This is a genomic window from Aromatoleum toluclasticum ATCC 700605 (assembly GCF_000378245.1).
Lineage (GTDB): Bacteria > Pseudomonadota > Gammaproteobacteria > Burkholderiales > Rhodocyclaceae > Aromatoleum > Aromatoleum toluclasticum.
Window position 1 is genome coordinate 1 of sequence record NZ_KB899516.1, and the last position, 52,584, is coordinate 52,584.

Sequence of the window (52,584 nt, forward strand, 5' to 3'; positions counted from 1 at the left end):
AGATCCTCGACGGTCGCGGTATCCGGCGAGCGCCCCAGATAGCGGGCGAAGTTGCACACCGCGCGGATGTACGCGGACTGCGTCTTGGGATGGAGCTTGCGCATCCGCATGTCGTCGAGCATGCGCTGGCGTAGGGGGCTGATCGGGCGGGTAGTCGTTTCCATGACGTGCTCCTGTCGAAAACGAGGCGGGTCGCCTCATCTCCAACATGGCAGAGCACTGCCGATGCACACCCCCGACGTCCTGACCGTTCGAAGCGGTTCAGCGCGCCCTACCGCGAGAGCGGTTTAGTCCATGGCCGACAAGCGGCAGGCTAGACATGAAAAAAGCTCCTTTCGGAGCTTTTTTCATTAACCGCGTTACCCGACGTCAAATTTCACACGTCGATGTTCCGCGCATACAGCGCATTCCCCTCGATAAACGCCCGGCGCGGCTCCACGTTGTCGCCCATCAGCGTCGTGAAGATCTCGTCGGCGGCGATGACGTCGTCGATCTGCACCCGGAGCAGGCGGCGCACGGCGGGGTCCATCGTGGTTTCCCATAGCTGCTCGGGGTTCATTTCGCCCAGACCCTTGTAGCGCTGCTTGGAGAGGCCGCGTTCGACTTCGTTGAGGAGCCAGCGGATGGCGTCGGCGAAGCGGGTGACGGGCTGGCCCTTCTCGCCGCGGCGGATCTCGGCGCCTTCGCCGATCAGGTCGGCGATGGCGGCCGCTGCGGTGCGGATGCTGCGGTAGTCGCCGGAGACGACGAATTCCTCGTCGAGCCAGCAGAGTTTGCGGTTGCCGTGGAGCATGCGCTCGATGGCGATGCGCCAGGTTTCCGATTCCTCGTGGTACTCGGCGCGGATCTGCACTTCGTCGGGCAGGTGCGGGCGGATGCGCGCGGCGGCGGCGGTGGTGGAGGCTTCGTCGGCGAGGCTGACTTCGATGTCGTGCGCGAGCATGGCGTGCAGCACGGCGCCGTCGATGTAGCCCGACAGGCGGTTGATGACGGCTTCGGCGAGCAGGTAGCTGCGTGCGAGGCCGCCCAGCGTTTCCTCGACGATGGGGGCGGCGCCGGTGCGCGGCACGAGCGCGGCGCCGTCGAGCGCGAGCTTGAGCAGGTGCTGGTTGAGCGCCGATTCGTCCTTGATGTACATCTCGTTCTTGCCGTGCTTGATCTTGTACAGCGGCGGCTGCGCGATGTAGATGTGGCCGCGTTCGACCAGTTCGGGCATCTGGCGGTAGAAGAAGGTCAGCAGCAGGGTGCGGATGTGCGCGCCGTCGACGTCCGCGTCGGTCATGATGATGATGCGGTGGTAGCGCAGCTTCTCGGGCTTGTAGTCGTCCTTGCCGATGCCGGTGCCGAGCGCGGTGATCATCGTCGCGATCTCCTGGCTCTGCAGCAGCTTGTCGAAACGCGCCTTCTCGACGTTGAGGATCTTGCCCTTGAGCGGCAGGATCGCCTGGAACTTGCGGTCGCGGCCCTGCTTGGCCGAACCGCCTGCGGAGTCACCCTCGACGAGGTAGATCTCGCACAGCGCGGGGTCCTTCTCCTGGCAGTCGGCGAGCTTGCCGGGCAGGCCGACGCCGTCCAGGAGGCCCTTGCGGCGGGTCATCTCGCGCGCCTTGCGGGCGGCGTCGCGCGCACGCGCGGCCTCGACGATCTTGGCGCAGATGGTCTTGGCGTCGATCGGGTTTTCTTGCAGGAAGTCGGTGAGCTTGTTGGCGACGACTTCCTCGACGGCGGGGCGCGCTTCCGAGGACACCAGCTTCATCTTGGTTTGGCTGGCGAACTTGGGGTCGGGCATCTTCACCGATAGCACGCAGGCGAGGCCTTCGCGCATGTCGTCGCCGGTGATGTCCACCTTCGCCTTCTTCGCGATCTCGTGTTCTTCGATGTACTTGTTGATGACCCGCGTCATCGCCGCGCGCAGGCCCGTGAGGTGGGTGCCGCCGTCGGCCTGCGGGATGTTGTTGGTGTAGCACAGCACCTGTTCGGCGTAGGTGTCGTTCCACTGCATCGCGACTTCGACGCCCAGTTCGGCGTCGTGGCCGTGGCCGGTCGGAATGCGCGTCGTGCCCGCGGCGTAGAACACGGTCGGATGCAGGACCGATTTCGTGCGGTTGATGTACTCGACGAAGCCCTTCACGCCGCCGGCGAAGGCGAAGTCCTCTTCCTTGCCGGTGCGCTGGTCGATGAGGCGGATCTTCACGCCGTTGTTGAGGAAGGAGAGTTCCCTCAGGCGCTTGGCGAGGATGTCGTAGTGGTATTCGACGGTGCCGAAGATCTCTTCGTCGGCGAGGTAATGCACTTCGGTGCCGCGCTTGGTGGCTTCGCCGATGACCTTCAGCGGGCTGACCTCGACGCCGTCGACGACGTTGATGACACGGTCCTGCGGCACGCCGCGGTGGAATTCCATGAAGTGCTTCTTGCCGTCGCGGCGCACGATGAGGCGCAGCCACTTCGACAGCGCGTTCACGCACGAGACGCCGACGCCGTGCAGGCCGCCGGAGACCTTGTAGCTGTTCTGGTTGAACTTGCCGCCGGCGTGCAGCACGCACATGACGATTTCGGCGGCCGAGCGCTTGGGCTCGTGCTTGTCGTCCATCTTCACGCCGACCGGGATGCCGCGGCCGTTGTCGGCCACCGAGATCGAGTTGTCGGCGTGGATCGTGATCACGATGTCGTCGCAGTGGCCGGCCAGCGCCTCGTCGATGGAGTTGTCGACGACCTCGAACACCATGTGGTGCAGGCCGGTGCCGTCGGAGGTGTCGCCGATGTACATGCCGGGACGCTTCCTCACGGCTTCCAGGCCTTCGAGCTGCTGGATGCTGGATTCGTCGTAGTCGCCGGACGGAGCGGGAACGGGGACGGGGGCGGACTGAGGCAGGTTTTGCGGATCGGACATCGTCACTCTCGGGGTTTCATCAAAGAACGCGCCCCGGGAGGGCCCGGGGCGTCAGAACGCAGCGGCGGCGGACGCCGCGTGCGTCAAATGCGCATCGGCATGACAACGTATTTGAAGCGGTCGTTGCCGGGCAGCGTCACGAGGGCGCTCGAATTGCCGTCGTTGAAACGCCACTCGACCTGGTCGTCGTGGATGTTGGTGAGCACGTCGAGCAGGTAGGTGACGTTGAAGCCGATGTCGAGCGCATCGCCGTGGTAGTCGACTTCGAGCTCTTCCTGCGCCTCTTCCTGCTCGGCGTTGGTGCTGGCGATCTTCAGCGTGCCGTCGCCGAGCACGAGGCGCACACCGCGGAACTTGTCGTTGGTGAGGATGGCGACGCGCGACAGGGTCGCGAGCAGCGGGACGCGCTCGAAGGTGATCAGCTTGTTGTGGTTCTGCGGGATCACGCGCTCGTAGTCGGGGAATTTGCCGTCGATGAGCTTGGAGACGAGCTCGATCGGGCCGAAGCGGAACACCACCTGGTTGCCCGCGAGGACGATTTCGAGCGGGTCTTCGCTGTCGGCGAGCTGGCGCGCGAGCTCCATGACTGTCTTGCGCGGCAGGATGACCTCGGTGCGCGGCACTTCGGCCTCGAGCGGGCTGGAGGCGAAGGCGAGGCGGTGGCCGTCGGTGGCGACCATGCGCAGTTCCTTGCCGTCGGCGATCAGCAGCAGGCCGTTGAGGTAGTAGCGGATGTCCTGCTGCGCCATCGCGTAGGCGACCTGCGCGAGCTGGCGCTTGAAGCTCTTCTGGCTGATGCTGAAGCGCGTGGCGTCGCCGTCCGGCAGGTTCATGCGCGGGTAGTCGGCGGCGGGGAGCGTCTGCAGCGCGAAGCGGCTGCGCCCGGCCTTCACGGTGAGGCGCTTGTCGTCGAGCGTGACCACCACTTCGCCCTCGTTGGGCAGCGCGCGCAGGATGTCCTGCAGCTTCTTCGCCGCGACGGTGATGGATGTGTCCTCGCCGCCGATGTGCCCGCCCGTGGTGGTGCGGATCTGGATCTCGATGTCGGTGGCGAGCAGCGTGAGCTGGTCGCCGTGCTTCTCGATCAGCACGTTCGACAGGATCGGCAGCGTGTGGCGTTTTTCGACGATGCCGGCGACCGACTGCAGCGGGGCGAGGAGCGCATCGCGGGTGGTGGTGAGCAGAAGCATGGCGTCAGGATCTTCCGTTTGAGGTTATTCCGTTTGTCCGGGCAGGGAAGCAGTGCTGCGGGGAGCGCTCATCCGCGCAGCACCTGCGTCAGTACGTGCACGTCGTGGTTGAGCTGCTGGTCCGCGAGGCGCAGGTCGGCGATGGTGCGGCAGGCGTGCAGCACGGTGGTGTGGTCGCGCCCGCCGAAGGCTTCGCCGATCGCCGGCAGCGACATCGGCGTGAGGTCCTTCGCCAGCCACATCGCGACCTGGCGCGGACGGGCGATCACGCGCGTGCGCTTCTTCGAGTGCATGTCGGCGACCTTGATCTTGTAGTAGTCGGCGACCGTCTTCTGGATGTGCTCGATGGTGAGCTGGCGGTTGTGCGCGTTGAGCAGATCCTTGAGCGCGTCCTTGGCGACTTCCAGCGAGATGCCGCGGCCGTGGAAGCGCGCGAAGGCGACGACCTTGTTGAGCGCGCCTTCGAGTTCGCGCACGTTCGAGCGCAGGTTCTTGGCGATCAGGAAGGCGACGTCGTCGTGCAGATCGACGCGCAGCGCCTCGGCCTTCTTCTGCAGGATCGCGACGCGCATCTCGAGCTCGGGCGGTTCGATCTGCACCGTGAGGCCCCAGTCGAAGCGCGAGATGAGGCGGTCTTCGAGGCCCTGGATGTCCTTCGGGTAGGTGTCGCAGGTGATGACGATCTGCTTCCTCGCCTCGGTGAGCGCGTTGAAGGCGTGGAAGAACTCTTCCTGCGTGCGGTTCTTGTTGTTGAAGAACTGGATGTCGTCGATCAGCAGCAGGTCGAGCGAGCGGTAGTAGCGCTTGAAGGCGTCGAAGCTCTTCTGCTGGTAGGCGCGCACGACGTCGGCGTAGTAGTCCTCGACGTGCACGTAGCGGATCACCGCGCGCGGGTTGCGCCGGTATACGGCGTTGCCGATGGCGTGCACGAGGTGGGTCTTGCCGAGGCCGACGCCGCCGTAGACGAACAGCGGGTTGTAGGACGTGCCAGGGTTCTGCGCGACCTGCATCGCGGCAGCGCGCGCGAGGTCGTTGGCGCGGCCGGTGACCAGGGTGTCGAAGGTGAAGTCCGGATTCAGGCGCGTCTTCTCGTAGGCGAGATCGGCCGACGTCGACGCGGGTTCGGGCTCGTGGCGCGTGATGATGGCAGGGGCGGCGAGCGGCGCGGGGGGGGCGTTCGCCGCCGATCCGCCGGCGTCAGGCGCCACCGGCACGACCGGGGCCACGGCCCGCGCCGCGGTGCGTGCATTGCCCGCTTCGGACATCACGAGTTCGACTACCATCGGCCCGCCGTGGAACTCCTCGCCGAGCTCTGCGACGCGTTTCAGATAGCGTTCGCGCACCCACTGCATGACGAAGCGGTTGGGGGCGAGCAGGCGCAGCGACGGTTCGTCGCTCGTGCCGGTCTCCACGCACAGCGTCTTGATCCAGGTGTTGAACTGCTGCTGGGGCAGTTCACTCTGAAGGCGCGACAGGCAGAAGGACCAGAAATCTTGGCTCACGGACTCGGTGGCTAGGGCTTGTGACACGATTTCCAAAACGCCTCGTTTCGGCCTGCCGAAATGGCGAACCGGTACGGCGGCAAGAGTTTGTTTCGGGGGAGCACTCCCGCCGCCGCCGGATCGCGACAGGCCTTGATCGGCGCCGCGTGCGGGGCAGTCGAGAGAGGAAACGCTGGATTCTACCCCCGCACGGGAGAGTTATCCACAGCCCCGGTCAAAAATTGTGCTTGACAAACAGGGTATTATCCAATTAAATCCGCGGTTTGACCCTTTCACTGGCCAACAGAAATGAAACGCACCTATCAGCCTTCCGTCGTCCGTCGCAAGCGCACCCATGGTTTCCTGGTCCGCATGAAGACCCGTGGCGGTCGCGCCGTCATCCGCGCTCGCCGCGCCAAGGGCCGTCATCGCCTCGCTGTCTGAGGTGAGCAGCCCGTCGGGCGTTGATCAGAGATTCCTCAGCGCCTACAGATTACGAAAAACGGATGAGTATTCATCCGTTTTTGCTTTTCGGCGGGCGATCAAGGGGCGCTTCCTAATCGTCCATTATCGTCCCAACGAACTCGACACGGCGCGCCTCGGCGTGGTGGTGGCGAAGAAGCTGGCGAAACGCGCCAACGTGCGCAACCTGGTGAAACGCATCGTGCGTGAACAGTTTCGCAAAATTCGTGTGACACTCCCGCATCAGGATCTGATCGTGCGCCTGCACGCGCCGGTCAGGGACGCCACGCGCGCGATGATCAACGAAGACATCGTGCAACTCTTCGCGCGCCTGCGATCGTGATGAAGTCCCTGCTCCTCGGCCTGCTGCGCGTTTACCGTTACGCGATCAGCCCGATGCTGGGGCGCAACTGCCGTTTTCATCCCAGCTGTTCCGAATATGCGGCCGAGGCCGTCCAGCGCCATGGCGCCCTGAAGGGCGGGTGGCTGGCGCTCAAGCGGGTGGGTCGTTGCCACCCATTCCATCCGGGCGGGTATGATCCCGTTCCCTGACTCTTCCCAGAACATACAAGAATCCGATGGACCAGCGCCGACTGATACTCTTCCTCATCTTCTCCTTCGCCGTGATCATGCTGTGGGACGGCTGGCAGAAGCATAACCGTCCCGCCCCCGCGCCGACCGCGGCGGTGGCCGAGCAGCAGGCGCCGGGTTCGTCCGTTCCGGGCGCGGTGCCGACCCCCAGCGCGAACATCGCCGGCGTGCCGGCAGTGCCGGACGCGAAGGCGATCGTGTCGAACGCGCCGCGCGTGACGGTGCGCACCGACGTGCTCGTTGCGGAAGTCTCCGCCGAGGGCGGCAGCATCGTCCGCCTCGAGCTGGCGCAGCACAAGTCCAAGACCGACGTGTCGCGCAACTTCGTGCTCTTCGACGACGGCGCCGAGCACCTGTACGCCGCGCAGTCGGGCCTGATCGGCGACGGCCTGCCCACCCACAAGACGGTGTTCGCGCTGCCGGCCGGCGAGCAGGCGCTCAAGGACGGCCAGGACAGCATGACGCTGCGCCTCGAGGCGCCGGAGCAGAACGGCGTGAAGGTCGCGAAGCTGATGACCTTCCATCGCGGCAGCTACCTCGTCGATGTCGCCTACGAGATCACCAACGGCAGCGGCGCCCCGGTCAACGCCCATGCGTACTACCAGATGACGCGCGACGGCAAGCCGGCGGAAGCGGTCGAGGGCTTCGGCGTGAACGTGTTCACCGGTCCGGCCTTCTACAGCGAGGCCGAGAAGTTCCAGAAGGTGAAGTTCGACGAGATCGACAGCGGCAAGGCCAAGTTCGTGAAGAAGGCGAACGACGGCTGGGCGGCGCTGGTGCAGCACTACTTCGTCAGCGCGTGGCTGCCGCAGGAAGGCGTGGAGCGCGAGTTCTTCGCGCGCAAGGTCGGCGACGGCCTGTACTCGTCGGGCCTGATCCTGCCGGTCGCCGCGATCGCGCCGGGCGAGAAGGGGACGGTGTCGTCGCGCCTGTATGCCGGTCCGCAGGAGTTGGACAAGCTGGAAGGCATCGCCACGGGTTTCAACCTGGTCGTCGATTATGGCTGGCTGACGGTGATCGCCGCGCCGCTGTTCTGGGTGCTGTCGTGGTTCCACAAGCTGCTCGGCAACTGGGGCTGGGCGATCATCCTTGTCACCGTGCTGATCAAGGCGGCGTTTTTCCCGCTGTCGGCCGCGAGCTACAAGTCGATGGCCAAGATGCGCGTGCTGGGCCCGCGCATGCAGCGCCTGAAGGAGCTGTATGGCAACGACAAGGCCAAGCTGCAGCAGGAAATGATGGAGATGTACAAGCGGGAGAAGATCAACCCGCTGGGGGGCTGCCTGCCGATCCTCGTGCAGATCCCGGTCTTCATTTCGCTGTACTGGGTGCTGCTGGGCAGCGTCGAGATGCGCCACGCGCCGTGGCTGGGCTGGATCCAGGACCTGTCGTCCAAGGACCCGTACTTCATCCTGCCCATCATCATGGGTGCGACGATGCTGATCCAGACCAAGCTCAACCCGACGCCGCCGGATCCGATCCAGGCCAAGGTGATGCTCGCGATGCCGATCGTGTTCACCGTGATGTTCCTGTGGTTCCCGTCCGGCCTGGTGCTGTACTGGGTCGTGAACAACACGCTGTCGATTGCCCAGCAGTGGCAGATTACGAGGATGATCGAAGGTGGAAAGTCCGGCGCGAAGCCTGCCTGATACCATCGCCGCCGTCGCGACCGCGCCCGGTCGCGGCGGGATCGGCGTGATCCGCGTGTCGGGCGCAGCGCTCGTGCCGATGGCGCGGGCGCTCACCGGCAAGACCCCCGAACCCCGCATTGCGGGGTTCGTGCGTTTTCTGGACGCCGAAGCGCGTGCGATCGACGAGGGCCTGCTGCTGTACTTCCCGGCGCCGAATTCCTTCACCGGCGAGGACGTGCTCGAATTGCAGGGGCACGGCGGGCCGGTGGTGATGCAGATGCTGCTGGCGCGCTGTGTCGAGCTCGGCGCGCGCCTGGCCGAGCCGGGGGAGTTCTCGCGCCGTGGCTTCCTCAACGGCAAGATGGACCTCGCGCAGGCCGAAGCGGTCGCGGATCTGATCGAGGCTTCGACGGTCGCCGCGGCACGCTCGGCGTTGCGCTCGCTGTCGGGGGCGTTCTCCGACGAGACGCACCGCATCACCGACGCCCTGATCGACCTGCGCATGCTGGTCGAGGCGACGCTGGATTTTCCCGAGGAGGAGGTCGAGTTCCTCGAGAAGGCGCGCGCGCTCGAACGCCTTGACGGCATCCGGCACCAGCTCGTTGATGTGCTGGAGCGTGCCCGCCAGGGGGCGCTGCTGCGCACCGGCATGAACGTCGTGCTGGTCGGTCGCCCGAACGTCGGCAAATCCAGCCTGTTGAACTGCCTCGCGGGCGAGGAGCGCGCGATCGTGACCGAGATCCCCGGGACGACGCGCGACGCGCTGCGCGAGACGATCGCGATCGAGGGCATTCCCATCCATGTCATCGATACCGCGGGTCTGCGCGAGACCGACGACCCGGTGGAGAAGATCGGGGTGGAGCGCACGTGGCGCGAGATCGGGCGCGCGGACGTGATCCTGCGCATGGTCGATGCGCGCACGGGCGCCGGGGAGTCGGACGACGCGATCGACGCGGCGCTGCCGGCTGGCGTCGAGCGTATCACGGTGCACAACAAGATCGACCTGTGCGGGATCGCCCCCGGTCGCAGCGAGGCCGACGGCAAGGTATCGGTGCACCTGTCGGCGCAGCGCGGTGAAGGCGTCGATGTGCTGCGTGCGGAATTGCTGCGTGTGGCGGGCTGGCATGCGCACGGCGAAGATGTCGTGCTCGCGCGCGAGCGCCATCTCGTTGCGTTGCGCGCGGCGCTGGGCCATGTCGTGGCCGCGCAGGATCAGAGCGCGGCGCTGGAGCTCTTCGCCGAGGAGCTGCGCCAGGCGCAGGAGCGCATCGGCGAGATCACCGGCGAGTTCGCGGCGGACGATCTGCTCGGGGTGATCTTTTCGCGCTTCTGCATCGGCAAGTGAGCACGGCGACGGCAATGTCTCGTCGCAATGCATATTGCATGACCGGAGCCGCTGCCCTTTCAAAGGCGTTGTTCCACGTGAAACAGATCGACAATGGCCGAAACTGAGTGGCTGTTCGTTGCCCTCGGCATGGCGGCCTTCTTTGCCGGGGTTGTCGACGCCGTTGTCGGTGGCGGGGGGTTGATCCAGATCCCGGCGCTGTTCTCGGCCTTCCCCGGCGCGAGTCCGGCGACGCTGTTCGGGACGAACAAGCTGTCGAGCGTGGTCGGCACGACGAGTGCGGCGATACAGTACGGACGTCGGGTGGCGATCCCGTGGCGGGTGACGCTGCCCGGTGCGGTCGCGGCCTTCATCGGTTCGTGGTTCGGCGCGAAGACGGTCGCCTACCTGTCGCCCGAGCTGCTGCGCCCGCTGGTGCTCGGGCTGCTGATCATCGTGGCGATCTACACTTTTCGCCGCAAGGACTTCGGCACGGGCGGCGACCAGTTGCCCGACGGGCGCAGGCCGGTCATGCTGGCGCTGGCGATCGGCGCGGTGATCGGCTTCTATGACGGCTTCTTCGGTCCCGGAACGGGGAGCTTTCTGATCTTCTTGTTTGTCCGATTTCTCGGCATGGACTTCCTGCGTGCATCGGTGAGCGCGAAGATTCTGAATGTCGCGACCAACGTTGCCGCGATCGCGTTCTTCGCGCTGTCGGTCGAGTTGTTGTGGAAGGTGGCGGGGGTGATGGCCTTGTGCAACCTCTCCGGCGCATTGCTTGGGTCGCGGCTGGCGATCCGGCACGGGGCCGGCTTCGTGCGCAAGATGTTTCTCGGCGTGCTGTGCGTGTTGATCGGGAAGATGGGGTACGACCTCCTGCTGCGCCTGCACTGAGGTATGGCTGTTCCACGTGAAACAGTGTCGCAGGGGGAGACGATGAGCGAGGACGAGGCGGCGGCACAACCTGCACCCGGGGCGGATACGCTGGTCGAGGAGCTCGACGCGGATTTTGGCTTCTTTTGTCGTGGGGCGCGTCTCCTCGAAACGGGCGTGTCGCCCTTTCAGCGCTACGAGGTGTGGGACACGCCGACCTTCGGCAAGCTGTTCCGTCTGGACGGCAGCCTGATGAGCGCCGAGCGCGACGAGTTCGTGTACCACGAGAATCTCGTGCATGTGCCCGCGCTGTGCCATCCGGCGCCACGCCGTGCGCTGGTCGTGGGGGGCGGCGACGGCGGTTCGGCGCGGGAGCTGCTCCGGCATCCCGACATCGAGCGCGTGGTGGTCGTGGAGCTCGACGAAAAGGTCGTCGAGTTGGTGCGCCGTCATCTGGGTGCGATCCACCAGGGGGCGCTCGACGATCCGCGGACGACGCTGCACATCGGCGACGGCGGGGAGTACGTGCGTCGCGCGGTCGCGGCCGGCGAGGTCTTCGACCTGATCGTGCTCGATCTCACCGAGCCGGGGGAGGGGCAGGATGAGGGACCGGCGGCGGCGCTGTACCGCGAACCTTTTCTCTCGGATTGTCGTGCGCTGCTGCGCGGCGAGGGGGCGTTGACCCTGCATCTGGGTTCGCCGTGGCGGCAGGGGGAGCAGGTACGTGCGCTGGTGCATCGGCTGCGCAAGGTCTTCGCGATCGTGCGGCCGTATTTCATGTTCATACCGTTGTACGGCAGTCTGTGGGGACTCGCGTGCGCGTCGGATCGTATCGATCCGGCGGTGTGCACAGCCTCCGCGATCGACGCGGAGCTCCTGCACAGGGGCATCGCGGGCCTCAGGTATTACAATGGCGATATCCACGCCGGGCAGTTCGCCCAGCCGAATTTTCTGCGCGACCTGCTCGAATGAGCCTTTCCGCGAGCGAGAGCCAAGTTTTGACGAATCACAGACCGACACGATCTCCGCGACCCGAACGACGTGCCGATGCGCTGCCGGCCGACAGCCTCGCGTTCAGCTTCAGCTGCGCCGGGGCCCTCGTCGAGGCGGTGCTGGGCGGCGCGAACCTGACCGACGCATTCGAGGGGATGCTGGCGCAGCACCCCGGATGGCCGGACGCGACGCGCGGCGCCGTGCGCGATCTGGCGTGGGGGACGCTGCGCGACTACGGGCGTGGCGATGCGGTGCTGCGTCACCTGCTGCACAAGCCCTTGCCCGAAGCGATCCACGCCTTGCTGCTGGTCGCGTTGCATCGTCTGGAGACGCGCCCGGAGCAGGCGCATACCGTCGTGAACCAGGCGGTCGAGGCCGCAGCGGCGCTGATGGCGCCGCTCAAGGGGGTCGTGAACGGGGTGCTGCGCAACCGCCAGCGCAACGCGGCCGAACTCGATGCGGAGCTGCTTGCAGACCAGGCGGCGTATTACCGTCACCCGTCGTGGTGGGTAGAGCGCCTGCGTGCGTCCTTCCCGCAGGACTGGGAGGCGGCGCTCGCCGCCGGCAACGAACGGCCGCCGATGGGTCTGCGCGTCAATCGTCTGCGTGGCGGCGTGGATGCGTACATGAGCGAGCTGGAGGCGGCCGGGTTGGGCCACCGGCGCCTGCCGAACGATGCGCTGGTGCTGGACCGGCCGGTCGCCGTGGCGGCGCTGCCGGGCTTCGCCGAAGGCCGCGTGTCGGTGCAGGACGGCGGGGCGCAGTGGGCGGCGCGTTGGCTGGATCTGGCGCCCGGTCAGCGCGTGCTGGATGCCTGCGCCGCGCCCGGCGGAAAGTCCGCGCACATCCTGGAGACGGCAGCGGTCGAGCTGGTGTCGCTCGAACTGGATCCGGTTCGAACCCGTCGCATCGCCGACAATTTCGCGCGTCTTGGCCTGACCGGCGAGGTGCGCACCGCGGATTGCCGCGAGCGCGCGAAATGGTGGGACGGACGGCCGTTCGACCGCATCCTCGCCGACGTGCCGTGCTCGGCTTCGGGCGTCGCGCGCCGCCATCCGGACATCAAGTGGCTGCGTCGCGCCGACGACATCGCGCGCTTTGCCGCGCAGCAGGCGGAGATCCTCGATGCGCTGTGGCCGACGCTGGCGCCGGGCGGGCGCTTGCTGTACGTGACCTGCTCGGTCTTCGACGAGGAGAACACGCGCCAGATGGAGCGTTTCTGCGCGCGCCACGCCGATGCGCTGCGGGTGGATATCGACGGCCGGGCCGAGTGCCAGCTCCTGCCCGACGCGGACCATGACGGGTTCTACTATGCGCTGCTCGCCAAGCGTGCCTGAGCGCGTGAAGCGCGCACTGGCTGCCATCGCGCTGTGCCTGCTGGTGCCCCTCGCGGCGCTGGCCGACGGCCGCATCGAGCACGCCGAGATCGTGGCGGGCGATGAGGGCTACGTGGTGAATGCCGACATCGACCTCGAACTCAATCCGCGTCTCGTGGAGGCCGTCAATCGCGGCGTGTCGCTGTATTTCAGCGCGCAGTTCGTCGTCGAACGCGATCGCTGGTACTGGCTCGACGAGGTCGTCGTCGAGCGCGCGTTGAATTTTCGCCTCACCTACAACGCGATCGCGCGCAGCTACCGCTTGTCGGTCGGAAACTTCCACCAGAGTTTCGAGACCCTGGAGGCGGCGGTGCGCACGATGCAGCGCATCCGCAACTGGCTGATCGTGCCGGCTGCCGACCTGAAGGCGGGGACCACGTATCGGGCCGCGCTGCGCTTCCAGCTCGACACCAGCCTGTTGCCCAAGCCCTTCCAGGTGACGGCGATCGGCAGCCGCGACTGGAACCTCGCCACCGACTGGCAGCGCTGGACCTTCCTCGCAGGCGTCAATCCATGAAGCGCGCGCTCCTAGTCGTCGTCGCGGCCATCGCCGGCATTTCGCTCTTCCTGCTCGCGTCGGCGACCTCGAATACGGATCTCTTCGCGGCGAGTTATCCCTATCTGCTCGCGATCAACGGCGCGATCGTCGTCGCGCTGCTGGGGCTGGTCGCCTTTCAGTTGCGCCGCCTGTGGCGCGAGTACCGCACACGTCAGTTCGGCTCGCGCCTGAAGTACCGCCTGATGCTGATGTTCGCGCTGATGGCGCTGGTTCCGGGCGTCGTCGTGTATGCTGTGTCACTGCAGTTCGTGGTCCGCAGCATCGAGTCGTGGTTCGACGTACGCGTCGATTCGGCGCTCGAAGGCGGCATCGCGCTGGGGCAGAATGCGCTCGACTACCTCGTGAGCCAGGTGAGCGACAAGGCACGCGAAATGGCGCTCGACCTCGAGGGCGTCGAACCGGTGCCGCCGACCCTGCTGAACCGCCTGCGCGAGCAGGCCGGCGTCGCCAGTGCGACCCTGATCGGTCCTTCGGGCCAGGTCGTGGCGACTGTCTCCGACGGCCTGGGCGGCTTCATTCCGGAACTGCCCAGCTCGGCGCAGCTGCGCGAGGCCCGTCAGACGCAGCGCTACCATGTCATCGACAGCCGTGCGGGCGAAGGGCTGACGATACGCGTCGTGGTGCCCATCCCGTCGCGCACGCTCAACATGGACACGCATTACCTGCAGCTCATGCAGGCGGTGCCGGAGTCCTTCGTGCGCAACGCGGAGGCGGTGCAGGAAGCCTACCGCGAGTACCAGCAGCTGACGCTCGGCCGCGCCGGGTTGAACCGCATCTACACGCTGACCCTGACGCTGACCCTGCTGGTCGCGCTGCTCGCGGCAGTCGCGGTGGCCTTCGTGCTGTCGCGGCGCCTGGTGGCACCGCTGATGATCCTCGCGGAAGGCACGCAAGCGGTCGCGCAGGGTGACTTCAGTCCGCGCCAGGCGCTGCCGGCACGCGACGAGCTGGGCGTGCTGACGCAGTCCTTCAACCGCATGACGCGCCAGCTGGTGGAGGCGCGCGACCTCGCGGAGCGCAACCGCGCCGCAGTCGAATCGTCGCGCGCCTATCTCGAGAGCGTGCTGGCGAACTTGTCGACGGGGGTGCTGGCCTTCGCCGCCGACGGCACGCTGCGGGCGGCCAACGCCGGTGCGATGGCGATCCTGCAGGACGAGCTGGAAGGCTACGAGGAACTCACGCTGGCGCAGTGGCCCAAGCATCATGGCTTTCGCGACGCGCTGGTGAGGGGCTTCGCCGACAACGCCGGCGACTGGCACGAGGAGCTGGAGCTGGTGTCGCACCAGGGGGCGACGCAGGCCCTGCTGATCCACGGGGCGCGCCTGCCGCAGGTCTCGGGCGGGGGCCTGGTGGTGGTGTTCGACGACATTTCACGCCTGATCGCCGCACAGCGCACCGCGGCATGGGCGGAAGTGGCGCGCCGGCTGGCGCACGAGATCAAGAATCCCCTCACGCCGATCCAGCTTTCGGCCGAACGGCTCGCGTACAAGCTCGCGGACCGGCTCGACGACGAGGGGCGCGAGGTGCTCGAACGGGGGACGCGCACGATCGTGAACCAGGTCGAGGCGATGAAAAACATGGTGAACGATTTCCGGGATTATGCGAAGCTCCCCAGTCCGGTGCTCGGTCGCCTCGATCTCAATGCGCTCGTCGGAGAGGTGCTCAACCTGTACGAGAGCTCGCCGGTGTTGATCCGCGCCGAGCTGGGGCGCAACCTGCCGCCGGTGGCGGGCGACGCGAGCCAGGTCCGGCAGGTGATCCACAATCTGCTGCAGAATGCGGAGGACGCGCTCGCAGGCCAGGAAGACGGCGTGGTCACGCTGACGACGCGCCTCGACGGCGATCGCGTGGCGCTGCAGTTGCGCGACAACGGTCCGGGCTTTCCCGCGCAGGTGCTGACGCGCGCGTTCGAACCGTATTTCACGACCAAGAGCCGCGGTACGGGCCTGGGTCTGGCGATGGTCAAGAAGATCATCGACGAACATGGGGGCGAGGTCCGCCTGCTCAACGGCGAAACCGGCGGGGCCGACGTGCGCATCCGCCTGCGCCTCGCTTCCGCGGAAATGTGATTAGTGACAGATGGCAAACATACTTATCGTTGACGACGAAGTCGGTATCCGCGAACTGCTCTCGGAGATCCTGCGCGACGAAGGCCACGACGTGGCGCTGGCGGAGAACGCCGCCGCGGCGCGTGCGTTGCGCAATGCGCGGCGTCCCGACCTCGTGCTGCTGGATATCTGGATGCCCGATACCGATGGCATCACGCTGCTGAAGGAATGGTCGGCCAACGGCCAGCTCAACATGCCGGTCGTGATGATGTCGGGACACGGCACGATAGACACTGCGGTCGAGGCGACGCGCATAGGCGCGATCGACTATCTGGAGAAGCCGATCGGCCTGCAGAAGCTGCTGTCGGCGGTCAAGCGTGGCTTGCAGCGCCCGGCCGCGCCCGGCGCGCCTGCACCGCTGACGCTCGCGGCCTTCACGCGCTCGGCGCCGCTGCGCGAGCTGCAGCGCCTGGTGCAGCAGGTGGTGGTGAATTCGCGCGTGCTGTTGCTGCGCGTGGGCCAGGGCAGCATCGCGGAGCTGGCCGCACGCAGCGTGCAGCCGAAGGCGTCTCCGTGGCTGGATCTCGCCGCCGTGTCGGCGCCGCTGGACGTGAACCAGCTGCAGGCCTGCCAGGGTGGGGTGCTGTTCGTCGCCGAGCTCGCGCGCCTGTCGCGCACGCAGCAGAAGAACCTCGCGTTTGCACTGGAGCGGTTGGAGCGCTACGACCTGCGCCTCGCCGTCGCGACCGACCACACGCTGGAGTCGCTGGTGCGCGAAGGCTGGGAGGAGTCGCTCGCGGTCCGCCTGTTCGAGGTGAGCCTCGCGCCGCCTTCGCTCGCGGACGTGCGCGACGATCTGCCGGAAATCGCCGCGCAGCTCCTGCTGCATCTCGTGGAGGCCGGCGAGGTGCCGCGCCGTCACTTCTCGACGGCGGCCCTGAACGCCCTGCGCGCCCAGCCCTGGCCGGGCGGCTACGCGGAACTGCGTGCGGCGGTGAAGTCGCTCGCACTGGGGACGCTGGACGAGGAGATCGCGCTGACCGACGTGCGCAGGCTGCTGATCCCCGCATCGGAGGGGGCGGTCGCGGTATCGCTCGACCAGCCGCTGCGCGAGGCGCGCGAGGCCTTCGAGCGCCTGTACTTCGAGCATCACCTGCGCCTCGAAGGCAGCAACATGACGCGGCTGGCGGAGAAGAGCGGCCTCGAGCGCACGCACCTGTACCGCAAGCTCAAGCAGCTGGGCCTGCACGGCAGCCGGCGCACCGAGGAAACCTGAGGGCGACAGAGGGCAACTGAGGCGGCCGCGCAACAGTCCCGCTGCGGGGGCCGGCAGCTCGCGTAGAATCAGGCATCCTTAATGTACGGGGCGTCTGTCAGGTGAAGATCATCATCCTCGGGGCGGGCCAGGTCGGTGCGTCGGTGGCGGAGAACCTCGTGTCCGAGGCCAACGACATCACGCTGATCGACAGCAACGCGGAACACCTTGAACCGCTGCGTGACCGCCTGGAGTTGCGCACCGTGTGCGGCAACGCCGCGTCGCCGACGGTGTTGCGCGAGGCGGGGGCGGACGACGCCGACCTGCTGATCGCGGTGACGCAGTCCGACCAGACCAACCTGTGCGCCTGTCGCGTCGCGAAGACGCTGTTCAACCTGCCCACGCGCGTCGCACGCCTGCGTTCGAGCGATTTCGTCGATCATCCCGAACTGCTCGATGACAACAACTTCGCGGTCGATTTCTCGATCTGCCCGGAGCAGATCGTCACGGACTACATCAAGCGCCTGATCGCCTTCCCCGAGGCGCTGCAGGTGATGGAGTTCGCCGGCGGGGTGCTGAGCCTGATCTGCGTGCGCGCCTTCGAGGGTGGGCCGCTGGTGGGGCACCCGCTGAAGGCGCTGCGCTACCACATGCCCAACGTCGAGGTGCGCATCGCGGCGATCTACCGCGGCGACGGCGAGGCGATCATCCCCGAGGGCGACACGATGATCCTGCCCGGCGACGAGGTGTTCTGCCTTGCCTCGACGGTGCATATCCGCCAGGTGATGCGCGAGATCCGGCGCGAGGACCGGGCGATCCGGCGCATCATCATCGCCGGCGGCGGCAACATCGGCCTGCGGCTGGCGCGCGGCATCGAGGACGATCACAATGTCAAAGTCATAGAGCTGGATCGCCGCCGCGCGGATGTGCTCGCGAGCCAGTTGCATCGCGCGCTGGTGCTGCGTGGCGATTCGACGGACGAGAAGCTGCTCGAGAACGAGGGTATCGACGAGGCCGACATGTTCCTTGCGCTGACCAACGACGACGAGGACAACATCATGTCCGCGTCGCTCGCCAAGCGCATGGGGGCGCATCGGACGCTGGCCCTGATCAACCGCCGCAGCTACGTCGACCTGGTGCAGGGGGGGCCGATCGACATCGCGATCTCGCCGGCCCAGACTTCGATCGGCTCGCTGCTGCAGCACGTGCGCCAGGGCGACGTGGTGGCGGTGCACAGCCTGCGCCGCGGCGCGGCCGAGGCGCTGGAGATCATCGCGCACGGCGACCGCAAGGCGTCCAAGGTCGTCGGCAGGGCGATCGAGGACATTCCGCTGCCCACGGGGGCGACCATCGGTGCGATCGTGCGCGACGAGAAGCGCACGGACGGCAAGGTGACGCGCCGCGTGGTCGTGATGCCGCACCACGATACGGTCGTCGAGAGCGGCGACCATGTGATCGTGTTCTGCACGCACAAGAAGCTCGTGCGTCAGGTTGAGAAGCTGTTCCAGGTCGGATTCGGCTTCCTATGATGCGGCGCGGCGCCCACCCGGTGCTCAACGCGCTGGGCATGATCGTGATGCTGTTCGCGATGCTGATGTTGTTCCCGCTCGCCGTGTCGTGGTCCATCGACGACGGCGCGGTGCTTGCCTTCGACCAGGCCGTGCTGATCACCCTTGCCGCCGGACTGCTGATGTGGCTGCCGACGCGCGGCCGCACCCGCGACCTGCACACGCGCGACGGCTTCCTGCTGGTGGCGCTGACCTGGGTGGTGATGCCGGTGTTCGGTGCGCTGCCGCTGCTCGACTTCATCCCCGACCTGTCGGTGACCGACGCGTATTTCGAGGCGGCGTCGGGGCTGACGGCGACGGGCGGCACGGTGCTCGTCGGGCTGGAGCACCTGCCGATCTCGATCAACCTGTGGCGCACCTTCATGCACTGGATCGGCGGCATGGGCGTCATCGTGCTGGTGGTCGCGATCCTGCCGCTGCTGGGCATCGGCGGCCGGCAGCTGATGAAGGTCGAGGTGCCGACGCCGATGAAGGAGCAGAGCCTGACGCCGCGCATCGCCGAGACCGCGAAGGGCCTGTGGCTGACCTACTGCCTGCTCACGGTGGCGTGCGCCGTGAGCCTGTGGCTCGCCGGGCTGGACGGCTGGGACGCGATCATCCACACCTTCAGCGTCGTCGGGCTGGGCGGCTTTTCGAGCAAGGATGCGTCGCTGGGGCACTTCGACAGCGTGTCGGTGGATATGATCGTGATCGTGTTCGCGCTGCTGTCCGGCCTGAACTTCGCAACCCACTACCTCGCGTTGGCGCGCCGCAGCCTCAAGCCCTACCTCGCCGACCCCGAGCTGCCGTTCTACTTCGCGACGCTTGCGCTGAGCACCATCGTCCTCACCGCCTACCTCGTCCGCTTCGACGTGCATGCGGATTTCCTCAGCACGCTGCGCTACGTCGCCTTCCACGTCGTGTCGATCTCGACCTCGCTCGGGCTGGCGACCTACGACTACACCCTGTGGCCCATGTTCGCGCAGCTCTGGGTGCTGTTCCTCGGCAGCTTCATCGCGTGCTCCGGTTCGGCCGGTGGCGGCATCAAGATGATGCGCGCGATGATCCTGTACAAGCAGGTGTTCCGCGAGATCGTGCGTTCGCTGCACCCGCACGCGGTGCATCCGGTGCGCATCCGCAACCAGCCGGTGTCGGACGACATCCTGCACGCGGTGCTGGGCTTCAGCTTCATGTACATGGTGACGATCGTGTCGCTGACGCTGCTGCTCACGGCGACCGGGCTGGATCTCATCACGGCCTTCTCCGGCGTCGTCGCCTGCCTCAATAACACGGGCCCCGGCCTCGGCGCGGTCGGCCCGGCGTCGACCTACCAGGGGCTGACCGATTTCCAGACCTGGGTGCTGAGTTTCACGATGATCCTGGGCCGTCTCGAGATCTTCACCTTATTGGTGGTGATGACGCCGGTGTTCTGGCGGCGCTGAGCCGCGGGCGCTTTCGGGGCGACGCACAGAAAGCAGACTGAAAGCGATTTTGTGTTGAATGCCTCCACCCGGCCGCAAGGGCGCGGCCGAGGATCGGATTGTCAGACTCACCGGAGGAGCACAATGCACAAGAAAATCATCGCTGCGGCCATCGCGGCGCTCGTCGCCGTCCCGTTCGCAGCACAGGCGCAGAGCGCGTCGAACGTCACGATCTACGGTCTGCTGGACCTCAACCTCGCGCGCGAGTGGGCAGGCGACGAGGAGCGCGTCGGCGTCGATCACGGCGAGCTCAACGGCTCGCGCCTCGGCTTCAAGGGCAGCGAGGCGCTGGGCGGCGACCTGAATGCGATCTTCACGATCGAAAGCGGCTTCGATCCCTCGACCGGCACGGCCGAGCAGGGCGGGCGGCTGTTCGGGCGCCAGTCCTTCGTCGGCCTCGAGAGCGCGACCTGGGGCCGCCTCACGCTGGGCCGCCAGTACTCGCCGGCCTTCGTCGCGATCGACCCCTTCGATGCCACCGGCGCGGCCGACCGCAGCCCGGGCCTGCTCGTGCGCAAGACGGGCGGCATCAAGCCGGCCTACGAGACGCGCTTCGACAACATGGTCAAGTACCGCTCGCCGAGCTTCTCCGGTCTGGAGTTCGACCTCGGCTACTGGCTGGGCGAGAAGCGCGGCAACGGCGATGCGATGAAGGAAGGCAACGGCCACGGCATCACGGCGCTGTACAAGAACGGCGCGCTGGCGGCTTCGCTCGTCACGCAGAGCGTGTATCGCAACGCCACCGGAGGCCGCGTGCGCACCAGCGGCGGCGGCCTCGCCTACGACTTCGGCTTCGTGAAGCCCTACCTCGCCTACACGCAGGACAAGGAAAGCGGCTCGGTCGGCAGCGGCAAGGCGCGCACCTTCGACATCGGCGCCGAGATCCGCGTGACCGGCACGGATACCGTGGCCTTGAGCTACGCCAAGCGCGACGAAAGCAATGACGTCGCGGCCGAGGACGCGCACGGCTGGTCGGCGTATTACATGCACGACCTGTCGAAGCGCACGACGCTCTACGCAGCGTACTCGCAGCTCACCAACAAGGACAACGCCAACTACGCGCTCGGCAACCTCACGCCGGCCGCCGGCGACGACCCGCGCGTCGTGATGGCGGGTATCCGGCACAGGTTCTGATCCGGCAGATCCTTTCCTCTTCGCGCGTGATGCGCGCGAGCTTGCCCCCGGCGCTGCGGTTCGCGGTGCCGGGGGTTTTTCGTAGTTGTGTGCGTCAAGTTGTGCAATTTGGGTTGAGCACGGCGCTGAAAGCGGGTGCGGCCTCACGCGGCCAGCCGCGGATCAGGGGGCGGGGAAGAGCGTGTGATGCCATTTGCGCAGGAAGTCGCGCCGCTTGACCTGGTCGAGATAGGTCATCAGGCCGGGGCCGATCGGAATCGGGCGGAAGGCGCCACCGAGCTGGCGGCGCAGCTCGGTGGCGGCGGCATCGTCGGGCACGTCGTCACGCACCGAGAAGAAGCCGGGGTTCTGCGCCAGCAGCTGCTGGCCCTCGCGCGACAGCACGTAGTCCAGCCATAGCCGCGCGGCGTTCGGATGACGCGCGCCGCGCGCGATGAAGGCGACGCGGCTGAGCACCAGCGTGTAGTCGCGCGGCAGCACGACGCCGATCGCGGGGTCCTGGTGCGCGCGCAGCAGCGCGTAGGAGCCGAGCACGTTGTAGCCGATCAGCGCTTCGCCGGAGGCGATGCGGTCCAGCATTTCGGTCGTCGATGCGAGCGTCGCGGTGCCGGTGCGGCCGAAGGCCTCGGCGAGCTTCCAGAACACGACCGGATTCGCGATCACGTCCTGCGTGTGCAGCATGAAGCCGAGGCCGGACGTCGAGGGTTCGTAGGTCGCGAGCTTGCCGCGGAAGCGTTCGGGCTGCTGGGCGAGCACGCGCAGCAGGCCGGCGTGCGTCGCGGGCATCTCGGCGGGGGTGAGCAGCTTGCGGTTGTAGGCGATCGCGACGGGTTCGAAGGTGGTGCCGAAGGCCTCGTTCTTCCACACCGCCCACTCCGGCAGTGCGGCGGTCTCGGTCGAGCGGTAGGGCTGGGCGTAGCCGTCGTTGACCAGCTTGATCTGCAGGTCCACCGCCGAGCTCCACAGCACGTCGGCCGCGGCGCCGCGCGCGGTCTCGTCGAGGAAGCGCCGCGACAGCTCGCCGCTGTTGAGGTCCTCGTATTCCACGCGCACGCCCGGGTAGCGCTGCTCGAAGGCGCGGATCAGAGGCAGGGCGATGCGCTCGTCGGTCGCGGCATGGACGATCACGCGGCCCTCGCGCACGGCCGCTGTGTAAAGCGTCCCGTCGCGCTCGGCGTGCGCGCCCGCGGCCGGCAGCACGCAGGCGCAGGCGAGCGCGGCGGTGCGGAGCAGACGGGGCAGGAAGGGGCTCAATTCGGTTCCTTGCGGCGGATTGCAGTGGTGCACGGCGGTTTTGCGCGGCGCTCGCATTTGCGGCACGATGATCCGTCCAACAGCTTTCGATTCACTTTCAGCCGATGCGCCTGCTGCTCGTAGAGGATCATACCGAACTCGCGGAATGGGTTTCCAAGGCGTTGGTGCAGGCGGGCTACGCGGTCGACGTGATGCGGCGCGGCGACCATGCCGACCACGCGCTGCTCACCCAGCCCTACGACCTCGTCGTGCTCGACCTGTCCCTGCCCGGGCTGGACGGGCTGGAGGTGCTGCGGCGCCTGCGCGGGCGCGATGCGACGCGCACGACCCCGGTCATCATCCTGACCGCGCGCGGCGCGACCGAGGACCGCGTGAAGGGCCTCAACCTCGGCGCCGACGACTATCTGCCCAAGCCTTTCGAACTCACCGAGCTCGAAGCGCGCATCAAGGCGCTGTTGCGCCGCGCGGGCAACCTCGTGCCGACGGTGCGGATAGGCCGGCTGGAGTTCGACCTCGGCTCGCGTCTGGCGACCGTCGAAGGGAAGCCGCTGGCGCTCACGCCGCGCGAGCTCGCGGTGCTCGAAGCGCTGATCGCGCGCCAGGGCCGCCCGCTCGCGCGCGAGGTGCTGTTCGAGAAGGTGTTCAGCTTCGACGAGGAGGCGCGCCCCGAGGCAATCGAGATCTATGTGCATCGCCTGCGGAAGAAGCTCGAAGGCTCGGGCGCGGCCGTCACGACGCTGCGCGGGCTGGGCTATCTGATCGGCGAGGCGGCCGGTGAGGATCCATGCGCCCGTCGCTGAGCCTGCGCGGGCGCGTCGCGCGCTGGCTGCTGCCGACGCTGCTGATCCTGCTCGCGATCAACGCCGTGCTGTCCTACCTGGGCGCGCGCCAGGCCGTCAATCGCGCCTACGACCGCTCGCTCACGGCCTCGATCCGCGCGATCGCGGAGCAGGTGCATTCGCTGGAAGGCGAGATCACCGTCGACGTCCCCTATTCGGCCTTCGAGGTGTTCGAGGCCGGCGTGCAGGAGCGCGTCTTCTACGCGGTGGTCGCGCCCGACGGGCGGCTCGTGACCGGCTACGACGACCTGCGCCCGCCGCGCATGCCGCCCGAGGACGGCACGCTGGTGCTGGGCGAACTCGAATACCGCGGCGAGGACGTGCGCATCGGCGCGATGAAGAAGCGCCTGTACGACCCGGCGCTCGCCGGCGGCGACGCGGTGACCATCGTGTTCGCCGAGACCGCCGAGTCGCGCGTCGCGCTCGCGCGCGAGCTCTTCTTCGACAGCCTGCGCCGCCAGCTGCTGCTGGTCGGGCTGGGCGCGCTGATGCTGGTGCTGGCGCTGGGCACGGCCTTCCGCCCGCTGGTCGAGCTGCGCGACGCGGTGCAGCGGCGCGCCGAGGACGACCTCACGCCCGTGCCCACGGGCAACGTGCCGAGCGAAGTGCAGCCGCTGATCGGCGCGATCAACCACCACATGGAACGCCTCTCCGCGATGCTCGCCGCGCGCCGCCGCTTCCTCGCCGACGCCGCGCACCAGATCCGCACGCCGCTCGCGGTGCTCAGCACCCAGGCCGAGTTCGGCGCGCGCCAGGGCGATCCGGGCGAGATGCGGCGCATCTTCCAGAGCCTGCTGACGACGATACGCAGCACGCGGCGCATGGCCGACCAGATGCTGGCGCTGTCGCGCGCCGAGCCGGCGAACGGGCTGATCCAGGAGCAGGAGGCGGTGGACCTCACCGACATCGCGCGCGAGGTTGCGCTGGAGCTCGTGCCGGTGGCCTTGAAGAAGCGCATCGAGCTTGCGTTCGAGGGTAGCGGCCCCGCGACCATGACCGGCAACGGCGCGATGCTGCGCGAGCTGGTCGCCAACCTCGTCGATAACGCGATCCGCTACAGTCCGCCGGACACCCAGGTTGTCGTCGCCACCGGCGCCGGTGCGGGCAGCGTGATCCTCGCGGTCAGCGACGAGGGGCCGGGCATTCCGCCCGAGGAGCGCGAGAAGGTCTTCCTCCGCTTCTACCGCATCCTCGGCCAGGGCGGGCCGGACGGCAGCGGCCTGGGGCTCGCGATCGTGCGCGAGATCGCGCTCGCGCACGGCGGGGAGGTGAGGCTCGCGGACGCGGCCGGGGAGCGGGGCTTGCTGGTGGAGGTGGAGTTCCCGGCGGAGGGCGCAAACCCGTAGGGCGGGAGGAGCCGGAGGCGTATCCCGCCATCCGCGGGTGGAGCGTGGCGACACGGCTGCGTGGCGGGCTGCGCTGCGCTCCTCCCGCCCTACGAATGGCGAAGCCGCCACGCGCGCCGTCTCAATGCGCGACCGCTTCCTGCGGCACGCGCCGCGCGTCGATCGCCTTCATCACGCGCGGACCGATGAGCATCGCCGCCGCCGCCACCCACAACCCGATCGCGATCGGGCTGGCGAACAGGATGGACGGGTCGCCGTCGCTGATCGACAGCGCGCGGCGCAGGTTCTGCTCCATCATGTCGCCCAGCACGAAGCCGAGGATGAAGGGCGCGATCGGGAAGTTCATCACGCGCAGCAGGTAACCGAGGCCGCCGATCAGCGTGCCGAGGATCAGGTCGAAGGTCGTGCCATGCACCGCATACACGCCCACCAGCGAGATCGCCGCCACTCCCGGCACCAGCAGCCAGTTCGGGATCGACAGGAACTTCACGAACACGCGGATCAGCGGGATGTTCATCACCAGCAGCATCACGTTGGCGATGAAGAGCGAAGCGATCAGGCCCCACACGATCACCGGCTGGTCCTGGAACAGCGTCGGGCCTGGAGTGATGTTGTACAGCGTCAGCGCGCCTATCATCACCGCGGTGGTGCCCGAGCCCGGCACGCCCAGCGTCAGCATCGGCACCAGCGAACCGTTGGCCGACGCATTGTTGGCCGCCTCCGGCGCCGCGACGCCGCGGATGTCGCCCTGGCCGAACTGGTGGTCCTTGCCCGCCATGCGGCGCTCGGCGGCGTAGCACATCGCCGACGCGATGGTCGCGCCCGCGCCCGGCAGCACGCCGATGAAGAAGCCGGACAAGGCCGAGCGCAGCATCGTCCACTTCGCGAGCATGAACTCCTGGGTGTTGAACATCAGGCGGCCGGTGACGCTGATCGGCTCGCCCGCGGCGTGCGCGTTCTGCAGCATCAGCATCAGCTCGCTGACCGCGAACAGGCCGATGACGATGACGATGAAGGGGATGCCGTCCTGCAGGTGCAGCAGGTCGAAAGTGTAGCGATAGATGCCGCTGTTCGAGTCGATGCCGACCGTCGACAGGAACAGGCCGATCAGGCAGGCCGTGAGCGCCTTGGGCAGCGAGTCGCCGACCAGGCCACCGAGGCAGCACAGCGCGAGCACCATCAGCACGAAGTATTCGGCCGGGCCGAAGGCGATCGCCCATTCGGCGAGCAAGGGTGCGAAGGCGACGATGCCGATGGTCGCGACCAGCGCGCCGATGAAGGACGCCAGTGCCGACATCGACAGCGCGGGCCCCGCGAGGCCCTTCTTCGCCATCGGATAGCCGTCCAGCGTCGTCATCACCGCGCCCGCGTCGCCGGGTACGTTGATCAGGATCGCGGAGATGCGCCCGCCGTACTCGCAGCCGGCATACACCGCGCACAGCAGGATCAGCGCCGACTCGGGCGGGAGCTTCATCGCGAAGGCGATCGGCAGCAGGATCGCGACGCCGTTGATCGGCCCCAGGCCCGGCAGCAGGCCGACGATGGTGCCGAGGAAGCAGCCCACCAGCGCGATCATCAGGTTCTCGGGCGTGCCGGCGACGGCGAAGCCCTGCATCAGCAGTGACAAGGTTTCCATGACTTACCCCAGAATGCCGTTGAGCCACAGCCCGGTCGGCAGCGCGACGTCGAGCAGGCGGTCGAAGAAGATGAACATGCCGACGCCCAGCCCGAGGCCGCCGGCGACGCTCTGCTTCCAGCTGCCGCCGAAGAAGCGCGCGACCGGGATCGTCATCAGCGCGGTCGCGACGATGAAGCCGAGCTTGTCGAACAGCAGCGCGTATGCGAGCACGATGAGGAACAGCGCGCCGATGCGGCGCAGCACGGGGGGCGGGGCCCACACGGTGTCGCTTGTCTTTTCCCGCATCAGCATCACGGCGCACACGCCCAGCAGGGCCAGCACCAGCAGCGGGAAGGCGCGCGGGCCGACCGGTTCGTAGGACACCGGCGGCCGCAGATCCCAGCCGATCCAGATGCCGGCCAGGCTCATGAGCAGCAGCACGCCGCCAAAGATTCTTTCGCTCATGGCGAACTCCAGAAGGCGCCCGCGCAGCGAAGGACGGGCGCGGGTGTTGTCAAAGCGGCAAGCGAATACATCGGTTCGCCCGAACGGTTTTCAGATGCCGGGTCAATGGCGTGGATTACTGGCCGGCGAGGCCGAATTCCTGCGCCAGCAGCGTGTAGCGCTTCACTTCCTTGCCGACGTAGTCGGCGAGCTTGTCGCCCGTCAGGTTGAACGGGAACAGCCCGCGCTCGGCACGCAGCTTGTCGAACTCGGGCGATCCCAGCATCTTGTCGAAGGACCCGAGCCACCAGCGGTAATCGGCGTCCGACACCTTGGGCCCGACGTAGTAACCGCGCGCGATCGTCCACTCGACCTTGTAGCCCTGCTCGATCGCGGTCGGGATCGCGGTCAGCTCGCCCGGCAGGCGCTCGGGCGACAGCACCGCGAGCACGCGCACGCGACCGCCCTTGAGGTGCGCGGCGACTTCGGACGCGTCGCCGGTGTAGGCCTGGACGTGCCCGCCCATCAGCGCGGTCATCGCCTCGCCGCCGCCTTCGAAGGCGACGTAGCGCATGTTCTTGTAATTGACGCCGGCCTCGCGCGCGATCAGCGCGGACTTCATCCAGTCCTGGCTGCCGACCGAGCCGCCCGCGCCGTAGACGATCTTGCCGGGGTTCGCGCGGGTCGCTTCGATCAGGTCCTTGAGGTTTTGGTAAGGCGAGTCCGCGCGCACGATCACCGCGCCGTAGTCGGCACCGACCGCGGCAACCCACTTCACGTCCTTCTCGGTGTATTTGCCGAACTTGCCCAGCGCGAGGTTGAGGATGGAGCCGCCCGAGAACGCGACGACGGTGCCGCCTTCGGCCGGGCGGTTGGCAATCACGGTGTTGTACGCGACCGCGCCGATGCCGCCGGGCATGTAGGTGACGCGCATCGGCGCGTCGAGGTATTTGCCGTTCTGCAGCGCGCTCTGCACCAGCTTGCAGGTCAGGTCGAAACCGCCGCCGGGCTTGGCCGGGGCGATGCACTCGGGTTTTTCGGGAGCGGCGAAGGCGCTGCCGGCGAGCACGCAGGCGGCGAGGGCGAGTACGGATTTCTTGAGCATTTCAGTCTCCTCCGGATGTGGATGTCGTCGAGCCCGACGCGAGCGGGCGCCGGCTTGATGCGCACAGTAGGGAGGAGGGCTTTCGATTCGCTTTCAGTGCCGCGCCGGACTTCAGATCGGCAACTCACAATTTTTTCACGCCCGCTCGGATAGAGTTCGGCGACTTCAATGGCGAGCCGGCCACGGACGACCGTGATAGCCGCCGCGGAGAGGGGGCCGGACGCGCGCACCCGATCCGCAAGCGCACGCCCACCGATTGGATGCCTGTCTGCATGAACGCCACAAACGCCCTGCCCTCCGACCAGATTCCCTGCCGTGGGACAGCCCCCACGATCAGGCAGCACCTGATCTTCACCTTTTCCTGCGCGCTGGCCCTGCTGGTGCTGTACACGCTGCTCCGGGGGGCGCTGCTCGCATACAACCGCGAGCTGATCGCGACGAGTTCGACGGCGGCCCTGCTCGAAGCCTTCTACAACGGCGTCCGTTTCGACCTGCGCGTGGTCGTGTTCGCCTGCACGCCGCTGCTGCTTTCGCTGCTCAGCGCGCGTGCCATGGCGGCGCGCGGCCTGCATCGCCTGTGGCTCACGGCGGTCGCCAGCGTGACGCTTTTCCTCGGCCTTAGCGAACTCGACTTCTACCGCGAGTTCCACCAGCGCCTGAACAGCCTCGTGTTCCAGTATTTCCAGGAAGACCTCGGCACGGTCGCGAGCATGCTGTGGCACGGCTTTCCGGTCGGCCGCTATCTGCTCGCCTGGGCGCTTGCCACCTGGCTGCTGCACAGGCTGTTCCGCGCCCTCGACCGGTTCAGCGGACCTGCCCCCGCGACGGCGGCTCGCGCCGGGCGGCCCGCGAGCCCGCCGCGCTGGTCGCGGCGCATCCCGGTGTTCGTCGTCTGCCTGCTCCTCGCGGTCACCGCCGCACGCGGCAACCTGCGCCAGGGCCCCCCTCTGCGCTGGGGCGATGCCTACACGACGGATTCGATGTTCGCCAACCAGCTCGGTCTCAACGGCACCCTTACGCTGATCGATGCCGCCCGCAACAGCTTCTCCTCCCACCGCGACAACGCGTGGAAGCCCACCATGCCCGACCCGGAGGCGCTGCAGGCCGTGCGCGAGATGCTGCTGACGCCCTACGACCGCCTCGTGTCGCCGGACAAGGCCGCGATCCGCCGCGATTTCACGCCGCCGGTCGAAGGCACGCTCCCGGTGAAGAACGTCGTCGTGATCCTGATGGAAAGCTTCGCCGGCCATTACGTCGGCGCGCTGGGCAGCCCGGCCGGGATCACGCCCTATTTCGACAAGCTGGCGAAGGAAGGACTGCTGTTCGACCGCTTCTTCTCGAACGGAACGCACACGCACCAGGGCATGTTCGCGACCATGGCGTGTTTCCCCAACCTGCCGAGCTTCGAATACCTCATGCGCACGCCCGAGGGCGCCCACAAGTTCTCGGGCCTGCCGCAGCTGCTCAGTGCGCGCGGCTATGACGATCTCTACGTATACAACGGCAACTTCCAGTGGGATAACCAGTCGGGCTTCTTCAGCAACCAGGGCATGACGACTTTCATCGGGCGCGAAGACTTCGTCGCTCCGGTCTACATGGACCCGACCTGGGGCGTGTCCGACCAGGACATGTTCGATCGCGCCGTCGCCGAGCTGGACAAGAACTACGGCGACAAACCCTTCTACGCGCTGCTGCAGACCCTCTCGAACCACACCCCGTATGCGCTGCCCGCGAAACTCCCGGTCGAGCGCGTCACGGGGCACGGCACGCTGGACGAGCACCTGACCGCCATGCGCTACTCCGACTGGGCGCTCGGGCAGTTCTTCGAGAAGGCGCGCAAGTCGCGCTACTTCAAGGACACCTTGTTCGTCATCGTCGGCGATCACGGCTTCGGCAGCGACGACCAGCTGACCGAGATGGACCTGTTCCGCTTCAACGTGCCCCTGCTGATGATCGCGCCCGGCATCCAGGGCAAGTTTGGCGCGGTCCGCCACACGGTCGGTACGCAGATCGACATCGTGCCGACCATCATCGGCCGCCTCGGCGGCGAAGCGCGTCACCAGTGCTGGGGCCGCGACCTGCTCAACCTGCCGGCCGGCGACCGGGGTATCGGCGTGATCAAACCCTCCGGTGGCGACCAGACGGTTGCCGTCGTCGGCGACGACCGCATCCTCGTGCAGCCGAAGGGCTTCGCGCCGCGCCTGTACCGCTATCGCCTGGGTGCGGACCCGAAGGCGGAACGCATCCCGGGCGACAGCGACCCGCAGCTGCAGAGAGACCTCGACGCCTTCCTCCAGAGCGCGACGAAGAGCCTGCTCGACAATACGGCCGGCGTCCGGGACGGCATGCCCGACAAGAACTGAGGGAAACGCCGGAGCGGATCGGGCCGGAATCATCCGGTCGTTCCGCCCGCCCCGGCCGGACCCGGGAAGGTGAGCGCGATGCCGCAGCGCAGCCTGCGGCGTCTGATCGTGCCAGTGCCGGGGCAAATGGCCCGATCCGCCGCCGCGTTCGGCATGACGGCTGAAAAACGGCGATAATTACGGTTTGCGCCCGCATCGGGCAGATTTGAGGACCAAGCCGTGACCCGCCTGCAGAACGACACTTTCCTGCGCGCCCTGCTGCGCCAGCCGACCGACTACACGCCGCTGTGGCTGATGCGTCAGGCGGGGCGCTACCTGCCCGAGTACTGCGAGACCCGCAAGCGCGCCGGCAGCTTCCTGAACCTGTGCAAGAGCCCGACGCTGGCCTGCGAGGTCACGCTGCAGCCGCTCGCGCGCTACGACCTCGACGCCGCGATCCTGTTCTCCGACATCCTCACCGTGCCGGACGCGATGGGCCTGGGCCTGTACTTCGCCGAAGGCGAGGGGCCGCGCTTCGAGCGCCCGCTGCGCGACGAGTGGGAGATCCGCAACCTCGCGATCCCCGATCCGCACGCCGAGCTGCAGTACGTGATGGACGCAGTCGCCGAGATCCGCCGCGCGCTCAATGGCAGCGTGCCGCTGATCGGCTTCTCCGGCAGCCCGTGGACGCTCGCCTGCTACATGGTCGAAGGCGGCTCGTCGGACGACTACCGCAAGGTCAAGGCGATGGCCTACTCGCGCCCCGACCTGCTGCACCACATCCTGTCGGTCACGGCCGATTCCGTCGTCGCCTACCTCAATGCGCAGATCGAGTCCGGCGCGCAGGCCGCGATGGTGTTCGACTCCTGGGGCGGCGTGCTGTCGGAAGCGGCCTACCACGAGTTCTCGCTGCCCTACCTGAAGCGCGTCGTCGACGGCCTGATCAAGGAGCGTGACGGCGAGCGCGTGCCCAACATCGTGTTCACCAAGGGCGGCGGCCTGTGGGTCGAGAGCATCGCCGATATCGGCTGCGACGCCGTGGGCCTCGACTGGACCATGGACATCGGCCGCGCGCGCAAGCTCGTCGGCGACAAGGTCGCGCTGCAGGGCAACCTCGACCCCAACGTGCTGTTCGCGCCGCCCGAAGCCGTCGCGCGCGAAACGAAGCGCGTGCTCGATTCCTTCGGCAACCACCCCGGCCACGTCTTCAACCTCGGCCACGGTATCTCGCAATTCACGCCGCCGGAATCGGTGTCCGTGCTGGTCGACACCGTGCACGAGCACAGCCGCAAGATCCGCGCCGGCGCCTGAGCGACCTGCGGCAGTACCTGAACCCCGGCCGGGACGCGCAGTGCGCACCCCGCCGGGGTTCCCTTTTCAGGGTGCGAAATCGTCGCGACGGCACCGCACCGCTGCGGGCGTGCAGCCGGAGGTCGCCGTATCGCCCTTGTCAAGCGGAAAAAGATGCGTTGACCGCTTGACTTATGCACAACAGGCCTGGCTTGAAGCCAAATGCTGCATGGAATTGGGGCTTATTCACCAAATATCATAAGTGATTGAAAATTAATGAATAAAATTTTGCCTACTGTTAAGGCAAAGTGACAGAAAGGCAGATGGGGCGCCGGGTTGACCGGGTTTCACCCACGCTATCAACAAAGTTATCCACAGGATTTGTGGACAAGCCCCGTAAGGGTTTCGCGGCAAAGATTTACTCTCCGTTCCGCACAACGAATTTAACAATCATCCGTAAATATCTGATTTTTAAATAAAACACGCTAAAAGCACCAGATCCGAATGCCCATCGTCCGCGTCGCGCTGCCCGTCCCGCTGCCGCAACTCTTTGATTATTCATCGCAAGACGCATGCGATGAGGATGTCGGCCGCTGCGTGCGGGTGCCCTTCGGACGGGGCGAAAAGAGCGGCCTGATCGTCGCGCTGGTCGCGGAATCCGAGGTCGAGCCCGCACGCCTCAAGACGGTGCGTCACATCCAGCGCGAGGTCGCCCCCCTGCCGGCGGACTGGCTGGACCTCGTCGCCTTCGTCGCGCGCTATTACCACGCGCCGCTCGGCGAAGTGGTGGCGCTCGCGCTGCCGCCCGGCCTGCGCCGCGCCGATGCGGTGAGCGACCGCGAGAGCGATCCCCTGGTGGACCTGAGCGAGGCAGGGCACGCGGCGCTGGCGGAGGCACGCCGGGCGAGCCGGGCGCTGGCCCTGCTCGGCGAGCTGCGCGCGGCCGGCGTGATCCGCCGCAGCGCCGCGCGCGAGCTGCCGGCCGGCGCGGCGCTCGCCGACGCGATGAAGCGCGGCTGGGTCGTCGCGGTGCGCGGCGCGGACCCGGCGATGCCGGCGGCGAACCGTCCCGAGCTCACCGACGAGCAGCGCGCCGCGGTCGAGGCGGTCTCGGCGGCGCCCGAAGGCTTCGCGCCCTGGCTGCTGCAGGGCGTCACCGGCAGCGGCAAGACCGAGGTGTATCTGCGTCTGGCCGAGCGTGCGCTCGCCGCCGGGCAGCAGGTGCTGATGCTGGTGCCCGAGATCGCGCTCACGCCGCAGCTCGAATCGCGTGTCGCGAACCGCTTCCCCGCCGCCTGCGTGGTGAGCCTGCATTCGGCGCTCGCCGAAGGGGCGCGCTCGCGCGGCTTCGTGCAGGCGCTCGAAGGCCGCGCCGACATCGTTCTGGGCACGCGCCTGTCGGTGTTCGCGCCGCTGCCGCGCCTTGGCCTGATCCTGGTCGACGAGGAGCACGACGCGTCCTACAAGCAGCAGGAAGGCGTGCGCTACTCGGCGCGCGACGTCGCGGTATGGCGTGCGCACCAGCGCAAGGTGCCGGTGGTGCTCGGTTCCGCGACGCCTTCGCTGGAGAGCTGGCAGCATGCGCGCCACGCGCGCTACCGCAGCCTGCGCCTCGACGCGCGCGCGCTTGCGAGCACGCTGCCGGCGGTGCGCCGCATCGACATACGGCGCATGAAGCTCGACGAGGGCCTCAGCCCGCAGCTCAAGACCGCGATCGGCGAACGGCTCGCGCGCGGCGAGCAGAGCCTGGTCTTCCTCAACCGCCGCGGCTACGCGCCGGTGCTGTCCTGCCCCGCCTGCGGCTGGGTGAGCCAATGCCCGCATTGCTCGGCCAACCTCGTCGTGCATCTCGCGGACCGCCGCCTGCGCTGCCACCACTGCGGCTGCGACACCGAAGTGCCGCACCACTGCCCGGTGTGCAACAACCAGGACATCCAGCCCTTCGGCCGCGGCACGCAGCGCGTCGAGGCACGCCTCGCCGAGCTCTTCCCGGAAGCGCGCGTGCTGCGCGTCGACCGCGACTCGGCGCGCACGCGCAGCCAGTGGGAAAGCCTGCTCGCGCAGATCGCCAGCGGCGAGGCCGACATCCTCGTCGGCACGCAGATGATGGCCAAGGGGCACGACTTCCCCCAGCTCACGCTGGTCGGCGTGATCGGCGCCGACGCCTCGCTGCACGCGGCGGACTTCCGCGCGCCCGAGCGCCTGTTCCAGCAGCTGATGCAGGTCGGCGGGCGGGCGGGGCGCGCGCACCTGCCGGGCGAGGTGCTGGTGCAGACCGAGTACCCCGATCATCCGCTGTACCGCTGCCTCGTGAAGCACGACTTCGACGCCTTCGCCGCGAGCGCGCTGGACGAGCGCCGCGCCGCGGGTTTCCCGCCCTTCACCTTCCAGGCGATGCTGCGCGCCGACGCGCCGATGCTCGACGACGCGATGCAGTTCCTCGCCCACGCGCGCCGCCTCGCGCAGGAGATGGCGCCCGCGGGCCTGCGGGTGTTCGATGCGGTGCCGATGCGCCTCACGCGCCTCGCGCGGCGCGAACGCGCCCAGCTGCTGGTCGAGGCCGACGAGCGCGCGCCGTTGCAGGGCTTCATCGGCGCCTGGATCGAGGTGCTGCGCGCGCAACGCACGTCGCGCGAGCTGCGCTGGCAACTGGACGTCGATCCGCTGGAGGTGTGAGAGGCGGCGCACGAGGCTTCCGTGCCCGGGCGTCTGCGCCTATCATCGCCCGGATCCTGTTCCGGCGCAGCTGCGGCCGGCCTGAACGCACTCGCCGTCACGGATCGGGCGACGCAAGGAGAAGGCATGGTTCACGGAAGGCTGCCCTTAGCCGCGATCGGCGCGGCGATGCCCGCTCGCGCAGGCCTGGCATGAGGCCCGACGGGAAGTTGCGCCTGCGCGTGATCCGCGATGGCCGCCGCATCAGTGGCGTGCGGGTGGACAACGCCCGGCCGCAGGTCGCATCGGCGCTCGTGGGCCGCAGTGTCGATGAAGCGCTCGCGCTTATCCCGACGCTCTTCGACCGGTGCGTGCGCGCGCAGGGCATCGCGGCGACCGCGGCCTGCGTCGCGGCCGGGGCGCCGAATCTCGTCCGCGCCGAAGCGTGGGCCGAGGAACGCACGCTCGCGACCGAATGCGTGCAGGAGCACCTCGGGCGCCTGATGCTCGAATGGCCGGCCCTGTTCGGCCATCCGCCACGCAGCGAGCGCTTCGCCGAACTGGATCGCTGCCTGGCGAAACTCGACGACGCGCGCGCCGCCTACGAACTGGGCGGCGACCTGCTCGACCTCGTCGTCGTCGAACTCCTCACCGGCTTCTTTCGTGCGGCCCGCGAACCCAGCGGCCTGCGCGAATTCGTCGAACGCGCGCGGCGCGGCGGTTCGGTCGGCGCCGCGCTCGCGGACCTGATCGAGATGGGTTCCTCGACGCCCGAGGGCGAGGCCGTGCCGCTGCTGCCGGCGCTCGCCGCGGGTGCGTGGGCGCGCGAACTGGGCGGCGTGCCGTCGGCCGCGTTCTGCGCCGCGCCCGTGCTGTTCGGCCGTGCGCACGAGACGGGCGTGCTCGCGCGCCATGCCGGCTCGATGATGGTGCACAACCTCCTCGCACACCGCCACCGCATCGCCGCGCGGTTGTTCGCGCGCGTGGTCGACCTGTCGGACTGCGCGAGCCGCCTGCGCCATCCGCTCGCGTCCGACATGCCGGTGCTGGTCGATGCCGCGCCGCTGGGCGAAAACGCCGGCCTGGCCTGCGTCGAGACCGCGCGCGGGCTGCTGATGCACGCGGTGCGCCTCGACGGGGATCGCATCGCCGAGTACGCGATCATCGCGCCGACCGAGTGGAACTTCCACGCCGACGGCCCGTTCGTGCGCGAAGGCTGCGGCTGGGAGGCGGACTCGGACGAGGCCGCGCTGCTGCGCCTGAGGGCGCTCGCGCTGTCGCTGGACCCGTGCGCCGACTACGAGATCGCGTTCGAGGATTTGCCCGGTGCATGAGATGTCGCTCGCCGAGAGCGTGCGCGGCATCGTCGAGGACGCCGCGCACGCGCAGGGGGCGAAGCGCGTGAAGACCGTGGTGCTGGAGATCGGGGAGCTGTCCTCGGTGGAGGCCGAGGCGCTGCGTTTCTGCCTCGACGTGGTGCTGCGCGATTCGATTGCGGACGGGGCGGCGCTCGAAATCGACGCGGTGCCCGGGACGGGCTGGTGCCTCGCCTGCGACCGCAGCGTGCCGCTCGCGCAGCGCTACGACGCGTGTCCCGAGTGCGGTGCTTACCAGGTCAGGCCGACCGGCGGAATGGAGATGCACGTCAAGGAAATCGAGGTCGAGTGAAGTAGAAATATTGGGCGGGAGGAGCGCATCCCGCCATGCGGCGGTGGAGCGGCCTCCGACGGAGGGATTGGCGGGATAGGCCTTCGGCCCCTCCCGCCCTACGGTTCGTGCAGGAAACGAGAGGACGGAGCAGGGCATGTGCACGGTATGTGGTTGCGGTGCAGGCGAAGTGAACATCGGCGGTGCGGGGTTTTCGACGCGCGCGCGCCCGAAGCAGGGTGCGACGCGCGGGTGGAAGGCGGTCGCGGGGCAAGCGTCCGCGCCGGACGCGAGTCCAGCCGAATCCGAACACATCCACGCCGTCGACCACCACCTGCACTTCGGTGCCGGCCCCGCGCATGCGCACGCCCCCGGCCTCACGCAATCGCAGATGGTGAAGATCGAGCGCGACATCCTCGGCAAGAATGACGCCCGTGCGGGCGAGAACCGGCGGGCGCTCGCCGCGCGCGGCATCTTCGCGCTGAACCTCGTGTCCAGCCCAGGCTCGGGCAAGACGACGCTGCTCGTGCGCACGCTGCGTGAGCTCGCCGGCCGCATTCCCGCGGCGGTGATCGAAGGCGACCAGCAGACCGAATTCGATGCCGAGCGCATCCGCGCGACCGGCGTGCCGGCGCTGCAGATCAACACCGGCAAGGGTTGCCATCTGGATGCCGACATGGTCGCGCGCGCGCTCGCGGAGCTGCAGCTCGCCGACGACAGCCTGCTGCTGATCGAGAACGTCGGCAACCTCGTGTGCCCGGCGGCCTTCGATCTCGGCGAGGCGCACAAGGTCGCGATCCTGTCGGTGACCGAGGGCGAGGACAAGCCCTTGAAGTACCCAGACATGTTCGCCGCGGCCGACCTGATGCTGCTGAACAAGGTCGACCTGCTGCCGTATCTCTCCTTCGACGTCGAGCGCGCGATCGCCTACGCGCGCCGTGTGAATCCGGCGATCGAAGTGATCCGGACCTCGGCGACCAGCGGCGAGGGCATCGCGGAATGGCTCGCGTGGCTGGAGCGGGGGATGGCGAAGGCGCGGGCCGCTCGCCGGACGGCCTGCCCGGGCTGACTCCCATGAATGCTGCCGACCTCCCGCCTTTCGCCGCGTCGGTCCCGCTCGCGCTCGACGGCCCGCCGGTGCTCGCCTTCGGCGCGTGGTTCAAGAACGCGCTGTGCCGCGTGCAGGACGGCGTCGCGCTGATGGGCGACACGGTCGGCGACCTCGACAGCCCCGAAGCCTGCGCCCGCATGGACGCGCTGGCCGACGCGCTGCTCGCATCCGGCCCGCCCGCCGCCGTCGCGCACGACCTGCACCCCGACTTCCATTCCAGCCGCCGCGCCGTGGAGCTGGCGGATCGCTTGGGCGTGCCGGCGATCGCCGTGCAGCACCATCACGCGCACGTCGCCGCGGTGCTGGCGGAGCACGGGCACCGCGGCCCGGCCTTGGGCCTAGCCCTCGACGGTGTCGGCCTGGGCACGGACGGCACGGCCTGGGGCGGGGAATTGCTGCGGGTCGAGGGCGCGTCCTTCGAGCGCCTCGGCCACCTCGCGCCGCTGCCGCTGGCCGGCGGCGACCGCGCCGCGCGCGAACCGTGGCGCATGGCGGCGGCCGTGCTGCACCGCCTCGGCCGCGCCGACGAGATCGCGACGCGCTTCGCCGCGCAGCCGGCCGCGCCCATGCTTGCACAACTGCTGAATCGCGCCGCGCTGTGTCCGCCGACCTCCAGCCTCGGTCGCGTGTTCGACGCCGCGGCGGGGCTGCTGGGCCTGTGCCCGGTGATGCGCGTCGAGGCGGAGGCGGCGATCGCGCTGGAGCACGCGGCGGCCGAATATCTCGATCGAATCGGCGAACTTCCCGCCGAGCCCGCCGGCTGGACGATGGATGGGGCAGGGCGCCTCGACCTGCTGCCCCTCCTCGCCTCGCTCGCCGACGAGCCTGACCTTGCCCGCGGCGCCGCGCGCTTCCACATCACGCTCGCCGCCGCGCTGGACGAATGGGTCGCCCGCGCAGTCGCGGACAACGGCCTCGACGTCGTCGCGCTGTCCGGCGGCTGCCTGCACAACCGCATCCTGTCGCAGCGCCTCGCCGCCCGCCTGCGCGCGCGCGGCCTCACCGTGCTCGAAGCGCAGCGCCTGTCGCCCGGCGACGCCGGCCTCGCGCTCGGCCAAGTGTGGGTGGCGCTACACCATCTGAATCACGGAATCTGACCCATGTGCCTCGCCATCCCCGCCCGCATCGTCGAACTGCTCCCCGGAGACGCCTGTCGCGTCGACCTCGGCGGCGTGCGCAAGGAGATCTCGCTCGCGCTGGTCGACGGGGCCGAGGTCGGCGACTACGTGATCGTGCATGTCGGCTACGCGCTGGCGAAACTCGACGAGGAGGAAGCCGAGCAGACGCTCGCGCTCTTCGCCGAAGCGGGCCTCGGCGGGGCCGCGCTTGCCGCTGCGACGGAAGAAGACGCCGCGTGAAATACGTCGACGAATTCCGCGACGGCGCGCTCGCCGCGAAACTCGCCGACGCCATCGCGCGCGAGGCCGATTCCGGCCGCGACTACGCCTTCATGGAATTCTGCGGCGGCCACACGCACGCGATCTCGCGCTACGGCGTCACGGATTTGTTGCCCGCCAACGTGCGCATGATCCACGGCCCCGGCTGCCCGGTGTGCGTGCTGCCTATCGGCCGCATCGACATGGCGATCCGCCTCGCGCTCTCCCGTCCCGACGTGACGATCTGCACCTATGGCGACTGCCTGCGCGTGCCGGCCTCCGACGGCCTGTCGCTCTTGAAGGCCAAGGCGCGCGGCGCCGACATCCGCATGGTGTATTCCGCGGCCGACGCGCTCGCGCTGGCGCAGAAGCTCCCCGCGCGTGAAGTCGTGTTCTTCGCGATCGGCTTCGAGACCACGACCCCGCCCACTGCGCTGGTGCTGCGCCAGGCGCAGGCGCTCGGGCTCGCGAACTTCAGCGTGCTGTGCAACCACGTGCTCACGCCGTCCGCGATCCTGACGATCCTCGAATCGCCCGAAGTGCGCGAGCTTGGCACCGTGCCGCTGGACGGCTTCATCGGCCCCGCGCATGTCTCGACCATCATCGGCAGCCGCCCCTACGCCTTCTTCGCCGAGGAATACCGCAAACCGGTCGTGATCGCCGGCTTCGAGCCGCTCGACGTGATGCAGGCGATCCGCATGCTGGTCCGGCAGGTGAACGAAGGCCGCGCCGAGGTCGAGAACGAGTTCACGCGCGCCGTCACCGAGGACGGCAACCTCAAGGCGCAGGCGCTGGTGTCCGAAGTCTTCGAGCTGCGCCGCAGCTTCGAATGGCGCGGACTGCGCGAAGTGCCGTATTCGGCGCTGAAGATCCGCGCGCCCTTCGCCGCGTGGGATGCCGAGGCGAAATTCGGCCTGGAATTCGTCTCCGTCCCCGACCACCGCGCCTGCGAATGCGGCGCGATCCTGCGCGGCGTGAAGACGCCCATCGACTGCAAGCTGTTCGGCACCGCATGCACGCCCGAGAACCCGATGGGCTCGTGCATGGTGTCGTCCGAAGGCGCCTGCGCGGCGCACTACAACTACGGGCGCTTCCGGGACGTCCCGGTCGTCGCCGGGACCGCCTCATGAGCTTCGCCGGAACGATCAGGAAGGGCTATGTGCGCCCGCTGGACCTCAAGCACGGCCGCGTCGACATGGGCCACGGCGCGGGCGGGCGCGCGATGGCGCAGCTGATCTCCGAACTCTTCGCCGCCGCCTTCGCCAACGAGCACCTCGACCGCGGCGACGACGCGGCCGTGCTGCCGGCGCCTGCGGCCGGCGAACGCCTCGTCGTCGCGACCGACGCCCACGTCGTCAGCCCGCTGTTCTTCCCCGGCGGCGACATCGGCTGCCTGTCGGTGCATGGCACGATCAACGACCTCGCGGTGATGGGCGCCCGCCCGCTGTATCTCGCGGCGAGCTTCATCCTCGAGGAAGGCTTTCCGCTCGCGGACCTCGCGCGCATCGTGCAATCGATGGCGCACGCGTCGCGCGAAGCCGGCGTGCCGGTCGTCACCGGCGACACCAAGGTCGTCGAGCAGGGCAAGGGCGACGGCGTGTTCATCACGACCACCGGCGTCGGCGCGCTGCCCGCCGGACGCGACATCGGCGGCGCCAACGCGCGCCCCGGCGATGCGATCCTCGTCTCCGGCTCCTTGGGCGACCATGGCATGGCCATCATGGCGCAGCGCGAATCGCTCGCCTTCGACTCCGAGATCGTCTCCGACACCGTTGCACTGCATGGCCTCGTCGCCGCGATGCTCGCCGCCGTGCCGACCATCCGCGTGCTGCGCGACCCCACCCGCGGCGGGCTCGCGACGACGCTCAACGAGATCGCGACGCAGTCCGGTGTCGGCATGGAGCTGGACGAGGCCTCCATCCCCGTCCAGCCTCAGGTGGCCGCCGCGTGCGAGCTGCTGGGCCTGGATCCCTTGTACGTCGCCAACGAAGGCAAGCTCATCGCGATCTGCCCGCAAGAGGATGCGGAGCGCCTGCTCGCCGCGATGCGCGCCCATTCTCTTGGTGAACGCGCGGCGCGCATCGGTACCGTCACGGCCGACCCGAATGCCTTCGTGCAGATCCGCACCGCTTTTGGGGGGCGGCGCATGGTGGATTGGCTGTCGGGCGAGCAGTTGCCAAGGATTTGCTGAGAGCGACGTGCGCATCCTCCTTCTCACCCACAGCTTCAACAGCCTCACGCAGCGCCTCTTCGCCGAACTTCGCGCCGACGGCCACGAGCTCTCCGTCGAGTTCGACATCGCCGATCGCGTCTCCGAGGAAGCCGTCGCGTTGTTCCGTCCCGACCTGATCCTCGCGCCCTTCCTCAAGCGCGCCGTGCCCGAGTCGATCTGGTCGCGCCACCTGACGCTGATCGTGCATCCGGGCATCGTCGGCGACCGCGGCCCGTCGGCGCTGGACTGGGCGATCATGAACGGCGAGACGGAGTGGGGCGTTACCGTGCTGCAGGCGGAAGCGGAGATGGATGCCGGTCCGGTGTGGGCGAGCGTCGGTTTTCCGATGCGCGAGGGCACGAAGGCGAGCCTCTATCGCAACGAGGTCACGGCCGCGGCATTGCGGGCGGTCCGCATGGCGATCCAGGACATCCCCGCATGGCGTGCCGGCACATGGTCGCCGACCCCGCTCGCCGAACTCCTCGACGGTGCCATCCACGCGGGGCGGGAGGAGCCGACGGCCGAAGTTCGCAACCGCGCCGCCACACCCACGTTGCGTGCGCGCCCCAACGCCGATATGGCAGGATACGCTGCGCTCCTCCCGCCCTACGCACCCCGCTCCGCACACTCCGCGTCCGGCATCGCACGCCCGCTGATTAAGCAAGCCGACCGACAAATCGACTGGACGCGGGACAGCACGCAAACCATCCTGCAAAAACTCCGCGCCGCCGACGGCTTTCCCGGCGTCGCCGACGCGCTCTTCGGCGTCCCCTGCCAGCTCTTCGACGCCCACCCCGCGACCCTCGACGAAAGCGGCCCCGCTGCGCCCGGCGACGTCATCGCCCGCCGCGACAACGCACTCCTGCGCGCGACGACCGACGGCGCCATCTGGATCGGCCACGTCAAACGCGCCGGCCACGACCATCCGTTCAAGCTCCCCGCGACGATCGCCTTCGCCGCCGAATCGGCCGCGCTGCCCGAACTCGCCGTCCCGCTGCACCGCGACGCCACGGACACCCGCTGGAGCGAACTGCGCTACCGCGAAAGCCCCGACGGCACCACCGGCTTCCTCGCCTTCGACTTCTACAACGGCGCGATGGCGACCGACCAGTGCGAGCGCCTCACCGCCGCGATCGCGTACGCGCGCAGCCGCCCCACCCGCGTGCTCGTCCTCGAAGGCGGGCGCGATTTCTGGTCCAACGGCATCCACCTCAACCGCATCGAGGCCGCGGCCTCGCCGGCGGACGAATCCCGGGCCAACATCAACGCGATGAACGACGTCTGCCTCGCGCTGCTCACCCTCACCGACCGCCTCACCGTCGCCGCGCTGCGCGGCAACGCCGGGGCAGGGGGCTGCTTCCTCGCGCTCGCGGCCGACCTCGTGTGGGCGCGCGATGGCATCGTGCTCAACCCGCACTACAAGAACATGGGCAACCTGTTCGGCTCCGAATACTGGAGCTACCTGCTGCCGCGCCGCGTCGGCCCCGACGCGGGGCGCCGCATCATGGCCAACCGCCTGCCGCTCCTCGCGCGTAACGCTCGTGCCGCAGAGCTCATCGACGCCACCCTCAGCGCCGACCTGCCGACCTTCGAGACGGAAGTCGCCCGCCACGCCGCCGCACTCGCCGCCGCGCCGGCGCTCATTGAGCGCATCGCCGCAAAGGTCGCCCGCCGCGCCGCGGACGAAGCCGCCAAGCCCCTCGCCGCGTACCGTGACGAGGAACTCGCCGCGATGCGCCGCAACTTCTACGGCTTCGACCCCAGCTACCACGTCGCGCGCTACCACTTCGTCATGAAGAGTCCGCAATCCTGGACTCCGCGCCACCTCGCGCGCCACCGCGAGCTTGGCTGGCGCGTGCCGGCGGAGGCCGAAGCCGGATGAGAGCGCCCCCGCCCAGCCAGAAAGGGGTGCTCATCCTCCCTGGGGCGGACGTCGCATCGCGACAGGAGGGTGGCTGAGTTTTTGGACGGGTCGGGAGGCAGCGTGGGGCAATGGCGTGGCGGATTTAGCTTGCATGTGCGCCGGTCAGCGGCAAGACTGCAGCGACCCGACAGAGCAGTCCAAGGAGAACAACACATGAACAAGCGCGCCTTTCTTCGCGCCGCAGCGGGCGCTGCCGCGTTGCCGCTCGTTGCCCGCGCCGCAGCCGCTCAGGCTGCGGCTGCGAACGTCGGGCCCGTCGTCCTGACCGTATCGGGGGGCATCACACACTCGAACCGCGGCCCGCTCGATCCCGCGCTCGATCAGTTGATGCACAAGCAGGGCCTCGTCTTCGCCCGGGCGCGGACCTTCACCTTCGCGGAGCTGGCCGCCCTGCCGGCCGTCGAGATCCGCCCGACGCTCGAATATGACGCCCGGCCGCATGCGCTGCGCGGGCCCGCCTTCGACCGCGTGCTGGAGGCGGCCGGTGCGCCGGTCGCGGACGACGCGCCGCTGGTGCTGGCCGCATTCGACGGCTACCGCGTCGAGCTCAAGCGGGCCGACGCGCGCGAGCTCGGTTTCATCGTCGCCACCCACATCGACGGCGTGCCCTTGTCGCTGGGTGGTCTAGGCCCGCTGTGGGCGGTGTTCGACGCGGACCGGATCCCGGCACTGGCGGCGAAACCCCTCAACGAGCGCTTCGCCGCCTGCCCGTGGGGGCTGTATTCGATTCACCTCCCCGACAGCGCCACTCCGTCGGTGGGGTGAGCGCCCCCTTCAGCCACCTGCAGGATTGTTCTCCAGCCATGCGGCGCGTTCGGCCAGCCGCCGGGCTTGTTCGGGCGCGAGGCCGGTTGCTGCCGCGATCGCGCGCAGCGTCGCCGGGTCGAGGCGGTGCGCCTGTGTCGCGCGCCAGTAGGCGGCGACGCTGAGTTCGGGGTTGGGGCGCTCGACCAGTTCCAAGGTGTCGCCGGCCGCGATCGTGCCGGTTTCGCGCACGCGGTAGTACCAGCCGGTGATGCCCTCCTGCGCGACGAACAGCGAAGCGCCCTCGGCGTCGAGGCGATGGTCGATCTTCCAGCATGGCCGGCGCGGCTGGCTCAGCTGGACGAGGACGCTGCCGGCGCGGAACAGGTCGCCGATGCACACCGTCTCTTCCGTCCAGCCGCGGGTCGACAGGTTTTCCCCGAGCACGCCCGCCTGCAGCAGGGCGGCGCGCTCGGGATAGCGCTGTGCGAGGCGCGCGTAATGTTCGACGGGGAAGTGGTGCAGGGCCTTCTCCGTGCCGCCGTGATAGCGCCGGTCGGCCTGCCGGTCGCCGGCGAGTCCCTCGGCCGTGACGGCGACGGGCCCGTCGACGGGCTGCTTGAACATGCCAGTCAGTTGGCCTTCGGGCGGCAGCGGGCGCAGCGCGCCGACGAATACGTGGTCGATGGAGGTGTGCATGGCGCAATCCTACTGCGGACTTGCCCGGTTGTGACCTGGCGCCGTGTCCGCTGCGGAACCGTCGAGCGCCCTATCCGCGCCTGCATGCGGCGATGCCGTTCAGAGCAGCTCGCGGGCCGCCAGTTCCGCCTTGGCGTAGGCGTAGAGGATGGGCGCGAGCACCAGGCCGCCGACGCCGAACAGCGTGTCCATGATCAGCATCGCCAGCAGCAGCTCCCACGCGGCCGCATTGATGCGCGAGCCCACGATGCGCGCGTTGATGAAATATTCGAGCTTGTGAATGAGGACCAGAAAGGCCAGCGACCAGACGGCGACGATAGGGGCCGCCCCCGCGCTCACCACCACGATGACGGTGTTCGAGATGAGGTTGCCGATCACGGGCAGCAGGCCCGCGAGGAAGGTGATCGCGATCATCGTCTTCGTGTAGGGCAGCGGATGACCGAGCAGGGGCAGGACGAGCGCCAGATAGATCGCCGTGAGGGTCGTGTTGATCGCCGAAATCCGCGCCTGCGCGAAGACGACGTTCGAGACGGAACGCGTGAAGTATCCGATGCGTGTGCGCAGCGCCTGCGCGAACGGCCGCGTTTTGGCGGCATCGACAAAACGATGGAAGGCCACCATCGCGCCGATGACCACTGCCAGCAGGACATGGACCACGGTGCTCGCCGTGCCCTTGCCGATATTGCCCAGCTGGTCGGCGTTGTGCCTGAGCGCGTCCGACATCGCCTGCTTGAGATCCGCCGCGCTCCGCGGCAGGTTCTCGACGACCACCGCGGGCAGGAGCGTTTCCGCCTTGGCGATGATCGCCGCCATTTTTTCGAGCAGGCTGCCGAATTCCCCGCTCATCCCCCTGGTCGCGAAGACCCCAAGCATCACCGCCCCGGCGACAATGCCCGAGAGGCCCAGGAGCACCGCCAGCGCGGCCAGCGCCTTCGAGTGCTTGTGTGAAACGCGCCCGAAAATGCCGTTCGCCAGCAGCGTGATGAACTGGCTGGTCAGGATCCCCGCGAACAGGGCCGCCACCATGTGGTGCAAGAGTACGAAGGCGGCCAGCATCGCCATCACGGCGAAGCTGGCGAATTCGACGGCGGAGCGACTGCGAAGCTGCATCGGATGATTCCCGTTTCATGCCCCCGGCGTCGGGGCGAGGTGCCAGAATAGCAGCCGGCAAGGGGTGGGACGCGCGGAGAATCGTCGGACGACCGTCATCCCGCCCTGTCTCGTCCACTGGAGCCGCAGCAGGCCTGCTCCGGCCGGGGTCGATGCGTCGGCGCTGCCGTCAACCGTGCGGCAGCAAGGCGTGCGGGATGGCGCGGTCATCCAGGCCGCCGCCTTCGAGCCAGGCGATCGTGCTCTTCGCCGCACGTTCGATCAGTTGGTCGGCGCGCGAAAAATCGTAGGGGGAGACGGCGAGCGGGCATAACGGCGGCACCGTGACGGCGTTCGCGCGCCCCGCGATGAGTGCGAGCTCGCGCACCATCTGATGGGCGATCAGCAGGTTGAGGGCGTGCAAGGCGCTCGCGATGGTGCTGGTCGGCGGATTTTGCAGTGCGCAGGCGAAGCCCGTCGGCAGCACGATCAGGCGCGTGGCGCCCAACTCGATCGCCATCGTAATCGGCGTGTTGTTGGCGATGGCGCCGTCGATGAGCGTGATGCCCTTGATGTTTACCGGCGGGAACACGGCCGGCACGGCCGAACTCGCGAGGATCGCGTCGACGGCGGAGCCCGTCGACAGGCACACCGAGCCGCCGCTCAGCAGTTCGGTCGCGCAGATGTGGATCGGGATGGCCGCCGCTTCGAGTTCGCGATACGGCAACTCGCGCTCGATGATGCGCCGCAGCCCGCTCGCATCGCCCAGTGCCGGCGAGCGGGCGAAGAAGGCGCAGATGCGCGGCAGCGACAGCGGGAACACGTCGCGCCGCCTGAGACTGCGCCACAGCGCTTCCAGCCGCGCGACGCCTGCCGCGGTCGGGTCGCCGGCGAAGTAGGCCCCGTTGATCGCGCCGACCGAGGTGCCCACCACCAGATCGGCGGTCACGCCGTGGGCGACGAGCGCACGCAGCATGCCGACCTGGATCGAGCCGAAGCTGCCGCCGCCGGCGAGTACGAAGGCCGTTCTGACGGGACTGGTCTTGTCCATGCGATTCTCCCGCCGCCTGTTGTATGAAACGCCCCGCTACGGCTTGCGGGGCGCGGCCGGCATCGTTTTCTCTTCCTGCTCCATCATCGGCTGCAGCGCGCGGTCCTTCTGGTCGGCGGCTTTCTTCACGTCGCCCTTCATCATCCCCTTCTTCATCATTCCCGTTTCCATGGGCTCGTCCATCTTCATCTTCTTCTTGAGCTCATGCACCGAGGCGGCCGGCGACAGGTCGGCGGCGTCGACCGTGTCGGCCGCGCAAACGACGGCCAGGGCGCCGATCAGGGCCAAATTCCGTGCGTGCGACATTTTCGATCCCGGAGCAGGGCGAGCCGGCGCAGCTCGAGGCGCCGGCCGAAGGCTTACTTCGTCATCGGGTCCTTGCCCATCCCCATGCCGTCCTTCTTCATCTCATCCTTCATCATTTCACCCTTGCCCATGGCGTCCTTCTTCATCTCGTCTTTCTTCGCCTTGGTCTTCTTCGTCGGCTTTTTCGCCATGTCCTTGCCCATCGCGTCCTTGGACATGTCGTCCTTCTTCATCATCATGCCGTCCTTCGACATGTCGTCCTTCTTCATCATTTCGTCGGCGGCATAGGCGCTGGAGAATCCGAGGCACATCAGGCCGGCGGTCAGCAGGGTAAGCAGTTTTTTCATCGTCTTCTCCGTCGTGGTGGTTGTGCTGCGGCAAAAACTCAGGACCCACTGAACCAGTTATAGCCCTGGTCTTCCCAATAACCACCCGGGTATTCGTTGGTGACGAAGATGGCCCGGATGTGTTTCGGGTTCTTGAAGCCGAGCTTGGTCGGTACCCGCAGCTTCATCGGGAAACCGTACTTCGCCGGCAGGATCTGGTCGGCATAGCGGAAGGCGAGGATCGTTTGCGGATGCAGCGCCGTCGGCATGTCGATGCTCGAGTAGTAATCGTCGTCGCACTTGAAGCCGACGAATTTCGCCGTAGTGTCCGCGCCGACCCGTTCGAGGAAGCTGCGGAAGGGCGTGCCGCTCCACTTGCCGATCGCGCTCCAGCCTTCCACGCAGATGTGGCGCGTGACCTGCGACACCTGCGGCAGCGCGTACAGTTCGGGCAGGCTCCACGGCTTGCGGTCGCGGATCAGGCCGCCGAGCTCGAGCCGGTAGTCGTCGGCGTCGATTTCGGGCGCCTCGTCCTCGCCGTAGTAGGCGTTGAAGGGGAAGGGCACGGTGATCGCCGACTCCGCGTATTCGGGCGCGAGCCGCGTCGGATCGAACAGCCAGCCCTGCACGCGATCGTTCCAGCGCGACATCGCCATCAGCGCCTTCTCGACGCTCTCCTGGTCGGTGACGTTGCAGCCGGTGAGCATCGCCAGCGCGCCGAGCGACAGGCCGCGGCGCAGGAACAGGCGGCGTTCGATGCTCTCGATCTTGCGTTTCGGGATGGCGGCCAGAGCCTGGCCCGGCGCGATGCGCGGTTTCATGTGCGGACCCTCCGAACGTTGCCGGTGATCATGCTGTGCAGCGTGCGTGGCACCAGCGCGACCATCGCGACATGCACGATGACGATGAACACGGCGAGCGCCATCGCAACGAAATGCACGATGCGCGCCCCCTCGTAGCCGCCCATCAGCGCGGCCAGGCCCTGCAGCTGCACCGGCTTCCAGATCGCCAGTCCGGACAGCACGAGCACGACGATGGCGAGGATCAGCGTCGCGTAGGCCGCGCGCTGGGCGGCGTTGTAGATCGAGAGGTCCTCGTGCGACAGCTTGCCGCGTAGCGCCGCCAGCACATCGGCGATCACCGCCGCAGGCGAGATCGGCCAGAACTTGCGGCGGAAATGACCGGAGACGATGCCGTAGGCGAGATAGACGAGGCCGTTCACCGCCAGCAGCCACATCGCGGCGAAGTGCCACTGCAGCGCCCCGCCCAGCCAGCCGCCGAGCGTGATGTCCCCCGGAATGCGGAAGGGGAAGATCGGCGAGGCGTTGTAGATGCGCCATCCGCTCGTCACCATGATCAGCATCGCGACGACGTTGATCCAGTGCGTGAGGCGCACGGCCAGCGGATGGACCCGCACCCACGGCGAGTGTTGCTCGGTGTTCACGGTGAGCTCCTCGAAGGCAATTCCGTTCCTCCGCACACCTGGCGGGCCACGGCCTGCACGACTTCGAAAGTGCGCGGATTCTGGACGAATGCCGCGATGCCGGAATTCGCAGGTGGCCGATCCGGGGGCAGGGAAAAGCTCATCGCCCGTTCGGTGCTACCGCTTGCGGCAACCGGGATCGGATCGATCCATTCGCGCACGACGAAATCGTGATGCAGCGTTGCACCGCGGTTCTCGCCGGCCTTTACCGACGTCGTCAGCCCGTTCTCGAACAGTGCGACGAAGATCCCGGCGGGGGCGTCGGCTTGGGCGGGGCGCAGGCGGGCGGTGAACTTGAAGGATAGTTTTCCGTTCGCGACTTGTCCGAGAAAAAGGGCGATGTCCGCGCGCGCCTGCTGCTCGTGCCTCGCGGTAAGACCGGGCTGCGCGAAAGCGTCCTTCCAGCCGATGTCAGAGAGGAGTCGAACCATGAAAGTCCAGCCCTACCTGTTTTTCGACGGTCGTTGCGAAGAGGCGCTCGAGTTCTACCGCAAGGTGCTCGGTGCGGAGGTCACGATGACGATGCGCTTCCGCGAAAGCCCCGAGCCGCACCAGCCCGGCATGCTGCCGCCCGGCGCCGGGGACAAGATCATGCACGCCAACCTGCGCATCGGCGACACCGAAGTCATGGCCTCCGACGGCCGCTGCACCGGGCAGCCCGCCTTCCAGGGCTTTTCGCTCGCCGCGGCAGTCGCGAACGCCGCCGAGGCCGAGCGCGTCTTCACCGCGCTGAGCGACGGCGGCCAGGTCCGGATGCCGCTCGCGAAGACCTTCTGGTCACCCAGTTTCGGCATGGTCGCCGACCAGTTCGGCGTGTCCTGGATGGTGATGGCGGTGGCTTGATCGACGGCGGTGCGGGGTGGCTGATGGGCGACTCCGCGGACTGACCCCGAATTCCCTTCGGAATAAACCGTTGCGGCGAGTTGTTCACTTCACACGCAGGCATGTTCGTCCGCGTTGACCCCGAGGAGGTTTCCATGAAAAAGCTCGTCATCCTGGCCCTTGCCGCGCTGTTCTCCGGCAGCGCCCTGGCCTTCCACTGCCCCGCCGACATGAAGAAGATCGACGCCGCCCTCACCGCCAGTCCCAAGCTGACCGATGCGCAGATGAGTGAAGTCAAGCAACTGCGCGCCGACGGCGAAGCCTTGCACAAGGCCGGCAAGCATCAAGAATCCGTCGACACCTTGGCCAAGGCGATGAAGATCCTCGGCATCTGAGTCGAGAGACTACAAGGCGTCAGGGCTTGGCGCTTGTGCCAGTGGTCAGCGGCAAGCCACAAGCCCCCTGGATCTTCCGCTTGGGGGAAATAGGGGACAGACCACGATTGCCTATTTCCCGGGCGTAGCGCGGGCGCGGACTCAGGGTGACGCATATATAGCTTTGCGAAATCGTGGTCTGTCCCCCGCTTTTCGTTTTTGTCCCGGACGGCGGGGTCACCTCAACCGCCGCGTGGCGGGATGCGCTGCGCTCCTCCCGCCCGACGAATCCGTGCTTCGGCCGACCGTTGGAAATCGTGGTCTGCTTCCTGTTTTTCCGCACCGTTGCCTATCTTTTGTTTCAATCGCGCGGTCGGACGCGACGGGGCGCTGGTTATGATCGATGTTCTGCCATTCGCAATAACGATGGATACGCAATCGATGAGCTCGCCATTGTCCCTGCGGGCGCAGCTACGCTCCCGTTTGCCGGCCATTGCACTGATCGCGGCGGCGTCGGCGGTCCCGATCGGGGTCGTGCTGCTGTTGCGGGTGTGGAAAGGGGTGCCGATCCATCTGCTGACGTCGGACGTGACGAGCATCGCCGGCGTGCCGGCCTACACCGGCTTCCTCTCGCAGCTCGGGATCTTCGTCTGGGCCGGTGCGGCGGCCATCTGCTTCTTCTGCGCGCGGCTACTCGCGGCGCAATCGGACGCGCGGGAGGAGCGACGCTTCCTGCTCGTGTCGGGGTTGCTCACGGTGGTGCTCGCCTTCGACGATCTGTTCCTGCTGCACGAGGAGTTCTTCCCATCGCTCGGCGTCCCCGAGAAGGGGGTGTTCGCGGCCTATGCAGCGTTCGTGCTGTTCCACCTGGTCCGTTTCCGGCGCCTGATCCTGCGGACCGATTACATCCTGCTCGCCATCGCGTTCGCCGCGTTCGCGCTCTCGGTCGGCCTCGATCTCGTGAATCCGGCGGGAATCAACCCGTACCTCTACGAGGACAGCGCCAAGTTCGTGGGGATCGTGAGCTGGCTCGGATATTTCTTCCGCGCAGGTTCGGGCGCGTTGGAGGGCGCGCAGGGCTCGGTCACGCGAGGGGGTGCGCTCCGTGGCGCGTCCCAGGCTGTGTAAGCGGACACGAGGAAATCGTGGCCTGTCCCCTATTTCTGCGAGGAAATCGTGGTCCGTCTCCTATTTCCTTTCTCGGGCGACGCGCCCTACTTTCCGCGCTTCAGCAAGTTCCCGTTGCTCGCCGAGTAGGGCACTCGTGAAATGAACGGCAACCGCAAAGGCACGGATCACTCGGTGGGCGCGAACCCGTAGTACGAGCCATAGGCGGACGGGGCCGGTGCGTAGGCGGCAACCTTGATGGCGTCCGCCAGCGTGACCCGGTTGGTGAAGCCGTCGACACCGCCTTCCGCGCCGCTCCAACGCTCCTCGACTTCCTTCTCGGTCAGGCCGTCGAGATCGAGGTTGCGGTCAAAACGCTCGGAGCGGTATTCGAAAGCCGTGTCATGGGCGATGAACAAGGTGTGAGCGCAGGCGGTAATGCGCGTCTCGTCAACCGGGTCGGCCCCCATGACACGCGTGCCGCAGAACGGGCAATGCACAGGGGTGTAGTAATAGGTCCGGAGTTCGGTTCGCTGGATGGGGCTTAGCATGGTGTGCTCCTTGTCGTGTTGAAACGGCGGGTCCTGGCCGCTGCGGCCACGCCGAAATGAAGTGCACGGGCAGACACGCCGCGTGCGGGGAGGGACCAAGCCGTTACTTGATGATGCCGGGCAGAGCCTCTGGGTGAGGCGAGATCAAGAAGGCGAACTGAGAAGGGGGAATTGACGCCGCAGAACTGCGGACACTAGACCAACAGGACAGCAACACTACTGGAAATCGCGCCGTATACGATACGCGCCGTGGGCGCCTATGGCAATCTAAATATTTGAAAACATACGATAACCTAGGACATGACCGGGCCAGCGTCGCGCGCCGGCCGCTGCACGCCGAAACGCCGCTCACCCACGCAGGAAGGTCTGCAGGTCGGCCGGCGCCAATCCGCTGCGCACGTTGCTACTGCATGACTGCCGGCCGAGCACCATGATGGGGCCTCCGGGCAAGCGGAATCAGCCGCCGCCAGGCGGCGTCCGGCTGAATGACACGCTATACGCCGCGCCCATTCTTAATAGCATTCCCTGAAGGAAATCCACAACCCGCCCAATGGTTTCGGTAAACAACCGCTTCCAGACGCTTGAAAGGCGTTGCTCGACAAACTTATGTACGAACAACGCGATGGCGACAACCATGGCGATGGTTAATGCATAGACTGCGATCTTATTTTCTTCCGTCGCGAACCGACTGATAACCATGTATCCAAAATGCGCGTGGATCAGATATATCGGATACGTAAGCGCTCCGAGCGTCCTGGACATGGGCAGTTTTAGCGACTCACCCTTGTGCGTGTTTTGATAAGCAAATAGAACAAAGAAAAGCGTAACAACGGAAGCGATAACTACGGGGGAGAACTCAACCCCCTTGACTTCCGTTAAATGCGCGGCGCCGCCGGCGGAAAACTTGACGCATAGCACATACACAGCCAGCAGACCGAAGACCGCTCTCCAACGAAATTGCTGCTTCAGAACCGCAAAAAGCGCTCCCGCAGAAAAGTAGCAGTAATACCCCCCCAGGTAAGGCAGCGAATTCATTCCCAGCGCGAGGGAGGCGAGCAACAATACTGGCCAGAACATGAATATGGTGCGCAGGTGTCTTTGAAGCCCGAACAACAGCAGCAAGAGAACCGCGCCGTAGAACGTAATTTCATAGACCAGCGTCCAATACACCCCATCGACGTGCGGAACCCCAAAAAAGGATTGCAGCATCGATAAGTTGACAACTATCTGGCGCGGAGCAACCGACATCAAGTCTCCGCCCCACTGCAAGGCAAAGAATGAGCTAAACAACACCGCGAACCAATAAGCGGGATACAGCCTGACTGCCCGACCAGCAGCAAATTTTGAGGCTGTCCCGGATCGTGCTGAAAAGAATATTACGTAACCACTGATCATGAAGAAGAGTTCAACCCCCAAGTAGCCATACTTGCTCAGGTCAATCACTTCTGCAATATGGCTAATGGACGTAATTTTGCCGTTGGCGATGCCATTGAACGTGTAATGAAACAGGACGACAATGATCGCGGCAAAAAATCTTCCATAGTCCAACAGTTCCAATCTTTTCATGCCGACTGCCCTACAGAGTTGAAGCATGCGCCGAACCATGCATGGCGGCGCACCACTCCACAAGGCTTTACTCTATTAAACTCGGACTCGGGGCAGAAGCGAGCTTTCCAACTTTTACAACTAACTGCCCATACCCTACCCACGCAGAATGCAGAAGCGGATCGTTCGAAGATTGCCCGTATTCGGTTGCCCGGTTACCGAAAATCCTGGGTCGCTAATCGGTAATCCTGAACTCTTCTAGAGAGAAATAGAGAGAAATAGGGGACAGACCCAATGCCGTTAAGTTAAGACGATCGGCATTCTCATGGCGACCTGCATGGTAAAATTCCAGATGCAAAGTTTCGAATTATCAATAGGATACATTGAAGATGACTTTGCAAGTTCCATGCCGAGATGTTGGCCGAGATCGCTGAAACGCTCAACTCGGACAGCTTCGTCGCTGCCCATCGCGTCAATCCGACCGACTTTACC

Annotated in this window: 50 protein-coding genes; 31 read left to right on the forward strand and 19 right to left on the reverse strand. The window is 67.4% G+C overall.

Annotation, left to right across the window (positions count from 1 at the left end; all coding sequences use genetic code 11):
- From F464_RS31825 to dnaA, 4 genes are all read right to left on the reverse strand, one after another.
- Window positions 1-164: phage integrase N-terminal SAM-like domain-containing protein (locus tag F464_RS31825; RefSeq protein WP_040395805.1), on the reverse strand; the 164-nt coding region annotated here is incomplete at its 3' end.
- 212 nt (window positions 165-376) lie between these two features.
- Entirely contained in the window at window positions 377-2,890 is a 2,514-nt protein-coding gene (gyrB, locus tag F464_RS0126235; protein WP_018992845.1) for a DNA topoisomerase (ATP-hydrolyzing) subunit B, read from the reverse strand.
- A gap of 83 nt (window positions 2,891-2,973) precedes the next feature.
- On the reverse strand, window positions 2,974-4,080 hold the full coding sequence (dnaN, locus tag F464_RS0126240) for a DNA polymerase III subunit beta (protein ID WP_018992846.1): 1,107 nt from the start codon (window positions 4,078-4,080) through the stop codon (window positions 2,974-2,976).
- A gap of 68 nt (window positions 4,081-4,148) precedes the next feature.
- Entirely contained in the window at window positions 4,149-5,582 is a 1,434-nt protein-coding gene (gene dnaA / locus F464_RS0126245; RefSeq protein WP_018992847.1) for a chromosomal replication initiator protein DnaA, read from the reverse strand.
- 288 nt (window positions 5,583-5,870) lie between these two features.
- Between dnaA and rpmH the strand changes: the two genes are divergently transcribed.
- The 14 genes from rpmH (at window position 5,871) to F464_RS0126310 (ending at window position 20,832) form a co-directional block, all read left to right on the forward strand.
- A complete protein-coding gene (gene rpmH / locus F464_RS30680) occupies window positions 5,871-6,005 on the forward strand; it encodes a 50S ribosomal protein L34 (protein WP_002926183.1) in 135 nt (44 codons plus the stop codon).
- Complete coding sequence (rnpA, locus tag F464_RS29665; protein ID WP_228215314.1) at window positions 5,944-6,366, forward strand: ribonuclease P protein component; 423 nt, start codon at window positions 5,944-5,946, stop codon at window positions 6,364-6,366. Before rpmH ends, rnpA begins: the two co-directional genes overlap by 62 nt.
- Complete coding sequence (yidD, locus tag F464_RS0126255) at window positions 6,366-6,575, forward strand: membrane protein insertion efficiency factor YidD (RefSeq protein ID WP_018992849.1); 210 nt, start codon at window positions 6,366-6,368, stop codon at window positions 6,573-6,575. The genes rnpA and yidD overlap by 1 nt, the downstream gene beginning before the upstream one ends.
- A 26-nt stretch (window positions 6,576-6,601) precedes the next feature.
- A complete protein-coding gene (yidC, locus tag F464_RS0126260; protein WP_018992850.1) occupies window positions 6,602-8,260 on the forward strand; it encodes a membrane protein insertase YidC in 1,659 nt (552 codons plus the stop codon).
- Window positions 8,232-9,587: a tRNA uridine-5-carboxymethylaminomethyl(34) synthesis GTPase MnmE gene (mnmE, locus tag F464_RS0126265; protein ID WP_018992851.1), complete on the forward strand. Its 1,356-nt coding sequence runs from the start codon at window positions 8,232-8,234 to the stop codon at window positions 9,585-9,587. The genes yidC and mnmE overlap by 29 nt, the downstream gene beginning before the upstream one ends.
- A gap of 93 nt (window positions 9,588-9,680) precedes the next feature.
- Window positions 9,681-10,460 carry a sulfite exporter TauE/SafE family protein gene (locus F464_RS0126270; RefSeq protein WP_018992852.1) on the forward strand — a complete coding sequence of 260 codons (780 nt, stop codon included), beginning with the start codon at window positions 9,681-9,683 and terminating at the stop codon, window positions 10,458-10,460.
- Window positions 10,461-10,502: 42 nt separating this feature from the next.
- Window positions 10,503-11,411, forward strand: a complete 909-nt coding sequence (gene speE / locus F464_RS0126275; protein WP_018992853.1) for a polyamine aminopropyltransferase — start codon at window positions 10,503-10,505, stop codon at window positions 11,409-11,411.
- 26 nt (window positions 11,412-11,437) lie between these two features.
- A complete protein-coding gene (gene rsmB, locus F464_RS0126280) occupies window positions 11,438-12,769 on the forward strand; it encodes a 16S rRNA (cytosine(967)-C(5))-methyltransferase RsmB (RefSeq protein WP_018992854.1) in 1,332 nt (443 codons plus the stop codon).
- A 4-nt stretch (window positions 12,770-12,773) separates the two neighbouring features.
- On the forward strand, window positions 12,774-13,325 hold the full coding sequence (locus F464_RS0126285) for a DUF4390 domain-containing protein (protein WP_018992855.1): 552 nt from the start codon (window positions 12,774-12,776) through the stop codon (window positions 13,323-13,325).
- Entirely contained in the window at window positions 13,322-15,436 is a 2,115-nt protein-coding gene (locus tag F464_RS0126290) for a sensor histidine kinase (protein ID WP_018992856.1), read from the forward strand. The genes F464_RS0126285 and F464_RS0126290 overlap by 4 nt, the downstream gene beginning before the upstream one ends.
- Before the next feature lie 10 nt (window positions 15,437-15,446).
- On the forward strand, window positions 15,447-16,691 hold the full coding sequence (locus tag F464_RS0126295) for a sigma-54-dependent transcriptional regulator (protein ID WP_018992857.1): 1,245 nt from the start codon (window positions 15,447-15,449) through the stop codon (window positions 16,689-16,691).
- A gap of 101 nt (window positions 16,692-16,792) precedes the next feature.
- Window positions 16,793-18,199: a Trk system potassium transporter TrkA gene (gene trkA, locus F464_RS0126300; protein ID WP_018992858.1), complete on the forward strand. Its 1,407-nt coding sequence runs from the start codon at window positions 16,793-16,795 to the stop codon at window positions 18,197-18,199.
- Window positions 18,196-19,659 (forward strand): TrkH family potassium uptake protein, encoded by a 1,464-nt coding sequence (locus F464_RS0126305; protein WP_018992859.1) that lies wholly within the window; start codon window positions 18,196-18,198, stop codon window positions 19,657-19,659. Before trkA ends, F464_RS0126305 begins: the two co-directional genes overlap by 4 nt.
- Before the next feature lie 123 nt (window positions 19,660-19,782).
- Complete coding sequence (locus tag F464_RS0126310) at window positions 19,783-20,832, forward strand: porin (RefSeq protein ID WP_018992860.1); 1,050 nt, start codon at window positions 19,783-19,785, stop codon at window positions 20,830-20,832.
- A gap of 162 nt (window positions 20,833-20,994) precedes the next feature.
- Here the strand turns inward: F464_RS0126310 and F464_RS0126315 are convergent, their stop codons facing one another.
- On the reverse strand, window positions 20,995-22,086 hold the full coding sequence (locus F464_RS0126315; RefSeq protein ID WP_040395809.1) for an ABC transporter substrate-binding protein: 1,092 nt from the start codon (window positions 22,084-22,086) through the stop codon (window positions 20,995-20,997).
- Window positions 22,087-22,190: 104 nt separating this feature from the next.
- Between F464_RS0126315 and F464_RS0126320 the strand changes: the two genes are divergently transcribed.
- Entirely contained in the window at window positions 22,191-22,886 is a 696-nt protein-coding gene (locus F464_RS0126320; protein ID WP_018992862.1) for a response regulator, read from the forward strand.
- Entirely contained in the window at window positions 22,871-24,271 is a 1,401-nt protein-coding gene (locus F464_RS0126325) for a sensor histidine kinase (RefSeq protein WP_018992863.1), read from the forward strand. The genes F464_RS0126320 and F464_RS0126325 overlap by 16 nt, the downstream gene beginning before the upstream one ends.
- A 121-nt stretch (window positions 24,272-24,392) precedes the next feature.
- Here the strand turns inward: F464_RS0126325 and F464_RS0126330 are convergent, their stop codons facing one another.
- From F464_RS0126330 to F464_RS0126340, 3 genes are all read right to left on the reverse strand, one after another.
- Window positions 24,393-25,907 carry a tripartite tricarboxylate transporter permease gene (locus tag F464_RS0126330; protein ID WP_018992864.1) on the reverse strand — a complete coding sequence of 505 codons (1,515 nt, stop codon included), beginning with the start codon at window positions 25,905-25,907 and terminating at the stop codon, window positions 24,393-24,395.
- 3 nt (window positions 25,908-25,910) lie between these two features.
- Window positions 25,911-26,354, reverse strand: coding sequence for a tripartite tricarboxylate transporter TctB family protein (locus F464_RS0126335; RefSeq protein WP_018992865.1), 444 nt, complete (start codon window positions 26,352-26,354; stop codon window positions 25,911-25,913).
- A 115-nt stretch (window positions 26,355-26,469) separates the two neighbouring features.
- A complete protein-coding gene (locus F464_RS0126340) occupies window positions 26,470-27,438 on the reverse strand; it encodes a Bug family tripartite tricarboxylate transporter substrate binding protein (protein WP_018992866.1) in 969 nt (322 codons plus the stop codon).
- 272 nt (window positions 27,439-27,710) lie between these two features.
- On the opposite strand from F464_RS0126340, the gene F464_RS0126345 reads away from it, so the two are divergent.
- The 12 genes from F464_RS0126345 (at window position 27,711) to F464_RS0126400 (ending at window position 42,760) form a co-directional block, all read left to right on the forward strand.
- Window positions 27,711-29,801, forward strand: a complete 2,091-nt coding sequence (locus F464_RS0126345; protein ID WP_018992867.1) for an LTA synthase family protein — start codon at window positions 27,711-27,713, stop codon at window positions 29,799-29,801.
- Between the two features lie 219 nt (window positions 29,802-30,020).
- Entirely contained in the window at window positions 30,021-31,091 is a 1,071-nt protein-coding gene (gene hemE, locus F464_RS0126350; RefSeq protein ID WP_018992868.1) for a uroporphyrinogen decarboxylase, read from the forward strand.
- A 483-nt stretch (window positions 31,092-31,574) separates the two neighbouring features.
- A complete protein-coding gene (locus tag F464_RS0126355; protein ID WP_018992869.1) occupies window positions 31,575-33,746 on the forward strand; it encodes a primosomal protein N' in 2,172 nt (723 codons plus the stop codon).
- Window positions 33,747-33,937: 191 nt separating this feature from the next.
- Window positions 33,938-35,059, forward strand: coding sequence for a hypothetical protein (locus F464_RS0126360; RefSeq protein ID WP_018992870.1), 1,122 nt, complete (start codon window positions 33,938-33,940; stop codon window positions 35,057-35,059).
- Window positions 35,052-35,393, forward strand: coding sequence for a hydrogenase maturation nickel metallochaperone HypA (hypA, locus tag F464_RS0126365; protein WP_026296347.1), 342 nt, complete (start codon window positions 35,052-35,054; stop codon window positions 35,391-35,393). The genes F464_RS0126360 and hypA overlap by 8 nt, the downstream gene beginning before the upstream one ends.
- 136 nt (window positions 35,394-35,529) lie before the next feature.
- Window positions 35,530-36,441: a hydrogenase nickel incorporation protein HypB gene (gene hypB, locus F464_RS0126370; RefSeq protein ID WP_018992872.1), complete on the forward strand. Its 912-nt coding sequence runs from the start codon at window positions 35,530-35,532 to the stop codon at window positions 36,439-36,441.
- A gap of 5 nt (window positions 36,442-36,446) precedes the next feature.
- A complete protein-coding gene (locus F464_RS0126375; RefSeq protein ID WP_051092369.1) occupies window positions 36,447-37,580 on the forward strand; it encodes a Kae1-like domain-containing protein in 1,134 nt (377 codons plus the stop codon).
- A 3-nt stretch (window positions 37,581-37,583) separates the two neighbouring features.
- The gene (locus F464_RS0126380) at window positions 37,584-37,841 is read left to right on the forward strand and encodes a HypC/HybG/HupF family hydrogenase formation chaperone (RefSeq protein ID WP_018992874.1); all 258 of its coding nucleotides are present in this window, start codon (window positions 37,584-37,586) and stop codon (window positions 37,839-37,841) included.
- Entirely contained in the window at window positions 37,838-38,989 is a 1,152-nt protein-coding gene (gene hypD / locus F464_RS0126385) for a hydrogenase formation protein HypD (RefSeq protein ID WP_018992875.1), read from the forward strand. Before F464_RS0126380 ends, hypD begins: the two co-directional genes overlap by 4 nt.
- Window positions 38,986-40,050, forward strand: a complete 1,065-nt coding sequence (gene hypE, locus F464_RS0126390; RefSeq protein ID WP_018992876.1) for a hydrogenase expression/formation protein HypE — start codon at window positions 38,986-38,988, stop codon at window positions 40,048-40,050. The genes hypD and hypE overlap by 4 nt, the downstream gene beginning before the upstream one ends.
- 7 nt (window positions 40,051-40,057) lie before the next feature.
- Window positions 40,058-41,953 (forward strand): hydrogenase maturation protein, encoded by a 1,896-nt coding sequence (locus F464_RS0126395; RefSeq protein WP_018992877.1) that lies wholly within the window; start codon window positions 40,058-40,060, stop codon window positions 41,951-41,953.
- Window positions 41,954-42,148: 195 nt separating this feature from the next.
- Window positions 42,149-42,760, forward strand: a complete 612-nt coding sequence (locus tag F464_RS0126400) for a hypothetical protein (protein WP_018992878.1) — start codon at window positions 42,149-42,151, stop codon at window positions 42,758-42,760.
- A 9-nt stretch (window positions 42,761-42,769) separates the two neighbouring features.
- Here the strand turns inward: F464_RS0126400 and F464_RS0126405 are convergent, their stop codons facing one another.
- The 8 genes from F464_RS0126405 to F464_RS0126440 form a co-directional block, all read right to left on the reverse strand.
- Window positions 42,770-43,438, reverse strand: a complete 669-nt coding sequence (locus tag F464_RS0126405) for an MOSC domain-containing protein (protein ID WP_018992879.1) — start codon at window positions 43,436-43,438, stop codon at window positions 42,770-42,772.
- 99 nt (window positions 43,439-43,537) lie between these two features.
- Complete coding sequence (locus F464_RS0126410) at window positions 43,538-44,548, reverse strand: AI-2E family transporter (protein ID WP_018992880.1); 1,011 nt, start codon at window positions 44,546-44,548, stop codon at window positions 43,538-43,540.
- A gap of 169 nt (window positions 44,549-44,717) precedes the next feature.
- On the reverse strand, window positions 44,718-45,578 hold the full coding sequence (locus F464_RS0126415; RefSeq protein ID WP_018992881.1) for a patatin-like phospholipase family protein: 861 nt from the start codon (window positions 45,576-45,578) through the stop codon (window positions 44,718-44,720).
- A 36-nt stretch (window positions 45,579-45,614) separates the two neighbouring features.
- Entirely contained in the window at window positions 45,615-45,884 is a 270-nt protein-coding gene (locus F464_RS0126420) for a hypothetical protein (protein ID WP_040395804.1), read from the reverse strand.
- Between the two features lie 53 nt (window positions 45,885-45,937).
- Entirely contained in the window at window positions 45,938-46,231 is a 294-nt protein-coding gene (locus tag F464_RS0126425; protein WP_018992883.1) for a hypothetical protein, read from the reverse strand.
- Between the two features lie 38 nt (window positions 46,232-46,269).
- Complete coding sequence (locus tag F464_RS0126430) at window positions 46,270-47,031, reverse strand: molybdopterin-dependent oxidoreductase (RefSeq protein ID WP_018992884.1); 762 nt, start codon at window positions 47,029-47,031, stop codon at window positions 46,270-46,272.
- Window positions 47,028-47,654: a cytochrome b/b6 domain-containing protein gene (locus F464_RS0126435; RefSeq protein WP_018992885.1), complete on the reverse strand. Its 627-nt coding sequence runs from the start codon at window positions 47,652-47,654 to the stop codon at window positions 47,028-47,030. The genes F464_RS0126430 and F464_RS0126435 overlap by 4 nt, the downstream gene beginning before the upstream one ends.
- Window positions 47,651-48,124, reverse strand: coding sequence for a DUF1223 domain-containing protein (locus F464_RS0126440; protein ID WP_018992886.1), 474 nt, complete (start codon window positions 48,122-48,124; stop codon window positions 47,651-47,653). Before F464_RS0126440 ends, F464_RS0126435 begins: the two co-directional genes overlap by 4 nt.
- Between F464_RS0126440 and F464_RS0126445 the strand changes: the two genes are divergently transcribed.
- The 3 genes from F464_RS0126445 (at window position 48,123) to F464_RS29670 (ending at window position 50,017) form a co-directional block, all read left to right on the forward strand.
- On the forward strand, window positions 48,123-48,536 hold the full coding sequence (locus tag F464_RS0126445) for a VOC family protein (protein ID WP_018992887.1): 414 nt from the start codon (window positions 48,123-48,125) through the stop codon (window positions 48,534-48,536). The genes F464_RS0126440 and F464_RS0126445 overlap by 2 nt on opposite strands.
- A 134-nt stretch (window positions 48,537-48,670) precedes the next feature.
- Window positions 48,671-48,910, forward strand: coding sequence for a hypothetical protein (locus F464_RS0126450; protein WP_026296349.1), 240 nt, complete (start codon window positions 48,671-48,673; stop codon window positions 48,908-48,910).
- 420 nt (window positions 48,911-49,330) lie between these two features.
- Window positions 49,331-50,017, forward strand: a complete 687-nt coding sequence (locus tag F464_RS29670; RefSeq protein WP_198292350.1) for a hypothetical protein — start codon at window positions 49,331-49,333, stop codon at window positions 50,015-50,017.
- A gap of 167 nt (window positions 50,018-50,184) precedes the next feature.
- Here the strand turns inward: F464_RS29670 and F464_RS0126460 are convergent, their stop codons facing one another.
- From F464_RS0126460 to F464_RS31235, 3 genes are all read right to left on the reverse strand, one after another.
- Window positions 50,185-50,547, reverse strand: a complete 363-nt coding sequence (locus F464_RS0126460) for a hypothetical protein (protein WP_026296350.1) — start codon at window positions 50,545-50,547, stop codon at window positions 50,185-50,187.
- A 456-nt stretch (window positions 50,548-51,003) separates the two neighbouring features.
- The gene (locus F464_RS0126465; protein ID WP_157354220.1) at window positions 51,004-52,113 is read right to left on the reverse strand and encodes an acyltransferase family protein; all 1,110 of its coding nucleotides are present in this window, start codon (window positions 52,111-52,113) and stop codon (window positions 51,004-51,006) included.
- Window positions 52,114-52,392: 279 nt separating this feature from the next.
- A partial coding sequence (locus F464_RS31235) for a hypothetical protein (RefSeq protein WP_232429040.1) occupies window positions 52,393-52,584 on the reverse strand: 192 nt, incomplete at its 5' end.

Excerpts from the sequence above, each read along its gene's own strand:
- F464_RS0126345 (WP_018992867.1), top strand. The coding sequence starts at position 27,711 with ATGAACGCCACAAACGCCCTGCCCTCCGACCAGATTCCCTGCCGTGGG.
- F464_RS0126330 (WP_018992864.1), bottom strand. The coding sequence starts at position 25,907 with ATGGAAACCTTGTCACTGCTGATGCAGGGCTTCGCCGTCGCCGGCACG.
- F464_RS29670 (WP_198292350.1), top strand. The coding sequence starts at position 49,331 with ATGAGCTCGCCATTGTCCCTGCGGGCGCAGCTACGCTCCCGTTTGCCG.
- hypB (WP_018992872.1), top strand. The coding sequence starts at position 35,530 with ATGTGCACGGTATGTGGTTGCGGTGCAGGCGAAGTGAACATCGGCGGT.
- rpmH (WP_002926183.1), top strand. The coding sequence starts at position 5,871 with ATGAAACGCACCTATCAGCCTTCCGTCGTCCGTCGCAAGCGCACCCAT.
- F464_RS0126420 (WP_040395804.1), bottom strand. The coding sequence starts at position 45,884 with ATGTCGCACGCACGGAATTTGGCCCTGATCGGCGCCCTGGCCGTCGTT.
- F464_RS0126325 (WP_018992863.1), top strand. The coding sequence starts at position 22,871 with ATGCGCCCGTCGCTGAGCCTGCGCGGGCGCGTCGCGCGCTGGCTGCTG.
- F464_RS0126400 (WP_018992878.1), top strand. The coding sequence starts at position 42,149 with ATGAACAAGCGCGCCTTTCTTCGCGCCGCAGCGGGCGCTGCCGCGTTG.
- F464_RS0126380 (WP_018992874.1), top strand. The coding sequence starts at position 37,584 with ATGTGCCTCGCCATCCCCGCCCGCATCGTCGAACTGCTCCCCGGAGAC.
- F464_RS0126460 (WP_026296350.1), bottom strand. The coding sequence starts at position 50,547 with ATGCTAAGCCCCATCCAGCGAACCGAACTCCGGACCTATTACTACACC.
- F464_RS0126465 (WP_157354220.1), bottom strand. The coding sequence starts at position 52,113 with ATGAAAAGATTGGAACTGTTGGACTATGGAAGATTTTTTGCCGCGATC.
- yidD (WP_018992849.1), top strand. The coding sequence starts at position 6,366 with ATGAAGTCCCTGCTCCTCGGCCTGCTGCGCGTTTACCGTTACGCGATC.
- F464_RS0126375 (WP_051092369.1), top strand. The coding sequence starts at position 36,447 with ATGAATGCTGCCGACCTCCCGCCTTTCGCCGCGTCGGTCCCGCTCGCG.
- dnaN (WP_018992846.1), bottom strand. The coding sequence starts at position 4,080 with ATGCTTCTGCTCACCACCACCCGCGATGCGCTCCTCGCCCCGCTGCAG.
- F464_RS0126410 (WP_018992880.1), bottom strand. The coding sequence starts at position 44,548 with ATGCAGCTTCGCAGTCGCTCCGCCGTCGAATTCGCCAGCTTCGCCGTG.
- F464_RS0126320 (WP_018992862.1), top strand. The coding sequence starts at position 22,191 with ATGCGCCTGCTGCTCGTAGAGGATCATACCGAACTCGCGGAATGGGTT.
- yidC (WP_018992850.1), top strand. The coding sequence starts at position 6,602 with ATGGACCAGCGCCGACTGATACTCTTCCTCATCTTCTCCTTCGCCGTG.
- F464_RS0126295 (WP_018992857.1), top strand. The coding sequence starts at position 15,447 with ATGGCAAACATACTTATCGTTGACGACGAAGTCGGTATCCGCGAACTG.
- hypE (WP_018992876.1), top strand. The coding sequence starts at position 38,986 with ATGAGCTTCGCCGGAACGATCAGGAAGGGCTATGTGCGCCCGCTGGAC.
- F464_RS0126415 (WP_018992881.1), bottom strand. The coding sequence starts at position 45,578 with ATGGACAAGACCAGTCCCGTCAGAACGGCCTTCGTACTCGCCGGCGGC.
- F464_RS0126425 (WP_018992883.1), bottom strand. The coding sequence starts at position 46,231 with ATGAAAAAACTGCTTACCCTGCTGACCGCCGGCCTGATGTGCCTCGGA.
- F464_RS0126310 (WP_018992860.1), top strand. The coding sequence starts at position 19,783 with ATGCACAAGAAAATCATCGCTGCGGCCATCGCGGCGCTCGTCGCCGTC.
- F464_RS0126405 (WP_018992879.1), bottom strand. The coding sequence starts at position 43,438 with ATGCACACCTCCATCGACCACGTATTCGTCGGCGCGCTGCGCCCGCTG.
- F464_RS0126335 (WP_018992865.1), bottom strand. The coding sequence starts at position 26,354 with ATGAGCGAAAGAATCTTTGGCGGCGTGCTGCTGCTCATGAGCCTGGCC.
- F464_RS0126290 (WP_018992856.1), top strand. The coding sequence starts at position 13,322 with ATGAAGCGCGCGCTCCTAGTCGTCGTCGCGGCCATCGCCGGCATTTCG.
- F464_RS0126340 (WP_018992866.1), bottom strand. The coding sequence starts at position 27,438 with ATGCTCAAGAAATCCGTACTCGCCCTCGCCGCCTGCGTGCTCGCCGGC.
- F464_RS0126270 (WP_018992852.1), top strand. The coding sequence starts at position 9,681 with ATGGCCGAAACTGAGTGGCTGTTCGTTGCCCTCGGCATGGCGGCCTTC.
- gyrB (WP_018992845.1), bottom strand. The coding sequence starts at position 2,890 with ATGTCCGATCCGCAAAACCTGCCTCAGTCCGCCCCCGTCCCCGTTCCC.
- F464_RS0126305 (WP_018992859.1), top strand. The coding sequence starts at position 18,196 with ATGATGCGGCGCGGCGCCCACCCGGTGCTCAACGCGCTGGGCATGATC.
- F464_RS0126445 (WP_018992887.1), top strand. The coding sequence starts at position 48,123 with ATGAAAGTCCAGCCCTACCTGTTTTTCGACGGTCGTTGCGAAGAGGCG.
- F464_RS0126355 (WP_018992869.1), top strand. The coding sequence starts at position 31,575 with ATGCCCATCGTCCGCGTCGCGCTGCCCGTCCCGCTGCCGCAACTCTTT.
- F464_RS0126430 (WP_018992884.1), bottom strand. The coding sequence starts at position 47,031 with ATGAAACCGCGCATCGCGCCGGGCCAGGCTCTGGCCGCCATCCCGAAA.
- F464_RS0126360 (WP_018992870.1), top strand. The coding sequence starts at position 33,938 with ATGAGGCCCGACGGGAAGTTGCGCCTGCGCGTGATCCGCGATGGCCGC.
- speE (WP_018992853.1), top strand. The coding sequence starts at position 10,503 with ATGAGCGAGGACGAGGCGGCGGCACAACCTGCACCCGGGGCGGATACG.
- F464_RS0126440 (WP_018992886.1), bottom strand. The coding sequence starts at position 48,124 with ATGGTTCGACTCCTCTCTGACATCGGCTGGAAGGACGCTTTCGCGCAG.
- F464_RS0126450 (WP_026296349.1), top strand. The coding sequence starts at position 48,671 with ATGAAAAAGCTCGTCATCCTGGCCCTTGCCGCGCTGTTCTCCGGCAGC.